The organism is Pseudomonas sp. FP453 (genome assembly GCF_030687495.1).
Taxonomy (GTDB): domain Bacteria; phylum Pseudomonadota; class Gammaproteobacteria; order Pseudomonadales; family Pseudomonadaceae; genus Aquipseudomonas.
The window spans coordinates 518,904-576,574 of the sequence record NZ_CP117435.1 but is presented as its reverse complement, the minus strand read 5'-3'; the positions used below and the strand labels follow the sequence as shown (position 1 = coordinate 576,574).

Genomic DNA, 57,671 nt, shown 5'->3' with positions numbered 1-57,671 from the left:
ATACGCCCACTGCCTGGGTGGCGGCACCAAGCCGCGCATCACCGTCACCACGCACCCGGCTGCCGATGGCAACTGGGTGTGGTACATGGGCGGCGATATTGCCGAGGCCGATGGCGTGGCGCGTACGCCTGAAGAACAGATCGCCACGGCGCAAAAAGAGCTGGCGCAGTTACTGCCGTGGATCGACATGAGCCAGACCCAATGGGCCACGCTGCGAGTGGACCGTGCCGAACCCCTGCAAACCGGCCTGAGCCGCCCCGACAACGCCTTTGTCTTTGAGGACGGTCGCCTGCTGGTCGGCTGGCCAACCAAGCTGGCCTTGGCGCCGGATTTCGCCGATCGCGTGATCAACGCCCTCGAACGCGACGGCATTCGCCCAAGCGCAAGCGAACCCTTGCCCGAATTGCCCAAACCCGCCATCGGCGTACCCGCCTGGGAGCAACTGCTGCCATGAGCCTGCCAACCCTGCACGATTTGCATCGCCCATTGGGCAGCACCGGCCTGCTGGTCTCGCCGCTGGGCCTGGGCACCGTCAAGCTGGGCCGTGACCAAGGGGTGAAGTACCCCAATGGCTTCCAGATCCCCGATGACGATGCCGCGCGCATGCTGCTGCGCCAGGCCCGCGAGCTGGGGATCAACCTGATCGACACCGCGCCGGCCTATGGCATGAGCGAGGAGCGCCTCGGCCCGCTGCTGCGCGGCCAGCGCCAGGACTGGGTGATTGTCAGCAAGGTCGGCGAAGAATTCGACAATGGTGTGTCCCGCCACGACTTCAGCGCCGCCCACACGCGCCTGTCGATTGAACGCAGCTTGAAACGACTGGAAACGGATTTTATCGACCTGGTGCTGGTGCATTCCGACGGCAACGACCTGCACATCCTCAACGAGTGCGAGGTCTACCAGACCCTGGCCGAGTTGAAACAAGAGGGCAAGATTCGCGGTTTCGGCTTTTCCGGCAAAACCGTCGAAGGCGGCGTGAAGGCTCTGGAACGGGGTGATTGCGCGATGGTCACCTACAATTTGAACGAACAGGCCGAGAAAGCCGTCATTGATTATGCGGCGGCCCATGGCAAGGGTATCCTCGTGAAGAAAGCCCTGGCCAGTGGCCACGTTTGCCTCGAACCTGGAATGGATCCAATACACGCCAGTTTCATCTTGTTGTTTGCGCAAACCGGCGTTGCCAGTGCTATTGTCGGGACCATCAATCCGCTGCACCTGGCCCATAACGTGGCGACCGCTGCCCGGGTCATCCGTCAACTCTGATGCCGCCGACGCGGCCGACCCCGTCGCAAGAAGGAGCCGACATGCCGCGCACGCTCATTAGAAAAAACCCCAGCAACTTCAAGACACTGCCGCTGCACGTCGAAGCCACCCCCGAAGGCCTGAACTACCAGAGCGTCGGCATGCCGCTCAACTTCGCCCAGACCCTGCAACGGCGCAAGCCGGTGGAGGTGGCCGACCCCGAGCGTTTCGTGCTGGAACTGGCGAACCTCGGCGTGTCGGTGCGCCTGACCCTGCATTGGCAGAACAAGGATTACTGGGTGCTGGTGCGCCAGCGCCGCCAGGACCGTGGCGACGTGGTGCTCAAGCTGATCTCCGGCTACGTGCCGGCCCACGAGCTGAACCTGCCGCTGCACACCGCAATCCAGGAAATCGCCGAAGAGTGCCTGCTGGAGACGCCCGAAGGCTGGCTGGGCGGGCGCTTCAACGACACCTGGCTGCCGGCGCCCTACTCCGCCGCGCTGCATTATCGCGAAGCCCTGCCGTTTCGCCTCAGCCCGCTATCCGGCGCCGCGCGCCCGGTGCGCTGCGCCACCACCCAGTTGATCGAACGCCCACGGGCCTATGTGCACCTGCCCACCGCATCGCTGCAACTGATCTATGACTTGCGCCTGGAAGTGCCGAAGGAAGCCAAGTCCCTGAGCCTGTTCCATGTGGACGAACGCCTGGAAGGCGACCAGTTGGTGGCACGCCTCGACCGCCAGCGCCCGGACCTGTACCTGATGCCGTTGAAAGATGGGCAGCCATTGGCCGAGCTGTATACGGTGAAGAAAGATCAGCTGTACCCGGCCAGTACGCGCGGGTTGTACCTGGCGGAAAGCTTCGCCCAGCAGGAAGGCTGGCTGGTGCGTGAAGAGCGGATTCGCTGGAAGGACTGGCTGCGCCAGCAGGGCTTGGCGGAGCCGGAGAAAGAGTCGAAGTTGAAGCGCCTGGCACAGCGGGTGCTGCGCAAGATAACGCCGAAGAAGAAAGCCAAGGCCTGATGAAAGTCGACTGTGGAGCGGGCTTATGTGGGAGCTGGCTTGCCTGCGATGCAGACACCTCGGTGTGTCAGATAGACCGAAGCGATGCCATCGCAGGCAAGCCAGCTCCCACACAAGCCCGCTCCCACATTGGTGATTGCGTCAGCCTTTAAGCAAGCGTTCCAGGCCGACCTTCAGCGGGGTTGGCTCAGGCAACTTGAAGCTCGCCAACAACCGCTGATTATTCGCCCGCGAGTGGCGAATATCCCCAGAACGCGCCGGGCCGTAAGTCACTGCCGGCAACTTGCCGACAATCTCTTCCAGCGCCTGCAACACCTGCTTGAGCGTCGTGGTGCGATTCCAGCCCACATTGATCGCGCCCAACGGTGCGTCCGGCGCTTCAATGGCTTGCACCAGCACGTCGACCAGGTCTTCCACGTACATGAAGTCACGGGTCTGCTCGCCATCGCCAAACACGGCAATCGGCACGCCCTGCTGCACGCGCTCGCTGAAGATGCTGATTACCCCGGAGTACGGCGAGGACGGGTCCTGGCGCGGGCCGAAGATATTGAAGAAGCGGAAAATCACCGGCTCCAGGCCATGCTGGCGGCGGTAGAAATCAAAGTAGTGTTCGCCGGCCAGCTTGTCGGACGCATACGGTGTCAACGGCGCCTTGGTGGTCTCTTCGTCAATCGAAGCGCCCTCGCCGTTGTTGCCGTACACCGCCGCGCTGGAGGCGAAGACCACGCGTTTCACGCCCGCCTTGCGCATCGCTTCGCACACATTCAGGGTGCCGACAAAATTGCTCTGGTGCGTGCTGACCGGATCATCCACCGACGCCTGCACCGAAGCCACCGCAGCCAGATGAACCACCGCCACCGTGCCGACCGCGGCACGCGCCACCAGCTCGGCGTCGGCCACGTCGCCTTCCAGCAGTTCGACGCGCGGGTTGTCCAGCGCCAGGTTGCTGCGCTTGCCGGTGGACAGGTTGTCCAGCACGCGCACGCCGTAACCCTTGGCCAGCAATGCATCGACCAGGTGCGAGCCGATAAAGCCCGCACCGCCGGTAATCAGGACACACTTACTCATTGTTGCGGATCTTCTCGACAATGGCCGTGGTCGAGCTGTTTTCAACCAATCCCAACACTTTGACGGTGCCGCCGTAGGCGCTGACGATGTCGGCACCGACCACCTGGTCGACGGAGTAGTCGCCGCCCTTGACCAGCACGTCGGGCTTGACCTGGGCCAGCAGGTTTTCCGGGGTGCCTTCGGCAAAGCTGATCACCCAGTCCACTGCGCCCAGGCCAGCCAGCACGGCCATGCGCCGGTCAACGCTGTTGATCGGGCGGCCAGGGCCTTTCAGGCGGCTGACCGAGGCGTCGTCGTTGACCGCCACGATCAGGCGATCGCCTTGGGCGCGCGCCTGTTCCAGATAGGTCACGTGGCCGGCATGCAGGATGTCGAAGCAGCCGTTGGTGAACACAATGCTTTCGTTGTGGGCACGGGCATCGTCAATGGCCAGCAGCAATTGCTCGATCCCCAGCACGCCGCGCTCCGAACCTTCGGAACGCTGGATCGCGCGGCGCAGTTCCGGCGCGCTGATGGCCGCGGTACCCAACTTGCCCACCACGATGCCCGCGGCCAGGTTGGCCAGGGCCACGGCGTGGGGCAGTTCTTCGCCAGCCGCAATCGAGGCGGCCAGGGTGGAAATCACCGTGTCACCGGCGCCGGTGACGTCGAACACTTCACGGGCACGGGCCGGCAGGTGCATCGCCGGATGATCCGGGCGCAACAGGGTCATGCCATGCTCGCCACGGGTCACCAGCAAGGCGCCGAGGTCGAGGTCGGCCATCAGCGCCGCGCCTTTGCTCACCAATTCGTGCTCGTCGGCACAACCGCCGACGATGGCTTCGAACTCGCTGAGGTTCGGCGTGATCAGGCTGGCGCCGCGATAAATCGAGAAGTCCTTGCCCTTGGGGTCGGCCAGCACCGGAATGCCCTTGGCCTTGGCGGCCTGGATCAGCGCCTGGTGGTTCTTCAACGCGCCTTTGCCGTAGTCGGACAACACCAGCACCTTGATACCTTCGAGCAACTCATCGACCTGACCGCTGAGGGCCAGGGCATCGGTGGCGAAGGGTTCTTCAAAATCGATCCGCAGCAATTGCTGGTGACGACTCATGACCCGCAGCTTGACGATGGTCGGCTGATGGGCGATGCGCTGGAACAGCGCGCGCACGCCGGCACCGCGCAGGCTGTTGGCCAGGCTGTCGGCGGCTTCGTCGTCACCGGTCACGCCGACCAGGGAGGCCGGGGCGCCGAGGGCGGCAATATTGAGGGCAACGTTGGCAGCGCCGCCTGGGCGGTCTTCGATTTGCTCGACCTTGACTACCGGTACCGGCGCCTCAGGGGAAATCCGTGAGGTACCACCATGCCAGTAACGGTCGAGCATGACATCGCCGACCACCAAGACAGGGGCTTGATCGAATCGCGGCATGGACAACTTCATGGAGCAACCCACATACAAAATGAACAGGGGCGCGATATTAGCACAGGGTGAGCGCCGCCTTGTCCGAGAGCTTTATCTGTAAGACATCCGGCCGCGCAACTGCTCACTTTTTAAACAAAACCGCCAGGATGTGCGCCACGGCTTCCGCCAATTCGACCTCATCGGTGTTGATTTCGCAGTCGGCCTGCCGAGGGGCTTCATAGGGGCTGTCGAGCCCGGTGAAGTCCTTGATGCGCCCATCCAGCGCCGCCCGGTACAGGCCCTTGGGATCGCGGCGCACACAGATCGCCAGCGGCGTACTGACATACACCTCGAAAAACTGCCCCGGCCCGAACAGCGCCCGCGCCGTCTCGCGGTCGGCGCTGAACGGCGAGATCGCCGACACGATCACGATCAGCCCCGCGTCCACCATCAGCCGCGCCACTTCGCCGATGCGCCGGATGTTTTCCTTGCGCGCCACCACGCCCATGCCCAGGTCGCTGCACAACCCGGCGCGCACGTTGTCGCCATCCAGCACGAAGGTGTGCCGGCCCTGCTCGTTGAGCTGTACTTCCAGCGCATTGGCCAGGGTCGACTTGCCCGAACCGGACAACCCCGTCAGCCACAGGCAACAAGGTTGCTGGTGCTTGAGCGCGGCGCGGGCGGCCACGGTCAGCGACAGGGCAAAGGGGCGCACGTCGGCGATGGCGCTGGACAGCGACGAATTATTCATAACCCAGGACCTCGTAATCGCGCTGATAGGCGCGCCTCACCAAACGGCGCGTGCGCGAGGAACAAAAGTCCCTGACCGGCTCGCTGCGGCGCTCAAGGGAAACATTGAGATGGGGCAGCGCGGCATTCAGCCCGAGGTGTTCGCACACGCTGCGAAAATCCCGCTGCAAGTGCTCCTGGCGCCCCAGAAAATCCATGGACATGCGCCCCAGATGATCCACCAGAAAGTCGGTCTGCGGGGCAAAGTGCAGTTGCCGGCGCAGGTTGTCCGGGTGCAGCCAGCCGGCAACGAAGTGGTCAAAGTCGCGATAGCCACAGACCAGCGCCTGGGCTTCCCGATCCCGGCTACCCATACTGTTGCCGCGCAAATAGGTGTACGCCGAGTAGGCACGCTCCAGCGGGTCGCGCACGAAAGCGAACTTGAAGCTGTCGGCGCAATGCCCGGGGAATTGCTGCTCATACCAGTGGTACGGCAAATGCCCCGGCCAGCGCCCATCCAGCAGGACCGAACAGACACTGCTGCCCGCGCACTTGGGAACATGAATGAACACACAGGCATGTTTGACAAAAGCGGGCGGAAGGACGGTCAGTGCCGACATGGACTTGTTGACCGCCTGCCGATCCACCACCGACAAACGCCCCAGCAAAAAAGCCCGCTGCTGTTTGGGCAGCAGTTTCCAGAACAGACGTTGCAACATTCCATTACCCACGCAAGAAGGTTAGCCCTCTCGTTCGTCATTCGAATCGAGAAGGCCAACATAACAAACGACAGGCGGTGAATTATTTGGCTTTGGTCAAGCGTGTATGGGGCCTGATACAAAAAACGGGGCGCATTGCGCGCCCCGTCTTGTCAGGTGATGTTGGCCGTCGCCGGCTCATCCAATCCCATGGCGTGCAGGCGGGAGTAGTAGCCCCCCATCGCCAGCAGCTCAAGGTGTGTACCGCGCTCGACAATTTCGCCGTGGTCCATGACCAGAATCAGGTCGGCTTTCTCGATCGTGGACAGGCGGTGCGCGATCACCAGGGTGGTGCGGCCCTTCATGACCTTGTCCAGCGCGGCCTGGATATGCCGTTCGGACTCGGTGTCCAGCGCCGACGTGGCTTCATCGAGGATCAGCAGCGGGGCGTTCTTCAGCAGCGCACGGGCAATCGCCAGGCGCTGGCGCTGGCCGCCGGAGAGCAGCACGCCGTTTTCACCGACTTCGGTGTCGAGGCCCTTGGGCAGCTCGGCGATGAAGTCCATGGCGTAGGCATCCCGCGCCGCTTTCTCGACGTCTTCACGCGGCGCGCTGGCCAGGTCGCCGTAGGCAATGTTGTTGGCCACGGTGTCGTTGAACAGGGTCACGTGCTGGGTCACCTGGGCCACGTGGCGGCGCAGGTTGCGCAGGCGGTAGTCCTCGATTTCCACGTCGTCGAGGAGGATCTCGCCGGTCTCGTGGTGATAGAAGCGCGGGATCAGCGCGGCGAGCGTGGACTTGCCACTGCCCGAACGCCCGACCAACGCGACCATCTGGCCTGGCGCGGCGGTGAAGCTGATGTTCTTCAGTACTTCGCGTTCGGTGCCGGGGTAGGTAAAGCTCAGGTTGCGCACGTCCAGACGGCCGCTGACCCGCTCTTTCTCGACGGTGCCGGTGTCCACTTCAGGCTCGACATCCAATTGCTCGAAGATGCTTTCGGCACCGGCGACACCCTTCTGGATCGTCGAACTGACTTCCGACAGCTGGCGGATCGGCTTGGGCAGCAGGCCCGCCGCGGTGATGTAGGCCACCAGGTCGCCGGCTGTCGCATCGCCCCGCAGGAACAGCACCAGGAACATCAGCGCCGCCATCGCGGTGTAGATCACCAGTTGCAGCATGGGCGTGTAGACCGCGCCGGTCTTGGTCATGCGCATCTGTTTTTCGGTGTTGCTCATGCTCGCCTTGGCAAAGCGCTGCTCTTCGTAGGTTTCCCCGCCGAAGCTGCGTACCACGCGATAACCCTGGATCGTCTCCGAGGCCACGTGGGTCACATCGCCCATCGCCACCTGGATTTTCTTGCTCTGCTTGCGGAATTTCTTGCTGGTGCTACCGACCATCATGGCAATGATCGGCAGGATCGCCAGCATCACCAGGGTCAGTTTCCAGTTCATCCACAGGAGGTAGCCGAACAGGAACACCACGGTCAGGCCTTCGCGGATCACGACTTTGATCGCATCCGTGGCGGCGCCGGTGACCATGGTCACGTTGAAGGTGATGCGCGAGATCAGGTGCCCGGAACTGTGGGTATCGAAATAGCGGTTGGGCAATACCAGCAGTTTATTGAACAACTGCACCCGCAGGTCGTGGACCAGGCCCAGGGACACCTTGGCCAGGTAGTAGTTGCCCAGGAACGAGCCGAGGCCCTGCCACGCGGCGATCAGGACGATCAGCAGCGGCACGGCCATCAGCAGTTTCAGGTCCTTGAGGTACGGCACGCTGGGGAAAAACACCACGTCCGGGTTGCTCAGGCCGTCAACAAAGTATTTGAGGATCCCGGCCAGCATGGGCTGGGTGGACGCGAAAATCACGAAACCGACGATGCTCACCAGGAACATGCCGATGTAGGGTTTCACATAGCCCAGCAGCCTGAAATAGATTTTCAGGCTGGATTCCTGTTCCGCTTTGGGCGGTGCGTCACTCATTGTCGAGCTCACTGATTAGGTAGGGCGGCAACTTTATCACAAGCATCGGGTTTGGCCCGAGCCCAGACCAAAACACTGGCCAGCGCCACCGGCAGCCAGGTGATGAACCATTCGGCCCGAGGAGTACCCGTGAGGCTTGCCGCATCGAATTGCATCGCCAGGGTGGAAAACACCCACATGCCGATGATGCCTTTGCCGTAATGGGTGTCACGCACCTTCCAGGCTTGCCACAGCACGCCGAACCACACCGCGCACCACAGCAACAAGCCCGGCAGGCCCAGTTCGATGGTCACGTGGGTGAACAGGTTGTGGGAATGGTCAAAACGGTGGTTATCCCACATCAGGAAGTAATCACCGCCCAGGCCCAGGCCGGTCCATGGACGCTCGCTGATCATCTGCATCGCCGCCATGAAAATCTGTGGGCGGAACGACGCGCCACGGGACAGCATCAGCGACTGCATAGACACAAACACCACGATTGCCGCCACCGTCGCCGCGATCGCAATCAGGCTGCTGCGCCGGTCGCGGCACCACAGCGGCATCGCCACCACGCTCAGCAGCAAGGCCAGTGCGGCGCCACGGCTCTGGCTTGCCACCACGAACAGGCCGAGCAAGCCGACCGCCACCAGGCAGGCCACTTGCATCCCGCGGCCACGCGGTACCCAGTGCAACATCCACACGGCGGCCAGGCCAATGACATAGGCGCCGAGGATCGGGTGCGACAGCTGCCCCAACCCCTCGAGGCGGGCGTACCAGGCGTTGCCGTCAAGGCCATAGAACTTGATCATCGCCAGCAGCGACGACAGCGCCAGGCCAAAGCCACCCCACTGCATCAGGCGAATCACCTGCTCGGTCCGGCCTTGCACAAACACCGGGAAGAACAGCAGGAACACGCCGATATAGAGCAAGCGCTTGGCTTCACGGGAGCCATCCTCGGCATTTGTCCAGAACAGGCTGATCAAGCCCCAGACAGCCAGCAACCCCAGCGCCACGCAGACCCAGCGCTGGGCACGCCAGACCTGCTTGAGCTGCTCACGGGCAGACCAGGCAAATACCATGGCAGGCAGCCACAGGAACAGCGTCAGCCCTTGTTGATAAATCTTATTGGTCGGCGCGAAGGTGATCGCCAGTAAAAACCACAGCAACCCCAAACTCATCCATCCCCGCGCCCAACGACTTGCTTGCATCACCCGCTCCTAATACGGTCAACCTGCCAACCCGGCATGGTTAAAACCCAAAACTTTCGGCATCATTACCGATCACTGTGCCCGCGACTCCCACAAGGCTTTTCGACGATGCAATGCTCAAGGCTTCCCCAAGCCACTTTAAATACGATGATTGCCGGCGCCAAAATCCTGGAGAAGGACAGCTACGGCCCCAAAGTCTACCTTCTGGCGGACGGGAACATCCTTAAACTGTTTCGCCGCAAACGGTTTTTTTCTTCCGCATTGTTTCGCCCGTACTCCAAGCGTTTCATCGACAACGCGCTCGGGCTGCAAAAACGCGGCATCCCCACCCTTACCGTGCTCGACAGTTTCCAACTCGATGCGCCGGGCATGACGGCTGTGTTGTACCGGCCCCTGCCGGGCGAGACCTTGCGCCAGATCGCCAACAAGGAAGGCTTCGACTGGGAGCAGAACCTGGAACCACTGGTGGCGCTGATTCGTCGGCTGCACACGGCCGGGATCTACTTCCGCTCCCTGCACCTGGGCAACATCGTCGTGACGCCGGACAACCAGATGGGCCTGATCGACGTGGCCGACCTGCGCTTCCTGCGTGCGCCGCTGAGCCCGGCGCTGGTCAGGCGCAACCTGCAACACTTCGCCCGCTATATTGCACGCGAGAAGCTGAACGAGCGCTTTCCGATGCAAGCGCTTGAACACGCCTTGCTAGCGGGGTGACAGCAAGCGCCGGGCAGTGGCTGTAAAGTCCTGCCAGGCCTGCTCCGGCGCAAGGGCCTGTAGCTGAGCCTGCGCCGCCGCCTCAGGGCCCGCCGCAAACGCCTGCTCCAGCAGGTGCGTCCAGGCGTCTACATCGTCAGACGGCGCATACCAGCCCGCGTCCGCCAATTGCTCGCGAAACACCGCCAGCTCACTGGTCAATACCGGCACGCCAGCCATCACCGCTTCTTGCACAATCAGCCCCAAGCCCTCCGCCGACGAGGGTATTGCCACCCAGTCAAACGCGCGGTACAGGGTGGCCGCTTCGGCCAGGTGCCCGGGCATGAAGACCTTGTCACGCAAGCCAAGACGTTCGATCTGCGCTTCCAGATCCGCCCGCGCCGAGCCTTCGCCAACGATTACCAGGCGCGCATCGGCACGCTGCGTGAGCACCCCGGCAAACGCCTCCAGCAGACACGAGAACCCCTTGCTGCCCACCAACCGGCCAACGGCGCCCAACACCGGCGCGTTGTCCAGCGCCAGACCCAGCTGGGCACGCGCCTGCTCACGCGCAAGCATTGCCGCGCGAAAGGCGCCGGGGTCGAAGGCGCTGCGCAGCACCGCCACCGGCCGCTGCAAGTCACGCTGGAGCGAGTCGGCCAGGGTCTGCGACACCGCCGCTACCGTCAGCCGGGATTCGGCGAACTGTGCGAACAGCCTGCGATCCGAGCTGCGTGTACGCGTCATGCCATGGAACAGCACCACGGCACGCACCTCGGGCAGGTTCTTGAGCACGGGCAACAGCACCCGTGCCACGCCGATGCCATCGAGCAGCACAACCTTCACGTCCTCAGGCAGCGCCCGGCGGAAACGCGCCTGCATGCGCGGCACCAGCAGCTTCCAGAAGTGCCGCCCCTTGAGCTGGGCAGACGAGAGGTTCCACTCCAGCGCCCCGTCGCCGGCTTGTGCACCACCCTGGAGCAGCCAGGTATGGACGGTAGCGCCGCAATCGACACTGCCCAGCACTTGCTGATGAACCTTCTGCACGGAAGCGAATGCAGTACCACCAGCCCACATGATGTTGAGGATGCTCATTGAAAAATACGGACCTTGTGCGGACGTTCTGGAGGCGTGTTCGTGTTTCAACCGAGCAACCAGCCGGTAGCGATGCCCAGCAGCAGCACCGCGACCAACTTGATCCGCTCGCGTCGCTTGCGTCGGGCCTTGTTCAAGCGCTCGGCGGATGTCGAGACATGCAGCCCGAAGCCCGTGTGCAGCACCGCGTCGCCCTCAAGGGTCACGGCCATCAGGTTCAGTTCGGCATACCGTCGCGACAAGCCCTTCTCCCCTTCGAACCCTGCATACGGCGCGCACAAGCGGTATTCCTTGATACGTCGCAAACCGGGGTTCAGGGAAAACGCCTGCCATTCCGGCTTGTCGGAAATCAGCGGGTAACACGGCACCGCACCGATCAGCTCACGCGGCCCCAGACGGATGTAGGGGCTGTGCACCTGCAAGTCATAGACAAAGTTGCGCAGCCACACCTGGAGAATATCCGGGCGTAGCTCCAGCACCGTCTTGGAGTCCTCGACAAACCCCGGGCGGTAGAACTCCCAGTCATCTTCACAGTGGAAAATATAGGGCGTCTTCACCGAAGTGTAGGCCAGGTCGATGGATGCCAACTGCCCCAGCTTCGGGCGATTGACGAAGAAAGTGCAATGATCCTGCCAATGGGCGGGAACGGCCTGGCGCACCGCATCATCACCGGAATCCTCAGTGATGAAGACCTCGCGGATATCCGCCGTATTGAAGGCGTCGAAGCTCTCAAGCGTGCGCTTCAACAGGTCAAAGCGACCGCAGCTGGTCACAACAAGGGTGATGTCGCTCTGTTCGGAAAATCGCACGTGGGCACCAACAATAAATGGCCGCATTCAACGACCCGACGGATGTTACACGCCCAGTTTCAGGCGCAACTTTTCCAGCAGACTCAAGGGTGCGCGCGGCCGCAACGGCGGCTCCAGCGCTTCGACAATGCGTTGGCCGATCCGCGCAAAGCTGAACTGGCTGACAGCCAGGTCCTGGCCGTTACGCGCAATCTGCGCCGCCAACTGCGGGTTGGCGCGCAACTCGGCGAGCTTTTCCTGCAACTGCGGGATGTCTTTATAGAACACCACGTTGACCTTGTCTTCGAAACCCAGGGCCTGGTTTTCAGCCTCGCCCTGGTCAAACGCCAGCAGCACGCAGCCACAGGCCATGGCCTCGAAGTTCTTGATCATGTACTCGCCCATGCCCACATCGGCACTGACAAAAAAGCGAATCCGATTGAGGGTCGCGCAGTATTCCTCACCGGACTTGGTGCGCGTCACCACCAAGGGCTCGACCCGTGCCAGCTCATCGAGCAACGCCTTGCGCCCACTGTAGGCCACGCTGTTGGTGCTGCCGACAAAGGCCAGCTCGATGTCGCGCTCACGCTCCTGCGGCTGCAACAGCGCCTGGTCGTAGCCCTTGGGCACGAACACCGCGTCAAAACCTTCCTCACGCAAACGCTGGGACACCACAAAGCCCGAGCTGATCACCCGCGCCCACGGCAAGCGGCGGTAATGCGCGCTGAACTTGCCGGTGTATTTGCACGGAATGTAGTTCTGGTAGGCATCGTGTTCGAGGATCACCAGGTTGGGGATCGTGCGGATAAACCCGGCCTGGCGGATCTCCTGCTTGAAGCGCAGGAAGAACACGATGCGGTCGTACTGGGTCACATCCACTTCACGGCGGAAGTAACCGCGCAGGTTGCGCTGCTCGGCGCTGCTCAACCAGCGGGTGTCGCAGTCGCAGTGCTCGGCAATACCTTCGTAGAGACGATCAAGGATGGCGCGCTGTTCTTTCTGCACCAGAAATAAAACTTTCATGCTCTTCCTTTCACAGGTCACAAACGCCAGAACAACTCATGCCGCCGCACGGCCTTGCGGAAGAACTCGTTCTCCCCATAAGGCGAGCGCGCGCGCCCGGCCAATAAACGTTGCAACAGGCGCCGCACGCGTCGCTTGAAGGGCGCTGCCGGTTGCAGGTCATGCATCATGCCCAGCGCCATGGCCTTGTCACGCTGCCGGGCCAATGTCAGTGGCAGGCTGCACGGGTGCAGCGCCTGGGTTGCATCGAACAATGGCGGCAAGGCGATGCCGTTGCCGGCATCGCCCATGGGCCAGCGGTCGTTGTCATGCAGGTGGTTGGCGTAGCCGAGGATGGTGGTCGGCTGCCACTCCAAGCCTTGCAGGGCTTCCATGACGGCACTCTGCGCACAGATGTGGTCAGGGTGCGGGTCCAGCGCCGAGTACGGCAGCACGATGACTTCCGGGCGCGCCATCAGCAGCACCTGGCGCAGGTCGGCCAACAGGTTGTTCCAGGTTGGCAGGCCGTCGCTGTCCGCTGGCAGCGGGAAGGGGTTGAATTGGCGAAACGGGCGCACGTCCGTCAGCTCGGCTTCACGGGAGGCAAACGGCAAGTCCGGCGCGGCCTGCATCGCCTGCAATTGCAGGCAGAAATAGCCCAGCTGTACGCAATGCGCCTGGGGCACACCGGCCCACAGCGGCACGGCAATGCTGTCCCAGGCCCGCAGGCGGCCTTTGATACGCGCGGCTTCCACCGCGTCCAGGCCCATCTGCTGATAGTGTTCGGCTTCGATTTCGCCCGCCGTGAGGGTAACGATCCAGGGTTTCTCGGCCTGACTGTAGAGCCCAAAAGCGGCCAGCTCGGCATCGTCGGCGTGGGGCGCAATGACCATCACGCGCTGCTGGCGAAAGTCCGGGTGGGTCCAGGTCCACAGGCGCGGCGTGCCGAGCAGGCGGCAATGGCGACCGCGCAGGTGCAACTCGCTCAACGGCAAGCCGCTGAGGTTCAGGTAGCGCACACCGTTGACGCCACGTTCGAAGGTTTGCCGGTCGTCACCCAGCTCAATGCTTGGGTCAAGAAAGCGTCCCAGCCAGGTGCTTTTGACCTTGATCGCCAGCACCAGCGTGGTGTCTGCCTCCACGGGCTGATCCAGCACCAAGCGCCCGTCCTCCAGGCGCACACCCGCCAGCTCTGCATCCGCCGAGAAACGGTATTGATAATCTTCGTTGGGCGCATAAAACAGATGATCGGCAAACCAGGCTTCGTGGGCGACCCAGGCCAGCACCGCCAGCAGCAACGGCAACCACCAGGCCACCAGGATGCCCACCAGCACCAGCAGCAACACGCCGACCATCAGCGCCGTGCGCTTGTTACGCCGATGGCGCTTGAGCAACTGCTGCTTGCGAGTCATACGCACAATACCTGCACAGGGTTGCACCAACGGTCCTTGTACTCGCGGTCGGCACGACCGAAGGAAAACCGCAGCGGCTTGCCGACTTCACGGGCCTGTTCCCAGGCGCTTTGGGTATTGAGAAAACTCAGCACGCTGCCAGGGCTGAAGGCGCGGGTTTCAGGATCGACCCCGCCGTTGACGTACTCCACGCTGATCCACTCCGGCGACTCGACCCGGTACACCAACTGGATGGCGATGGGCGCATCGTTGAGAAAGATCACCGAGCCGATCAGCCACTCGCGCAGCAACTCGATCACCTCGGCCAGACGCTCGGCGCCCGTGGCTTTAAAGCCCCAGCGGCGCAGGAACAGGTCGCAGTAGATGGACGCCAGCTCGGCGCTGGAAAACTCGCTGACCGGCCGCACCACGCCGCCCGCCTCTTCCAGCAAACGCAGTTCGCGGCGCTGGTTGTAGCGAAACTTCTTCGACAGCTCTTCCGGGGTACGCGCCATGGCCAACTGTTCGGCCTGGGGCTTGAGGCCGCTGAAACGGCCTTCATTGAGCGTCGACAGGTAACGCGCACGCTGGCGCAGCGGCGCCTGCGCATCGGCGGCGGCCGGCAGGATGATCTCGGCATTGCCCAGGTCGAACAGGCCCTTCTTGCCGCTGCGCTTGAGCACGTCCTTGGACAAGGCCAGGTCGCGCCCCCAGGTGGCAATGCACGCCTTGAGTTCACCGGCCTGTTCCCACGCCAGGTAACGCACCGGAATCTGCGCCAGCCCGGCCAGGCGTTCGATCACGTGCGGGTGCGTCGCGACGCTGCCGCCAAAACGCTGCCAGGCCTCGCTGTAGGCAGGTGCATCGACGACGGACCAGCCACGCTCGCGCCAGCCTTGGAATCGATTGAGCATCAAGCCCTCGCGGTCAGTTCAATAACGTGTGGCAGTTGCCAGAAAGCGTCGCGCACCGCCTGGTCCGAGAACCGTGCGTGCAGGCGCTCCAACATCATCTCGGCGCACTGGCGTTGCTGCTGCTGATCCATCGCGGCCAGGTGCCCCAGGCCTTGGGCCAGGTGCTCGGCATCGCCGAACGGGAACAGGATGCCCACGCCTTCGACCACTTCCTTGGCCCCCCCGCAGGCGGTGGCCAGCAACGGCACGCCGGCGGCCATGGCTTCCAGCAGCACCATGCCGAAGGGTTCGTGGTCGGAGCTCAGGGCAAACACGTCAAACGCACGAAAATAGCGGCGCGCATCCGGCACCTGGCCGAGGAACAGCACCTTGTCAGCGATCCCCAGCTCGCGGGCCAGTTCCTTGAGGTCCTGCTCCAGGCGGCCAGTACCGAGAATCGCCAGGCGGCTTTCGCCGGGCAACTGTGGCAAGGCCAGGGCGAAGCCCTTGAGCAGCGTGGCCTGGTCCTTGTCCGGGTGCAGGCGGCCGACGTTGCCGACCACCCATTCATCCGGCGACAGCCCGAGGGCGTCCCTCGCGTCATCCTTCGAGACTTGCAGGGCCTGCATGGCCTCTACATCGATGCGGTTGTACAAGGTCTGGATACGCGCCGCCGGCCAGCTCGGCAGGCAGCGGCGGATGTCGTCACGCACGGCGTCGGACACACCCAGCAAGCTCAAGCGCTTGCGGAAAATCGACGCAAACAGGCGGCGGCCACGGCGCTGGTAATCACCAAAGGCGTGGTGCACGCCAATCACCTGCAAGCGCGTGGCGAGCAAGGCGACGTAGATCGGCTTGGCGCGGTGCGCGATGCAGAAGCTGAAATTGCGCGAGGCGGCAATCTTGCGCATCTCGGCGATGGCGCCCAGCTTGAGGCCACGAATGGCCTTGGAGCTGAACTCCATGAACAACACTTCATCGGAGGCGCAACCGGCCGCGACCTCAGGGTCGGCGACCCCGGTGAGAAACACCGTGGTCACCTTGTAGCCCTTGCCTGTGAACAGGCTGGCGTACTGACGGGCACAATCGAGGAACGGCCCGTCATAGCCGTGGCAGAACTGCAGGACGTGGCGATCAGCCGAGCGTGTCATAAGGGTCCACGCCGTCCTTGACCACCAGGATGTCTTCCATGATCAGGTATTGCAGGTCGGAGCCAAAGAACATGTCCAGCGCGTCTTTCGGCGAGCAGATCATCGCTTCGCCACGACGGTTGAGCGAGGTGTTCAGGGACACGCCGTTGCCGGTCAGCACTTCCAGCTCTTTCATCATGTCGTAGTAGCGCGGGTTGTATTCGCGCTTGAGCACCTGGGCGCGGGAGGTGCCATCTTCATGGACCACTTCCGGCACGCGGGTCTTCCACTCTTCCGACACTTCAAAGGTGAAGGTCATGAACGGCGCCGGGTGATCGACCTTGATCATCTGCGGGGCCACGGTGTCGAGCATCGACGGGCAGAAAGGCCTCCAGCGCTCGCGGAACTTGATCTGGTGGTTGATACGGTCAGCCACGCCGGTGGCACTAGGGCAACCGATGATCGAACGACCGCCCAAGGCACGCGGGCCAAACTCCATGCGGCCCTGGAACCAGGCCACCGGGTTGCCGTCGACCATGATCTTGGCGATGCGCTTAGGCATGTTCTCGATCTTGCGCCAGACCGGCTTGCTCTCGTGCTTGGCACACGCGGCAATCACTTCTTCGTTGCTGTAGGACGGGCCGAGGTAGACGTGTTCCATCTTCTCCACCGGTACACCACGGGCGTGGGACACGTAGGCCGCTGCACCCACCGCAGTACCGGCATCGCCGGACGCCGGCTGCACAAACAGCTCTTTCACGTCGTCGCGGGCAATGATCTTCTGGTTCAGCTTCACGTTCAGCGCGCAACCGCCGGCGAAGGCCAGCTTGCCGGTGTCCTTGAGGATGTCGCCCAGGTAGTGGTCGATCATCTGCAAGGCCAGCTTCTCGAACAGCGCTTGCATGCTGGCGGCGTAGTGGATGTACGGCTCGTCGGCGATGTCGCCTTCGCGCTTGGGACCCAGCCACTCGATCAGTTTTGGCGAGAAGTAGAAGCCTTTGCCCTTCTCTTTGTAGCGACGCAGGCCGATGACGTTGGCGTAGTCGGTGTTGATCACCAACTCGCCGTTCTCAAAAGAGGCCAGGCGCGAGAAATCGTATTTGCTGGCGTCGCCGTACGGCGCCATGCCCATGACCTTGAACTCACCGTCGAGCATCTCGAAACCGAGGAACTCGGTGATTGCGCCGTACAGGCCGCCGAGGGAGTCTGGATCGTAGAATTCCTTGATCTTGTGGATCTTGCCGTTCTCGCCGTAGCCGAAGAACGTGGTGGCGTACTCACCTTTACCGTCGATGCCGAGGATCGCGGTTTTCTCCTGGAAGCCGGAGCAGTGGTAGGCGCTGGAAGCGTGGGCCAGGTGGTGTTCGACCGGTTCGATCTTGATTTTCTTCGGATCGAAGCCCAGTTGCTCCAGGCACCAGACGATCTTGTTGCGATAGCGCTTGTAGCGCCGGTTGCCCATCAGGATCGCGTCAAGGGCGCGGTCCGGGGCGTACCAGTAACGCTTGGCGTAGTGCCAGCGCGCCTCGCCGAACAGGCTGATCGGGGCGAACGGGATCGCCACTACGTCAACGTCGGAAGGTTTGATGCCGGCTTGTTCCAGGCAGAACTTCGCCGATTCGTAGGGCATGCGGTTCTTTGCATGTTTGTCGCGTACGAAGCGCTCTTCTTCGGCGGCCGCGATCAGCTTGCCGTCGATATACAAGGCTGCGGAAGGATCATGGCTAAGGGCGCCGGACAGGCCAAGAATCGTCAATGCCACAGGGGTCTAGCCTCTTTTAGTCTGCATGCAGGCGGGTTACGCCGCGAAAAAGTGTGCTTCCCGCCTGGGCGAGAAACAGCTAAAGGGCGGGATTATAGCTTAAAAGCAGTGGGGAGCTGTTAGCGGCAAGCGGCAAGGTGATGGGTGCAAGCAGCGGGAATGGGTCTAAAGTCAGGTCGGGCGGTTCTAAAGTCGCAGCCGGAGGATTCGTTAAACAGTGACAGAATCGCTAGAATCCCGCGTTTGCCGCACCTTACCTGGTTATCTGATGAAAATTGTGGGTCCCGTTCACTTCACCTTTATGGCCGGCATGCTCGGTTTTTGCAGCGCGGCAATGGGCGACGATTCGCCGCTGGTGCTCGATCCCAGCGTCGTCACCGGCTCGCGTAGCGCCAGCCCGACGTTTGACCTGCCGTACTCGGTGGACGCCATCAGCCGCGAGCAGATCAGCGATGGCCAGCTCGGTATCAATGCTTCCGAAGTGCTGTCCCGCGTCCCCGGCCTGGTGGTGCAGAACCGCCAGAACTATGCCCAGGACCTGCAAATCTCGTCCCGTGGCTTCGGCGCCCGCTCGGCGTTTGGCGTGCGCGGCCTCAAGCTGATCGCCGACGGCATCCCCGCCAGCACCCCGGACGGCCAGGGCCAGGCGGCCACGTTCAACCTCGACACCGCCGAGCGCATCGAAGTGCTGCGCGGCCCGGCGGCCACCCTGTACGGCAGCAATGCCGGCGGCGTGATCCAGATGTTCTCCCGCGACGGCGAAGGCCCGCCGCGCATCGGCGCCGAGACCCTGGTGGGCAGCGACGGCATGAGCAAGAACCACCTGACCGCCGAAGGCGCCGCCGACGGCGCGGGTTTCGTGCTCGACGCCTCGCGCATGGACACCGACGGCTACCGCGACCACAGCAGCGCACGGCGCGACCAGACGTTTGCCAAGCTCAACTTCCAGCCGGATGACGACAGCAAGCTGGCGCTGATCTACAGCAGCCTGGAGCAGAACGGGACGCAGGATCCGTTGGGGCAGACGTGGGAGGCGTACAAGGCAGATCCGCGTTCGGTGGCGGCCGGGGCGCTGACGTACAACACGCGTAAAAGCATTGATCATCAGCAATTGGGGATGAATTACGAGCGGTACATCGGCGATGCGACCTTGCAGGTGAATGCGTATACGGGGCGGCGGAGTGTGATTCAGTACCTGTCGATCCCCAAAGGCACACCAGCCAACGAGCGCGGCGGTGGCGTCGTGCAATTCGACCGCAAGTTCTACGGCGGCAGCGTGCGCTGGATGCAGCCCATCGAGAGTGCACCGGGCGAGCTGATGATCATCACCGGCCTGGACTTCGATCAAAGCGAAGACAGCCGGCATGGCTATCAGAACTACAGCGGCACGACCCTCGGTGTAAAAGGCCAGCTACGTCGTGATGAAATCGACACCGCGCGTAGCCTTGATCCCTATATTCAAGCCAACTGGGCCTTGGGCAACTGGACCCTGCAAGCCGGCGTGCGCCATAGCACCATGGAGCTGGACGTTGACGATCAGTACCTGAGTAACGGTGACGCCAGCGGCAACAAGACCTATCAGAAAAACACCCCGTCGATGAGCGTGATGTACGCTTTCACGCCGCAGTTGCACGGCTACGTCAGCGCAGGCAAAGGCTTTGAAACGCCTACCCAGGCTGAATTGGCCTACGCGCCGGGGAATGTCGAAGGCTTCAACTTCGGCCTTAAACCGTCTGAAAGCACTCAATATGAAATGGGCCTGAAGGCGCAGCTGAACAACACACGGATCAACGCGGCGGTATTCCAGATCACCACAGAAGATGAGCTGGTGGTCAGCCAATCGCTCCAGGGTCGCACCAGCTACCAAAACGCCGGCCGCACCCTGCGCCGCGGCTTCGAACTCGGCATCGAAAGCCAACTCAGCGAACACTGGAGCACCAACCTCGCCTACACCCGCCTGCAAGCCACCTACGACAGTGACTTCAGCAACAGCGGAAAGGCTATCGAAAAGGGCAACTACCTCCCCGGCGTCCCACAAACCACCCTGTTCGCCGAACTCAACTGGAAGCCCCGCGACTGGGTCAGCACCGCGATCGAAGGCATGTACCGCAGCAAGGTCTACGTCGAAGACACCAACAGCCAGCGCGCCGCGCCGGCCTACAGCGTCTTCAACTGGCGCGCACGCTTTGAACAGAAGGTCGAACACTGGACCTTCCACCAGACCCTGCGCCTGGACAACCTGCTGGACCGCCAGTACGTCGGCTCGGTGATCGTCGGCGACAGCAACAACCGCTACTACGAAGCCGCCCCCGGCCGCTCGTGGTACGCCGGTGCCGGCGCCGAATACACGTTCTAAGGTCACCTTCCATCAGATCGGAAAAGGCTTGCGCCCTTTCATACCCTTGACCGACAACGCGGACTCCACGCGTTGACACCCCAAAATCGCAAGCTTAGAATCTGGCGCAAATGGACTGGGGGATCCCGGTCGGCGCTATAGCCTCGGTGAGTTTCACCGGGGCTTTTCGCTTTCTGACGCGGGGAAAATCTTCAGCCCCCAATTTTCAAAACCCTCTCCGACCTTGCTCCGCCCTCCACTGCAATAGAACTTGCGCGTGAGTACGTCAAACGCTCGATTTTCCTGACCCGGCCGCAGAACGCTCATGCCGACGGACCGCGCAACAAGATCCGCAAGCTGCAAGCCCGTCGAGTTGACCTGTTTGGTCGCGAATACAATGTCAAACGGCAAGCGAATACCTAGACGATTGGCTCCGTCACACATCCGACGAAACTCCAGTTCAAGTTCGTTATCCTCTTTACGACCTCGACGCTCGAAAATCACATGCGTCAGCGCGCCGTGATGGTTTTTCTCTTGGAGAAACTCATAAAGGGTTTCAAGACAGAAACCCAACGCCAGATGGTAAGGGTTATGAGTCGGGCCTTGCTGTTCGCGAAGAGTCGCTTTATCAATCACGCAACTGATCAACACAAAGTTGCTCGACTCAATAATGCTTGTCAGCTCTTCAAGGAAAGCATGCTTGTGCTGGCGAGAGACAAACATGTTCGAAAACGCGCCTTTTTCCTTTCGAATCTCCAGCTCATGCAGGCCAACCAAGTCATGCCCCATATGGTTGAATTTGAACTTCTGAAGAGCCGGGATGACCTTTTCACAGTAATGCCGCTTATGGAAAACACAGAACGCCAGAACAAACATCGGGTAGTTGGCGTCCAGTGACTGCATCCCGTGATCGCCACTTTCATCCACATAAACAATGAAATCGCTGAACTCCCCCCTTGGAGGTTTCGCCGCCGCGACCTCTGCGGCGCACTCTGCCTCACTCTCGCTTTCAAAGAGCAGGAACTGCGGGGAGCTTGTTATTTCATCTGCCATGGGATGCTCAATCCTGTTTGGTGGAGTTCAGACCTGCTTGGGCAACCGCTGATCAATCAGCTTGTACAACGCCGAGTCCTGCGCCCAATTACGCATAAACCGCGCACGATCCTTGGCGTACGCCTGAGCGAAGCTGGCGTCGCTGCTGTGTTGGCGCATGGCATCCAGGTCGATCAGCGACCAGCGGTCCGTGTCCCAGAACAGGTTGTGGCCCTTGAAGTCGCCATGGCTGATGCGCTCGCGGATCAGTTCGGCGAACAGGTGGTCGAGGGCCAGCAGTTCGTTTTCCGGCGCATCGCCCTGTTCAACGTAAGGCGCAAAACGCTCGATGATGTCCGGTCCTGCCAGGTGCTCGGTGATCAGGTAGGCCCGGCTGCGCAGCCAGAAAAAACGCTTTTCCAGCACCGCCAGCGGCTTGGGGGTGGCGATGCCGAGGAATGCCAGGCGATTGCCTTCGCGCCAGGAATGCCAGGCCCGGCTCGGGCGCCAGAAGCGCTTGAGCCAATGGGCGAAGCCCTTGATGTTGTAGCGCTTGATCACCAGCGGGCGGCCTGCCACGTCGACCTTGGCCACCGTGGCCGCGCCGCCCGTCTTGAACAGATGCCCCTGGTCGAGCAAGGCATCGGCCTGCGCCAGTACCGGCAGCATCGCCGCTTCTTCGTCGCGGCGGATCGCACGCAAGGCAAACGGCCCGCGCAACACGCTGAACAGCGTGCACTCGCGGCCAACCTTGCTCAAGAAGTCCTTCAATCGCCACGCACTGACCTTGCGCACCTGTTTTTCCAGGGCCTCCAGCGGCAAGGCGTGTTCGCCGTTGCTCAGCAGGTAGTACACCAGCAACTCCTCGGTGAACGGTGCGAGGTTTTTCGGCAACTGGGCGAAAAACACCCCGAGGTTCTCCAGCACGCGGCTGCGTGACAGCGGCTTGCCCGCCTCCTCGACGCGAATCCCCGCGCCGTCGATCAAATACAGCTTGCCGTCCCGGCGCAGCAGGTTGTCCAGGTGCAGGTCTTCCTGCCACAAGCCCTTGGCGTGCATCTGCGCGATCGCGCCCAGCGCTTCGGCGAGCACGGCGGTTTGTTCGTCGGCCAGCGGCGGCAAACCTTCGACGGCGTGCCAGGCATCCGCCAGGCTTTGCGCACCGTCAATAAAGTCGAACAGCAGCCAGCCGCCCTCACCATCCTGCAAGCCATCGGCCAGCAGTTGCGGCGTGGTCAGGCCCTGTTCGGCCAGCAGGCGCACGCCGCTCAGTTCACGCTGAAAATGCCGCGCCGCCTTGCTGCCCACCAACAACTTGGCCAGCACCGGGCGCCCGCGCCATACCGCTGCGCCGACATAACGCTCACCCGGCAACACGCGCAACAGGCTGAGCAGTTGCAATTGGCCAGGACCCGCCGCATCGGCCAACTCGATCGTCAGTGGCAACGTGGGAGTACGGCCGGCAGTTTTCAGCTCGGACAAACGCATCAACGGTTTTCCTTGTGGCTACGACGGGCGCTCAGGCGTTGGTACCACGTGGCGACCAGCGCACTGTCCTCGGGTTGATCGAGGTACGCCGCCAACAGTTGGCGCACCTGCGCATCAGACCATTGTGGTGCGCGACGCAACAACGGTTCCAAATCCTTGACCCGATCACGCCAGCCGAACAGCAGCGGGCGGGTTTTCTCGAGGTCGATCAACTGCGCGGCGTAACCGTCACCGGTGGCCTGCAGGAAAATATGCTTGGGATAAAAACAGCCGTGCACCTGGCCGACGCTGTGCAACCGACGCGCCAGTTGCCCGCACGCCAGCAGGATCGCGCCGTGCTGGGCATCGCTCAGTTGTGGCCACTCGTCGAGCAGTGAATCCAGGTCATTCCAGCCGTCGAGGGCGCGGGTCAGCAGCATCGCGCGGTGCTCACCGGCCACCTTGCGCTCGCCGTAGAACGCCGCCTGCAACGCCGGGATGCCGAGCGTGCGGTAACGGCTGATATTGCGGAACTCGCGGGAGAAACTCGGTTCGCCAAACGGCCGGTGCAGGCTGCGCGTCAGGTAGTTGCTCTGGCGCTTGAGGTAGTAGCCGTGGCCGTCGAGCTCCAGGCGAAACACGCTGCTCCAGCCGCCACGGCTGGTGTTCGGCTCGTCCACCGCGTCCAGCTGCTTGGCCCACAGCGCGTCAAACGTGGCCAGGCCGTGGCGCTCCAGCAGCGCACGGTCCTCGGCCGCCAGGAAGTCAGTCATTCGCGCCCCTCAAAAAACTTCACCACGTGGCGAATCCGCTGTTTGTCCGACGCACTCAGGTGCCGGCGCTGACGGTATTGCATGTAGAAACGCAGGCGCTGGGTGGCCGACAAGTGATACTTGGCCACCTTGTCGAGACAGGCCAGGTCCTTGGTGATGCGGTACTTGAGCCAGAACCCGCGCCAGAAAGCGCCGTTGGGGCAGTCGATCAGGTACAGGGTCTGCTGATCGTCGATCAGCAGGTTGCGCCACTTCAAGTCGTTATGGGTGAAGTTGTGGTCATGCATGGTGCGCGTGTATTCGGCGAGCTGACGGCTGACCGCATCGACCCATTTGGGATCGTGCAGGCGCGCGTCGTCGCGGTCGGCGAGCACCGACAGGTCTTCGGTGCGTGGCAACTCACGGGTGATCATCGCGCCACGGTCATACGCCAGGCCTTTGCGCTCCAGCCCCCAGGCAACCACGTCGGCGGTGGGAATGCCCCACTTGGCGAAGCGCTTGAGGTTCTGCCATTCGGACTTGACCCGTGGCTTGCCCAGGTAACGGCGCAAGCCCTTGCCGGCGCCGGTGTAGCGCTTGACGTAGTAATTGACCCCGCCGCGCTCGACGCGGATCACTTCCGACAGCGGGTCGTGGGTCAACTGCTCGCCTTGCAGCGCGAACACCGCCTCAAGGCTGCCAAAATCATCCGCCAGGTTGGCGTAGGCCGGTTCCAGGTTCCAACCCGCCATCAGATCGCATCCCCGTATCGTTGCTTGCGTGCGTAGAGCTTGTCGGCCTTGCGCTGCATCAGGCTCAGGGACGCCGATTGCTCGGCGAGGATCTGGCGCAGCGGCTGGCGGAAGTAGCCCTTGAGGAACCGCAGCTTGTCGCGCCGGGTCAGGCCGATGTCCAGCGCCGAGTAGTACAGCGCGGACAGGTCCTTGTCGCGCCAGCGCAGCGGCAGATGGTTACGCAATTGGGCGCGGTGCAGGTCGATTACCGACAGCTTGATGCTTTTCGCATCGATGGGCTGCGCAGTGTCCAGCAGGAAGTGGCACAGGTAGCAGTCGCGATGGTTCACGCCGCCACGGTGCATATCGCCGACCATGCGCGCCAGCTCGGCGGTGAGTGCATGGCGCAATGCCGGCGCCGGCGGTTCGGCGACCCAGTTGACGGTCAGGTCTTCGAGGCTGACGGTGGGCGCCAGCTCTTCGGTGATGATGAACGAGTGCTGGTCCGCCGGGTTGCTGCCCTTTTCGCCAAACGCCACACCGGTCATGGTCGGCACGCCGAGGGCTTGCAGGCGATGGATCGCCGCCCACTCCAGGCCCGCGCCGAGTACCGGCAGCTTGGCGGTGATCAGGTTCTTGAAGATCTCGCCCCAGCCGATGCCACGGTGGATCTTCACGAAATACGGACGGCCTTCGACGACGGTGCGCAATGTGCGCCGCGCCGCCAGCTCACGGAATACTTCGCCTTGCAGTTTCTCGACTTCAGCGAAGGCATCACGCCCGGCCCATAACGTCTTGAACGGTTCGGCAAGAATCAACTTCATCGTTTCGGCTCCGCCAGAATCACATCCGCAGCGTGCTGCGGCATGCTGTAGAGGTCGGCCGTCTCGGCGAAGGCCAACCCATTGCGGCCCCAGGCCGCGCGCTGTGCAGTGTCGCTGAGCATTTGCGCCAGGTACCTGTTGAGCTGCGTTTGTTCGAACGGCTCATCCAGCACTTTGCCGCAGTCGGCCTCAGCGATGTAGTGGGCATAACCACACACTGCCGAGACCAGCACCGGCAACCCGGCCACCAGGGCTTCGAGCAACACGGTGCCGGTGTTTTCGTTGTACGCCGGGTGGATCAACAGGTCGGCGCCCAGCAGGAAGCGCGGGATATCACTGCGACCCTTGAGGAACTGTACGTTGTCCCCCAAGCCCAGCGTGGCGCTTTGCAGTTGGAATACCTTGGGGTCGTCCTGGCCGATTACAAACAGGCGCGTGCGTTTTTTCAGCTCCGCCGGCAGCGCGGCCACGGCCTTGAGGCTGCGGTCGACGCCCTTGGTCTTGAAGCCGGAGCCGATTTGCACCAGCAGCAGGTCGTCGTCAGCGAGGTTGAACTCCTTGCGGAAACCTTCGCGAATTTCAGCCGCATTCGGCGGTGCGCGACGGTCCTGGGCGATGCCCGGCGGCAGCAGGTGGAAGCGTTCCAGCGGCGTGTCGTAATGCTTGATGAACAGCGGCTGCTGCACTTCGGAAATCATCAGGACTTCAGTCTTCGCGTCCTTGGCAAACACCGCGCGCTCGTACTCGGCGAAGTGCTTGTAGCGGCCAAAGTAGCGGTACAGCGAATGGCGCAGGTTTTGTGCCTTGTCTTCAAAGCAGCCGTCGGCGGCGTAGTACACGTCCAGGCCGGGCATTTTGTTGAAGCCGATCAGGCGATCCACCGGGCGCTTGGCCAGGTCGGCGGCCATCCAGGCGCTGAGCTTTTCGTTGCGCCGATGGTTGAAGAACGCCTTGACCGGCGCCACCAGCACTTCGAAGCCGGGCGGGATGTCGCCCTCCCAGATCAGCGTGTACACGCGGATCTGGTGGCCGCGCTGCTGGCACTCCAGGGCGATGCGCATGAAGTCGCGCTGCAAGCCACCGAAGGGGAAGTATTTGTACAAAACGAAAGCCAGTTGCATCAGTGCAGCTCCTCAGCCAATAACAACGTGCTCAGTCGGCTGGCCACACGCTCAGGGTTCAGGCGCGTGAAGCACAGGGGCGACTCGCGCTTGAGGTCGAACCGACGCAGGTCGTCGGCCGTCGGTTGATAGGTACAGTGCTTTTGCAGGCACGGCGCGCAGGGGAAGTCGCTGCCCAGGTGAATCTGACCCTTGCCATAAGCGCCGGTCAGTCCCGGGTTGGTGGGGCCGAACAGGGAAATGGTCGGCACGTCCAGCGCGGCGGCCAGGTGACCGAGGCCGGTGTCCACCGCCACACAGGCGCGGGCGCCAGCCAGCACGCGGGCGACGCCGGCCAGGTTCAGCTTGGGCAGCACTTCGGCGTTCGCCAGGCCGTGGGCCAGGCGGTCGGCGCGGGCTTTTTCGGCGGCGTTGCCCCATGGCAGTTTCACGTCCACCCCCAAGCGCCCCATGCGTTCGGCCAGCTCGCGCCAGTAGGCTTCAGGCCAGTGCTTGGTGTCCCAGGTGGTGCCGTGCAGCAGCAGGACAAAGGGTTTTTTCGGCGGCAGGCCGAGCAGCTTTTCGACGCTCAGGCCGTAGTCACCCAAGCCCTTGGGCAGGTCATAACCGAGGGCCACGGCAAACAGTTGGCGCAGGCGCTCCACCGCGTGTTGGCCACGGGCCACGGCCAGGCGTCGGGAGTAGAAGCGTGCGGCCATCGGCTCGCGGGCCGAGTTCTTGTCGAAACCGGCGACGGGCGCACGCACGTAGCGGGTCAGCCAGGCGCTTTTCAGCAGGCCTTGGGCGTCGATCACCAGGTCGTACTTGGTCGCCTGGACACGCTGCTTGAAGCGCCGCCATTCGCCACTCTTGATGGTCTGCCAGATGTTTTTGCGCCAGCGGCGAATCGCCACCGGGATCACCTTGTCGACCGCCGGGTGCCAGGTGGGAATCTCGGCGAAGCCTTCTTCCACCACCCAGTCGAACTGAATGCCGGGAATCGCCCGCGCAGCGTCGGTGAGTGCCGGCAAGGCGTGGATCACGTCGCCCAGGGATGAGGTCTTGATTACCAGGACGCGCAAACTATCGGACCTCGACCGCAGCGCCTTGCAAGCGCTGCAAGGCTTCGTTGACCGGCTGCGGCAGCAACTGGCGCATGCAGTTGTAGTGGCCGAAACGGCAGGTGCGTTCAAAACACGGGCTGCAATCCAGACCCAGGCGCACCACTTCGACCTTGTCGGCCAGCGGCGGGGTGAAACCCGGCGACGTGGAGCCGTACACCGCCACCAACGGGCGGTTCAGCGCCGCCGCGACGTGCATCAGGCCGGAGTCGTTGGACACCACCGCATCGGCGCAGGACAGCAGGTCGATGGCCTCGGCCAGCGAGGTGTCGCCGCTGAGGTTCACCGCTTCTTCGCGCAGGCCGGGGATCAGGCGCTGGCGAATGTCTTCGCCCACCGGGTGATCCTTCTTCGAACCAAACAGCCACACCTGCCAGCCTTCGCGGATTTTTGCCTCGGCGACCTTGGCGTAGTGCTCCGACGGCCAGCGCTTGGACTCGCCAAACTCGGCGCCAGGGCACAGGGCCAGGACCGGGCGATCCAGGCTCAGGCCGAACTTGGCCAGGGCGGCATCGCGGCTCACCGGGTCGATCTGCAGGCTCGGGCGCGGGTACGGCTTGGGCAACTCGGCCCCCGGCTCGTAAGCCAGGGCCATGAAACGTTCGATCATCAACGGGTAGCGCGCCTTGTCCAGCGTGCGCACGTCATTGAGCAGCACGTAGCGGAATTCGCCGCGCCAGCCGGTGCGCTTGGGAATGCCGGCGAAATACGGCACCAGCGCCGATTTCAGCGAGTTGGGCAGCAGGATCGCCTGGTCGTACCGGCCGGCCAGGGATTTGCCGATGCGCCGACGGGTCGCCAGCTCCAGGGCGCCGTGGCCGAGCGGAAAGCTCAAGGCCGCGCGCACTTCGGGCATGCGTTCGAGGATCGGGCGGCTCCACTCAGGGGCGAGCACGTCGATCTGGCAGTCGGGATGACGTTGTTTCAGGCACTGGAACAGTGTCTGCGCCATCACCATGTCACCGACCCAACTGGGCCCAACGATCAGAATATTCATGTAGTTTCCACAAACGATGCGGGGAGGCTTATGCCTCCCCGCCTCGATAATTACTGTAGGTCGCGCCTTATTATGTGGGAGCTGGCTTGTGTGGGAGCCGGGCTTGCCCGCGATGCAGGCGCCTCGGAGTATCAGTCATACCGAGGTGATGCAATCGCAGGCAAGCCAGCTCCCACACAAGCCCGGCTCCCCATAAAGCCGATTTCCACACTAGATTGGCGTCACTCAAGTAATCAGCTTAACCCCAGTTCTTTCCAGATTCGCATCACCTGGCGCCGTTCGTCGGCGAACTGATCCCCGGCGACCGTGCCGGCCTCGTTCTGCAAGGCCTGGCGGTGCGCGGCGGAACGGTAGGCCTTATACACCTCGCGCAGCAGATGGGCATCGGCAGCGGGCATCAGCCCGACCTGCTCCAGGCCTTCCAGAATGCGGATATTGTCGGTGTAGCGCAGCAACGATGGATGTTGCGCAGACCACGCCAAAGCCGCGTATTGCACCATAAATTCAATATCGACGATACCTCCGGCGTCCTGCTTGAGGTCGAACAGCGCCGTGGCTTCGAAGGCATTCGCGCCCGTACCGGCCGCGGTGCCCTTGGTGCCGAGGTTGTCACGCATCTTCGCGCGCATCTCGCTGACCTCCTGGCGCAGCGTGGCCAGGTCGCGCTCGCGGCCCAGCACTTTGGCCCGCACCTGCTCGAATGCATGGCCCACATCCTGGCTGCCCACCAGCACCCGCGCGCGGATCAGGGCCTGATGCTCCCAGGTCCAGGCTTCATTTTCCTGATAGCGCTCGAAGGCCCCCAGGGAACTGACCAACAACCCGGATGCGCCGGAAGGACGCAGGCGCATGTCCACTTCATATAACTGCCCGGAGTTGGTCTGGGTGGTCAGCAGGTGAATGATGCGCTGGCCCAGGCGCGTGAAGAACTGCGCGCCATCGATCGGCTTGGCGCCGTCGGTCTCGGCCTGCGGGTCGCCGTCGTGGATAAATACCAGGTCCAGGTCCGAACCATGCCCCAGTTCGATGCCGCCGACTTTGCCATAACCGACAATGATGAACCCAGGATCGCACAAGGTGCCGTCCACGCGCTGCGGCGAACCATGGCGCGCCACGGTCTGGCGCCAGGCCAGGGCCAGCACTTGTTCGAGGATGGCTTCGGCGAGCCAGGTCAGGTAATCGCTGACTTTCATCAGCGGCAGGCTGCCGGCGATTTCCGAGGCGGCGACGCGCAGGCGGTGGGCCAGCTTGAAGTGGCGCAGTGCTTCCATCTGCTGCTCAAGATCGTCCTCGGGAATGCGCGTGAGGCGCTCGCGCAGCTCGGCAGCGAGTTCCGGCGCCAGCGGGGGCTTGAACAGGCGGCCTTCGTTGAGCAATTCGTCGAGCAGCAGCGGGAAGCGGGTGATTTGCTCGGCGATCCACGGGCTGGCGGCGCACAGGGTCAACAGGCGACGCAGGGCGTCGGGGTTTTCGGTGAGCAGCACCAGATACGCGGAACGCCGCGCGACGGCTTCCACCAGCGGCAATACCCGCTCCAGCACAAGATCGGGGTTGGCGTGTTCGACCGCCTGGGCCAGCAGGCGTGGGATAAACGCATCCAGACGCTCGCGACCGAGGCGCTGCATGGCACGCAATTGCGGGCTGTTGCGCAGGCCCGCGAGGGCTTTGAGCGCTTTGGCCGCATCGCTGAAACCACCTTCGGCCAACTGCCGACAGGCAGCCTCTTCATCTTGGGATTCTTCCCAAAGCGGCAACCACTCGCCGCCCACGACCAATTCGCCTTCTTCGCCCTCTTCTTCATCCGGGTCGGCGATGACCTGGCGGAAATGCCAATCCACCCGGCCGCGCCAGTACATCAAGCGCTCGTGGAACGCGGCCCAGTCATCAAAGCCCAGCATAAAGGCAATGCGCGCCTGATCTTCTGGGGTGTCCGGGAGCATTTGCGTCTGGCGGTCAGCAATCGCCTGGATCGCATGCTCGGTGTAACGCAGGAATTCGTAGCCATCGCGCAACTCGGCGATCACCGCTGGCGGCAGATAGCCTTGGCCTTCCAAGGTGCCGAGCACCTTGAGCAGCGGACGTTGTTGCAGGCTCAGATCACGGCCGCCGTGGATCAACTGGAACGCCTGGGCGATGAATTCCACCTCGCGGATGCCGCCCGAGCCCAGCTTGATATTGTCGGCCATGCCCTTGCGCCGCACTTCCTGCTGGATCAGCTGCTTCATGGTGCGCAGCGCTTCGATGGCGGAAAAGTCCAGGTAACGGCGGTAGACAAACGGGCGCAGCATGTCGAGCAGTTGCGCACCGGCGACCTGGTCACCCGCGACCACGCGCGCCTTGATCATGGCGTAACGTTCCCAGTCGCGGCCCTGGTCCTGGTAGTACTGCTCCAACGCATTGAAGCTGAGCACCAGCGAGCCGGATGAACCGTAAGGCCGCAGGCGCATGTCGACGCGGAACACAAAACCATCGACGGTCATCGGGTCGAGGGCCTTGATCAATTTTTGACCAAGACGGATAAAGAACTCCTGGTTATCCAGCGCCCGCTTCACGCCCAGGGTTTCGCCGCCTTCGGGGTAGGCGAAGATCAGGTCGATATCCGACGACAGGTTCAGCTCCACCGCGCCGAGCTTGCCCATGCCGAGGATGACCATTTGCTGCGGCTCGCCGCTGCGCCGGCCGGTGGGCGTGCCGAACTGGGCACAGTGGCGCTGGTACAACCACTGGTAAGCCTGGTCGATGCTGGCGTCGGCCATGTCGGACAGGTCGCGGCAGGTTTGCACCAGGTCGGCCTGGCGGGTCAGGTCGCGCCAGATGATGCGCACTTGCTGACGGGTGCGCTGGCGGCGCAGCACGCGCCCCAACTCATCTTCTGTTTCGACCTGTTGCACAGCGCCAGCAATCTGCCCGCACAGCTCGCCGGGGGCGAAACCCCGGTCCAGCTCGCCCCAGGCCGCCAGCTCCAGCAACATCAAAGGGTCACGAACACTCTGTTGAATGACAAAATCGCTGGCCGCACACACGCGGGCGAAGTCGGCCCACCGTTGCGGCGACCACGCAGAAAGGCCATGATCGTCGCCCAGCGTGGCTACAGCGTCACGAAATGACTGCTCGGCCCGGCTGGCGTAAGGCAGGAGGATGGCCGGTAGTTTGGCCAGCGTTGGAAGGCTCATGGTCTATCCTTGATCGGCGCGTATTTGGCTTGTTGTGATGACGGCAAGAACCCGGCGCGGCGATGGACTGTCGAACAAAGGTTATAAATAGCTGAAAATTCGTACTTATTGGCAGGCAACATTAAACTTCTACCTTTTCTTGTCTGCAAAAGATCAACATTAACGATTATGCTCACCAGCCAGACCGAGCCATACGCTCAGTCTTGTGTAGTTTTACTACTCGTATATACATTCGAAAGGCTGAAATGGCCGACGATTTGTAGTAAAACTACAGGACGCCGAAGCAACCTTCGGCCATCCAAGAATTTATGTCGTCTGCCCACAAGGCCAGTCGCAAACTTCAGGCAACCGATTCTGGTAGCCTTTCCGCCCTGGAGCAAGCCATGCAAGACCTCGATCCCGTCGAAACCCAGGAATGGCTGGACGCCCTGGAATCGGTTCTCGACAAAGAAGGCGAAGACCGTGCTCACTACCTGATGACCCGTATGGGCGAACTCGCAACCCGCAGCGGTTCGCAGTTGCCTTACGCCATCACCACGCCATACCGCAACACCATCCCCGTTACCCACGAAGCACGCATGCCTGGCGACCTGTTCATGGAACGCCGCATTCGCTCGCTGGTACGTTGGAACGCCATGGCGATGGTAATGCGCACGAATCTGAAAGATTCGGACCTGGGCGGTCACATCTCCAGCTTCGCTTCCAGCGCAACCCTGTATGACATCGGCTTCAACTACTTCTTCCAGGCCCCGACCGACGAACACGGCGGCGACCTGATCTACTTCCAGGGCCACACCTCGCCAGGCGTCTACGCCCGTGCGTTCATGGAAGGTCGCATCACCGAAGACCAGATGAACAACTTCCGCCAGGAAGTGGACGGTGGCGGCCTGTCGTCGTACCCGCACCCTTGGCTGATGCCTGATTTCTGGCAGTTCCCGACCGTTTCCATGGGTCTGGGTCCGATCCAGGCGATCTACCAGGCACGTTTCATGAAGTACCTGGAAGCCCGTGGCTTCATCCCTGAAGGCAAGCAGAAAGTCTGGTGCTTCCTGGGCGACGGCGAGTGCGACGAGCCGGAATCCCTGGGTGCCATCTCCCTGGCTGGCCGCGAGAAGCTGGACAACCTGATCTTTGTCATCAACTGCAACCTGCAGCGCCTCGACGGCCCGGTTCGCGGCAACGGCAAGATCATCCAGGAACTCGAAGGCGTGTTCCGTGGTGCTCAGTGGAACGTGACCAAAGTCATCTGGGGCCGTTTCTGGGACCCACTGCTGGCCAAGGACGTCGACGGCATCCTGCAACGTCGCATGGACGAAGTCATCGACGGCGAGTACCAGAACTACAAAGCCAAAGACGGCGCGTTCGTGCGTGAACACTTCTTCAACACGCCAGAACTCAAGGCGATGGTTGCAGACCTGTCCGACGACGAGATCTGGAAACTCAACCGTGGCGGCCACGACCCGTACAAGGTCTACGCGGCTTACCACGAAGCTGTGAACCACAAAGAACAACCGACCGTCATCCTGGCCAAGACCATCAAGGGTTATGGCACCGGTGCTGGCGAAGCGAAGAACACTGCGCACAACACCAAGAAAGTGGATGTCGACAGCCTGAAGTTGTTCCGCGACCGCTTCGACATCCCGGTCAAGGACGAAGAGCTGGAGAACCTGCCGTTCTTCAAGCCAGAGCCAAACAGCGCCGAGGCCCGTTACCTGGCCGAGCGTCGCACTGCACTGGGCGGTTTCGTGCCACAGCGCCGTGCCAACAGTTTCAGCGTTCCGACTCCAGACTTGAGCACCCTCAAGGCGATCCTGGACGGTTCGGGCGACCGTGAAATCTCCACCACCATGGCCTTCGTGCGTATCTTGGCGCAGCTGGTCAAGGACAAGGACATCGGCCCGCGCATCGTCCCGATCATCCCGGACGAAGCCCGTACCTTCGGTATGGAAGGCATGTTCCGTCAGTTGGGCATCTACTCCTCCGTCGGCCAGCTCTACGAGCCAGTCGATAAAGACCAGGTGATGTTCTACAAGGAAGACAAGAAGGGCCAGATCCTCGAAGAAGGCATCAACGAAGCGGGCGCCATGAGCTCCTTCATCGCTGCCGGTACTTCGTACTCCAGCCACAACCAGCCGATGCTGCCGTTCTACATCTTCTACTCGATGTTCGGCTTCCAGCGTATTGGCGACCTGGCCTGGGCAGCAGGCGACAGCCGTACCCGTGGCTTCCTGATCGGCGGTACCGCTGGCCGGACCACGCTGAACGGCGAAGGCCTGCAACACGAAGACGGTCACAGCCACATCCTGGCTGCCACCATCCCGAACTGCCGCACCTTTGATCCAACCTACGGCTATGAGCTGGCGGTGATCATCCAGGACGGCATGAAGAAGATGACCGAAGAGCAGCAGGACGTTTTCTACTACATCACCGTGATGAACGAGTCCTACCAGCAGCCTGCAATGCCGGCTGGCGTGGAAGAAGGCATCATCAAGGGCATGTACCTGCTCGAAGAAGACACCAAGGAAGCAGCGCACCACGTACAGCTGATGGGCTCCGGCACCATCCTGCGCGAAGTGCGTGAAGCGGCGAAGATCCTGCGTGAAGAGTTCAACGTCGGCGCCGACGTGTGGAGCGTCACCAGCTTCAACGAACTGCGTCGCGACGGCCTGGCCGTAGAGCGCAGCAACCGCCTCAAGCCTGGTCAAAAACCAGCGAAGAGCTACGTCGAAGAGTGCCTGGCCGGCCGTAAGGGTCCAGTCATTGCCTCTACCGACTACATGAAGCTGTTCGCCGAACAAATTCGCCAGTGGGTCCCGTCCAAGGAATTCAAAGTCCTGGGCACCGACGGTTTCGGCCGCAGTGACAGCCGCAAGAAGCTGCGTCACTTCTTCGAAGTCGACCGTCACTTCGTGGTGTTGGCAGCCCTGGAAGCCTTGGCTGACCGTGGTGAGATCGAACCCAAGGTGGTAGCAGACGCTATCGTCAAGTTCGGGATCAACCCGGAAAAACGCAACCCACTGGACTGCTGAGGAGACTTTTTGTGAGCGAACTCATTCGCGTACCTGACATCGGCAGCGGTGAAGGTGAAGTAATCGAGCTGTTTGTGAAGGTCGGCGACACCGTCGAAGCCGACCAGAGCATCCTGACCCTGGAATCGGACAAGGCGAGCATGGAAATCCCTGCTCCCAAGGCCGGTGTGGTCAAGAGCCTGAAAGTGAAGCTGGGCGATCGCCTGAAAGAAGGCGACGAACTGCTGGAACTGGAAATCGAAGGTGCCGCTGATGCGGCCCCTGCACCTGCGGCCGCTCCGGCTGCCGCTGCTGCACCGGCGCCTGCCGAGAAGCCAGCCGAGGCCCCTGCGGCCCCGGCTGCTGCTCCGGCCGCCGCTTCGGTCCAGGACATCCACGTGCCGGACATCGGTTCGTCGGGCAAGGCCAAGATCATCGAGCTGCTGGTCAAGGTCGGCGATACCGTCGAAGCCGACCAGTCGCTGATCACCCTGGAGTCCGACAAGGCCTCCATGGAAATCCCTTCGCCGGCTGCCGGCGTGGTGGAAAGCATCGCGGTCAAGCTGGAAGACGAAGTCGGCACTGGCGATTTCATCCTCAAGCTGAAAGTACAAGGCGCTGCGCCTGCGGCTGCTCCAGCTCCGGCCGCCGCTCCGGCTGCCAAGGCTGAGGCTGCACCTGCCGCTGCTCCGGCGCCTGCTGCAAAAGCCGAGGCCGCTCCGGCGCCGGTTGCTGCTGCTCCTGCGCCAAGCGGTGCCAAGGTTCACGCCGGCCCTGCGGTGCGTCAGCTGGCTCGCGAGTTCGGCGTTGAGCTGAGCGCAGTGGCGGCCACCGGCCCTCACGGTCGCGTGCTGAAAGAAGACGTGCAGGTTTACGTCAAGGCGATGATGCACAAAGCCAAGGAAGCTCCGGCTGCCGGCGGCGCGACGGGTGGTTCGGGCATTCCGCCGATCCGCACCGTGGACTTCAGCCGCTTCGGCGAGACCGAAGAAGTGCCGATGACCCGCCTGATGCAAATCGGCGCGGCCGGCCTGCACGCCAGCTACCTGAACATCCCGCACGTGACCCAGTTCGACCAGGCCGACATCACCGACCTGGAAGCTTTCCGCATCGCGCAGAAAGCCGTGGCCGAGAAGGCCGGCGTGAAACTGACCGTGCTGCCGCTGCTGCTCAAGGCCTGCGCGCACCTGCTCAAGGAACTGCCGGACTTCAACGCTTCGCTCGCGCCAAGCGGCAAGGCGATCATCCGCAAGAAGTACGTGAACATCGGTTTCGCGGTCGATACGCCGGATGGCCTGCTGGTACCGGTCATCAAGAACGTCGACCAGAAGAGCCTGCTGCAACTGGCTGCTGAAGCGGCTGCACTGGCGGCCAAGGCCCGCGACAAGAAGCTCACCCCGGACGACATGCAGGGCGCGTGCTTCACCATCTCCAGCCTCGGGCACATTGGCGGTACGGGCTTCACGCCAATCGTCAACGCGCCGGAAGTGGCGATCCTCGGTGTGTCCAAGGCCACTATCCAGCCTGTGTGGGACGGTAAAGCGTTCCAGCCGAAGCTGATGCTGCCGCTGTCGCTGTCCTACGATCACCGCGTGATCAACGGCGCCGCGGCTGCACGCTTCACGCAGCGCCTGAGCCAGTTGCTGAACGACATCCGCACCATCCTGCTGTAAGCCTCAACGGGCCTCCCTTTCATCGGGGAGGCCCGGTTGCACCGATTTCCGAGCGCCACACGCTCGTACCTCAACCCCGCCACTTGGCGGGGCTTTTTTTGCCTGTTTTTCCGATGATAATTGGACAGGCAAAACAGGTTTGTACACCTTCCATCACCGCCATTTCAGAAATCCCCCGCGCGGCCGATAACCCCCTTATAGCACTTAGCCTTCATCCTCTCTTGTCAGTGCGTGCTGCATGATGCAACCTTGCCGCAGGCGACAGAAAAGAGGGCGTGAGCCCAGCGCCGTGCGCATTTTCCCAAGCGAGTTTCCCCCATGAAAAGCCAACCCGATGTCGCCCGTATGGCGGCCGAGGTAGTGACGCAATTACCGGTGCCTTCGCGCCTCGGTATGCTGCGTTTCGAGCGGCTGAATGAGGCAAGCTGGGCCCTGCTCTACCTCGACCCCAATTGCGAACGCCAATTCGGCCTGCCGGCGGTAGAACTGTGTGCCCTGCTCGGCACCCCCTACGCCAGCCTGATGGAGCCCCAGGCGCGCTATCAGCTGCATGATGCGATCCAGCAACAACTCAGCCACAGCCCCCACTACCTGGTGCGCTACACCCTGCACACCAGCGACGGCCCGCTGAGCCTGCTGGAAATGGGCGAAGCCTACAAACAACACAATCGCCACCTGCTGCGCGGCTACCTGATGGTGGTCGACGGCCTGTTCAGCGAAGTCGCGACGACCGCCCCGACGGCCGACCTGGAAAGCCAGAACAGCCGCCTGCAGATCGCCCTGGAGCTCAACCAGCGCGCGCAGCAAGAACAACTGCAACACCTGGAACGGGTGCGCGCCCAACAGGAGCTGATCCTGCTGCTGGCCCGCCAACGCTACACCGCGAACAATTCGCTGCAGGAAGCGGCCGAGCTGATCACCCGCAGCGCCTGTGAAATCTACCAGGTCGACAGCGCGCGCATCTGGCACCTCGAAGACCAGCGCCTGGTACCGATTGCCGCCTACCTGCGCGCCGACCAGCAGCACTACATGCCCGAGCCCATCGACGCCAGCGGCTTCCCGGACTACCTGGAAGCGCTGCACAGCAGCCGCGCAATCGACGCCACCAACGCCCTGCGCGACCCGCGCACCCGTGAGCTGGCCGAAGAGCTGCGCGCCAAGGACATCCAGGCCCTGCTCGACGCCAGCATCCGTGTGGATGGCCAAGTGGTCGGCGTGCTCTGCCTGGAGCAAGGCCGCAGCCCGCGCATCTGGCAGGCCGACGAGATTGCCTTTGCCGGCGAGCTGGCGGACCAGTTCGCGCAAGTCATCAACAACCATAACCGGCGCACGGCCACCAGCGCGCTGCACCTGTTCCAGCGCGCGGTGGAGCAAAGCGCCAACGCCTTTCTGCTGGTCAATTGCGACGGCGTGGTGGAGTACGTCAACCCGAGCTTTACCGCGATCACCCAGTACAGCGCCGAAGAAGTCCACGGCCACCGCCTGGCGCAACTGCCGGCGCTGGAAAACCTCAGCGAGCTGCTGTTCGACGCCCCTTCCAGCCTGGCCAAGAGCAACAGCTGGCAGGGCGAATTCAAGAGCCGGCGCAAAAACCTCGAACCCTACTGGGGTCAGCTGTCGATCTCCAAGGTGTACGGCGACAACCGTGAGCTGACGCACTACATCGGCATCTACGAAGACATCACCCAGACCAAGCTGGCCCAGCAGCGCATCGAGCGCCTGGCCTACACCGACAACCTGACCAACCTGGGCAACCGCCCGGCGTTTATCCGCAATCTCGACGAACGGTTTGCCCGCGACAGCGACAGCCCGATCAGCCTGCTGCTGGTGGACATCGACAACTTCAAGCGCATCAACGACAGCCTCGGCCACCAGACCGGCGACAAACTGCTGATCAGCCTGGCCCGGCGCCTGCGCAACAGCCTCAGCGCCGGCGGCAGCCTGGCGCGGTTTGCCAGCAACGAATTCGCCGTGCTGCTCGACGACACCGACCTGGAAACCGGCCAGCAAGTCGCCAGCCAGCTGTTGGCAACCCTCGACAAGCCGATGTTCGTCGACAACCAGTTGATCAGCGTCACCGGCTCCGTGGGCCTGGCCTGCGCGCCCTTGCACGGCCGCGACCCGCAAACCCTGATGCGCAACGCCGGCCTGGCCCTGCACAAGGCCAAGGCCAACGGCAAACACCAGGTGCAAGTGTTCACCGAAGCGCTCAACGCCGAAGCCAGCTACAAGCTGTTCGTCGAAAACAACCTGCGCCGCGCCCTGACCCAGAACGAACTGGACGTGTTCTACCAGCCCAAGCTGTGCCTGCGCAGCGGCCGCTTGCTGGGCATGGAAGCGCTGCTGCGCTGGAACCACCCGGAAAAAGGCATGATCCGCCCCGACCAGTTCATCAGCGTGGCGGAAGAGACGGGCTTGATCATCCCCATCGGCAAATGGATCGCGCGCCAGGCCTGCCGCATGAGCAAGCAACTGAGCGCCGCCGGCATGGGCAACTTGCAGGTGGCGATCAACCTGTCGCCCAAGCAGTTCTCCGACCCCGACCTGGTGGCCTCGATTGCCACCATCCTCAAGGAAGAAAACCTGCCGGCCAACCTGCTGGAGCTGGAGCTGACCGAAGGCTTGCTGCTGGAAGCCACCGAAGACACGCGCCTGCAACTGGACCAGTTGAAGAGCTTTGGCCTGACCCTGGCCATGGACGATTTCGGCACCGGTTACTCGTCGCTGAGCTACCTGAAAAAATTCCCGATCGACATCATCAAGATCGATCGCAGCTTTATCCATGAAATCCCGGACAACCAGGACGACATGGAAATCACCTCGGCGGTGATCGCCATGGCCCACAACCTCAAGCTCAAGGTCGTGGCCGAAGGCATCGAGACCGCTGAACAGCTGGCGTTCCTGCGCCGGCACCGTTGCGACGTCGGCCAGGGCTACCTGTTCGACCGGCCAATCCCCGGCGCCGAGCTGTTTGCTATGCTCAAGCGCTATCCACGCGGACCTGTCGCCTGACAGCGTGGTAACACTCGGGCACACTGGCTGTCTGACTCTTTACCGCTAACTCAACCTGACGAGAGGACTGATCATGGTCTTGCGCTCGGAAATTCTGGTGAATAAAAACGTGCTTCCTACTGCAGAACAAGCTTTGCCTGGCCGCGAAACCCCGATGGCGCTGCCGGAAACCCACTTCGTCAACGGCAACCCATTACTGGGGCCCTTCCTGGATGACGTCGGTTTCGCGATCTTCGGCCTGGGGTGCTTCTGGGGCGCCGAGCGCAAGTTCTGGCAGCGCGACGGCGTGGTCAGCAGCGTGGTCGGCTACGCCGGCGGCTTCACGCCGAACCCGACCTACGAAGAAGTCTGCTCGGGCCTGACCGGCCACAGCGAAGTGGTGCTGGTGGTGTATGACCAGGCCAAAGTGAAATACGAAGACCTGCTGAAGATGTTCTGGGAACTGCACAACCCGACCCAGGGCATGCGCCAGGGCAACGACATCGGCAGCCAGTACCGCTCGGTGATCTATGCGACCACGCCGGAGCAATTGGACGCGGCGAAAGCCAGCGCCCAGGCGTATCAGCAAGAACTGACCAAGGCCGGGCTGGGTGAGATCACCACGGAAATCGACGAAGCGCCGACGGTGTACTTCGCCGAGGCGTATCACCAGCAGTACCTGGCGAAGAATCCGCAGGGCTATTGCGGGATTGGCGGCACGGGCGTGACCTGCCCGATCTGACGCCAAAAGCATCGCGGGCAAGCCCGCTCCCACAGGGGATAGCGTTCAAACTGTGGGAGCGGGCTTGCCCGCGATAGCGATTTGGCAGGCGCCAAATTACTCAGCAATCAACCAATCCATCTGCCACCCACCCTGGGTCTGCCCCAGCTGCTTGGACAACCACGGCAGCAGCTCCCGCAACTCCTCTTCCAGCCCCCACGGCGGGTTGGCGATCGCCAGGCCCGAGCCGGTCAGGGTGTTCGGCGTATCCAATGGATGCACCAACAACTCCACCCGCAACAGCTTCGGCGCACCCGTGCCGGCCAGGTCCTGGTAGAAACGGCGCAACATGCGCTGGTCCTTCACCGGGTACCAGATGGCGGCGACGGTCTGGCGCATGCGGCTCACGGCTTCCTTCAGGGACGCGGCGCAGCGTTGCATCTCGTCGAGTTTCTCGAATGGTGGGTCGATCAGCATCAGCGCGCGTTTTTCCGGCACCGGCAGCAGGGCACGCGGCACATGCCAGCCTTCACCCAGGTGCACTTTGACGCGGCGATCACCTTTCATATTGTCTTTGAGCAACACGCCGTCTTCCGGGTGCTTTTCATTGAGCAGCACACGGTCCTGTGGCCGCGTGAGGCGGCGCGCCAGCTCCGGCGAGCCCGGGTAGTAGCGCAGCTGGCCATCCGGGTTCATCTCGTGCAGCACGCGCATGTAATCAGCGGTCAGCGGCGGCAGGTCGCTTTGGCCCCACAGGCGCGCAATGCCTTCCAGGTATTCACCGGTCCGGTTGGCCTGGTCGCCCTGCAAGTCGTACAGGCCGATCCCGGCGTGGGTATCGAGGTAGGTGAACGGCTGCTCCTTGCGCGACATCAGGGCGATGAGGCGGGTCAAGGTCAGGTGTTTGAAGACATCGGCGTGGTTGCCGGCGTGAAAGGCGTGACGATAATTCATGGTTGCTCCTGCGCAGGGGGCGAAGTTTACCTGTTACGCAGGCTTTGGTGCAGCGCGGCATGCCGGGCGGTGCTTATGCCGCAAAAGCAGGTGGATGGCTGAAAAAAATCTAAATACTTGGGTGGGTGCAGATTTATTGTGGCAATCCACTATCCAGGGAGGTCAATAACAATCATGAAAGACGCCACCATCGCACTGCACCACGGCTTCAAGTCGGACCCCACCACCAAGGCCGTCGCCGTGCCGATCTACCAGAACGTCGCCTTCGAATTCGATAACGCCCAGCACGGCGCCGACCTGTTCAACCTGGACGTGCCCGGCAATATCTATACGCGCATCATGAACCCCACCAACGACGTGCTGGAACAGCGCATTGCGGCGCTGGAAGGCGGCATCGCGGCCCTGGCCGTGTCGGCCGGCAGCGCGGCGATCCACTATGCGATCCAGACGCTGACGCGTGCCGGCGACAATATCGTCACCACGCCACAGCTCTACGGCGGCACCTACACCCTGTTCGCGCACCTGCTACCGAGCTTTGGCGTGGACGTGCGCTTCGCCCGTGACGACTCCGCGCAAGCCATCGCCGAACTGATCGACGACAACACCAAGCTGGTGTACTGCGAAAGCATCGGCAACCCGGCAGGCAATATCATCGACCTGCAAGCCCTGGCCGACGTCGCCCATGCCCGTGGCGTGCCGCTGATGGTGGACAACACCGTGGCCACGCCGATCCTGTGCAAGCCGATCAGGTTCGGCGCCGACATCGTCGTGCATTCGCTGACCAAGTACATCGGCGGCCATGGCAACTCCCTGGGCGGCGTGATTGTCGACAGCGGCACCTTCCCCTGGACCGACTACCCGGAAAAATTCCCCGGCCTCAACAACCCCGAGCCGGCCTATCACGGCGTGGTCTACACAGAAAAATTCGGCCCCGCCGCCTTCATCGCCCGCGCCCGCACCGTGCCGCTGCGCAATACCGGCGCGGCGCTGGCGCCGATGAACGCGTTCCTGCTGCTGCAAGGCCTGGAAACCCTCGCGCTGCGCATGGAGCGCCACACCGAAAACGCGTTGAAGGTCGCGCAGTTCCTGCAAGGCCATCGCGACGTGGAATGGGTCAGCTACGCCGGCCTGCCGGACCATCCGCACCACGCCCTGGCGCAGAAATACCTGCAAGGCAAACCCTCGGCGATCCTGTCGTTTGGCTTGAAGGGCGGCTACGAGGCCGGCGTGCGCTTCTACGACGCGCTGCAAATCTTCAAGCGCCTGGTGAATATCGGCGATGCCAAGTCCCTGGCCTGCCACCCGGCCTCCACCACCCATCGGCAGATGAACGAACAGGAACAAGCCAAGGCCGGGGTGAAACCGGAAATGATCCGCCTGTCGGTGGGCATCGAGGCGATTGAAGACCTGATCGAAGACTTGCAACAGGCCCTGGGTTCAACCCAGCTCTGAGGCGATGCAGTTGGCCAGCGCTGCATGGCTGATGGGCGAAATCCGCACGAAGCGGGCGACCTTGTGGCGCAAGGTCGCCGGCGTGAAGGCGGCGCAGAGGTCGGGGCGCTGTTCTTCCAGCCATTGCAGCAGGTTGTCGATCAGCGTCTGCGGTGATTGGCCGGCCAACTGCGCCATTAACGGCGCCGGCACATGCCACCATGGGCTGGCTTTGGCCGCCGTCACCGCGTCTGTCGCCACGCTCAGCGTCTGACCATTGATGAGGTAGCGCTGGAACACTGGCAATATCTCCCCACCCGATTGCTGAATGATCGGCAACATCTGGGCGCCGTCCCAGAAGCGCAGGAACACCGCCTGCCCCTCCGGCAGGTACACCTTGGTCAGGCTTTGCAGGTGCGCGACCACCGTTTCCAACGGGCTGGACGAGACGGCCAGCCAACCCCAGTCGGTGGATGCAGTGGAGGCCACCCAATCCAGGAACGCGCTGCCACGCTCGACAATGGCGACGTAGGGCATGACCTCCTCCCATGACGCATAGGCCGTGCCGGCCCAAACCGGGTGCAGCGCCGTTGCGCCTGCATGGGTTCGCCACGCCGTCAGCGGCTTGGCGTCGCTGGCCGCTCCCAGGATGGCGAAGAGGTGTTCACCGGGAAGCAAGGTTTGGTGCATCGTCGTTAATTCCATTCCGGGTTGGAACACAGGCCGTTCTTGCAGCGCTCACACTCTTCGCAAAACGGCGCGCTGCGCTTGAAGCTGGCCACTTGCGCGGGGCTCAACGGCGCGGGTATGACCGCCAGTAAAGTCTCTTTCATGCCAGGTATCAGCGGCGCAGCGACCGCAGCGGGCGCACCGCCAAGCTGAATCGGCACGCTGCTGAAAATCCCGCCCGCCGACAACGTGATCGACTGCCCACCCGCTTGGATCGTCACGGACGCGCCCGCATCGATGACCACGCTTTGCCCGGCACCGATCTGAATGGTGCGCCCGGCACGCATCTGCCGGGAGCCGCCGACCAGCAGGTGATCGTCCTGCTTGATTTCAGTCAAGCGGTTGCCGTGGGTGATGCGCTGTTCTTCGCCTTGCAGCTCATGGTGGGATTCGCCGCCCACCCGCACCTGACGCCGGTTATCCACCTGCACCTGCTGGTCATGCAGCACGTGCTGGGTCCAATCGCGCTGGGCGCGCAGGTAGATTTCCTCGGCGCCCTTGCGGTCGTCGATGCGCAGTTCGTTGTAGCCGCCGCCACCGGGGCTGCTGTGGCTGCGGAAGGTGCTGCGGGTCTTGTCTGCCGGCAGGTCGAGGGGCACAGGCGTCGCCGCGTTGGGCAGGCAGCCCATCACCAGGGGCATGTCCATATCGCCATTGACGAAACCCACCAGCACTTCCATGCCCACTCGCGGGATCAGCACGACACCGTAGCGGTCATGGGCCCAGCCGCTGGCGACCCGCAACCAGCAGCTGGAATGGTCGTTGTGTTCGCCATTGCGGTCCCAGGCCAATTGCACTTTGACCCGGCCGTATTCGTCGCAATGGATTTCACTGTCGGCAGGGCCGGTGACCACCGCGTTCTGATAGCCGGAAATGCTCGGGCGCTCAGGCAATGGCGGGCGAAAGATCACATCCCACGGCGCTGCGACAAAGGTGTTGCGATAGCCCTGGCGAAAATCCCCGCCTGCCGGTTCGGTGACCGCTTCCTCCAGCACCTGGGGCTGCTTGCCCTCGTGGACAACCTGGGTCACCAGCCACAGGTCATTCCAGGCCTCACGGGGGTGGCCGGTGATCCGCATGAAGCGGCCGCTGGCCAGCGCCGGATCGTCGCCACTGCCACGGGCGATCCGATAGTCGCAGCGGCTGCGCTCCAGGCCACGTTGCGCAAGGTACTTGCCATGGGCGCGGTCACTGAAGTGGCCGGGATAATCCTGCACTTCCAGGCGCGGTAGTTGCTCGCCTACCGCCGCGCTGTCCAACGCCAGGCGCGGCTTGCGCCAATCGTAGTCACGCAGGTCCAGCGCCGTGGTGCGGGTCTCCAGCTGCACGGCAAAACGCTTGATCGCCGGGGTGTCGGCGACCATCCCGGAGCCAGGGGTGTAAGGGGTGGGCTGCTCAGCCTGGGCAAAGACCGTCTGGTCATCGCCAAACACCAGCAGGTGCCGCTCGGCCGCATGCTGGAAGTGATAGTGGATCCCCGCCTCGCCACACAGGCGCTGGACGAACGCCAGATCGCTCTCGCCAAACTGCACGCAGTACTCGCGCTCCGGGTAGGTGCCGCTCACGTGAAATGCAAAGCGATCGCTCTGGATGCCCTGCCCCACCAGCACCTGCGCCACGATCTGCGGCACCGTCTGGTGCTGGAAAATACGTTGCTGGCTGCTGTGCGCCAGGTAGGCCAGTTGCGGCACGAGGCTGATCTGATAACGCGTCAGGCGCCGCCCGGAATCACCTTGCGCCACGCGGTAGACCAGGCCATGGACGCCGTGGCCTTGGTCGTCGAAGCCCAGGTACACCGGGCGATGCAGCAGGCCCTGGAGGTCGATGTCGGGCTGTTCGCTGACCAGTTCAAGATCAAAACAATAGGGTTGGCTGAGTGCTTCGGTACCGTTGAAGCGGTAGACCTTGAGGCCACTGGCGACCCCGTCCAGGATCAGGTTGAAGGCACTGTGATTGGCAGGAGCGAACATCCGGTGTTTCTCTGCGAAGGAGTGGGCGGCCGATTCTGCATCAGCCAATGACCGAGTTCAGCGGGGCACTGACAAATCAGCAAATACCTACATCATGCGTTCCCGAATCTTCACGCCCGCTCCATGCCGTCGGTCCATTCTCAGGCTTGCCTCCTGAAAAACGATGGAAAGACCATGACCACACGTTACGCAAAAATGCTTATGACCCTCGCACTGGCAGCCTTCGCCGGCCTCGCAAGCTTCAACAATCTCACCGACTACGGCTCCAACTTTGCCTTCGTCAGGCACGTACTGAGCATGGACACCACCTTCCCCGACAACGCCGCCATGTACCGTGCGATCACCAGCCCCTGGGCTTGGCACGGCGCCTATTGGCTGATCATCAGCGGCGAAGCCCTGACCGCTGCACTTCTGGCCCTTGGCACGTGGGCCCTGTGGCGCGCGCGACATGACGACAGCAACGTTTTCCAGCGAGCCAAGAAGCACGCAATCCTGGGCCTCACCTTCGGCTTCGGCGTGTGGTTCTTCGGTTTCATGGTGATTGGCGCGGAATGGTTTCTAATGTGGCAATCCCAGCAATGGAATGGCCAGGGTGCGGCGTTCAAGTTCTACATGGCGATTCTTGGCGTGCTGATTTTTCTCAATCAGCCGGAAAGGGACTGAACAGGCCAGAAAAAAAAGGCCCGCGATCCAAAGGATCGCGAGCCGTTTTTTTTAACTGCACGGGTACCAAACACCCAACGTTTTATTTGTTGAGGTTGTAGTCCTTCTCCGCCGCATCAAAACGCTCGACCATACCGGCAGTCGGCGCGCCCAGCTTGCTCACGAAGTAGATCGCCAGGCTGGCAAAGATGAAGCCCGGGATGATTTCGTACAGGCCCAGCAGTTCGAAGTGTTTCCACACGATCACGGTGATCGCGCCGACCAGGATGCCAGCCAGTGCGCCGTTGCGGGTCATGCCTTTCCAGATCACCGAGATCAGCACCACAGGGCCGAACGCGGCGCCGAAACCGGCCCAGGCGTAGCTCACCAGGCCCAGTACGCGGTTGTTCGGGTTGGCGGCCATGGCGATGGCGATCAGGGCAACCACCAGCACCATCAGGCGGCCGACCCACACCAGCTCAAGCTGGGAGGCGTTTTTGCGCAGGAAGGTCTTGTAGAAGTCTTCGGTCAGGGCGCTGGAGCACACCAGCAGTTGGCAGCTCAGGGTGCTCATCACGGCCGCCAGGATGGCCGACAGCAGCACGCCGGCAATCCATGGGTTGAACAGCAGCTTGGCCAGTTCGATGAACACACGCTCGTGGTTCTCGTTGACCGGGCCGGCGACTTCCGGGTGCGCCGAGAAGTAGGCGATACCGAAGAAACCCACCGCCACGGTACCGGCCAGGCACAGGATCATCCAGGTCATGGAGATGCGGCGCGCGTTGGCGATCGACTTCACCGAATCCGCCGCCATGAAGCGCGCGAGGATGTGCGGCTGGCCGAAGTAACCCAGGCCCCAGCCCATCAGCGAAATGATGCCGATGAAGGTGGTGTTTTTCAGCATGTTGAAGTTGTCAGGGTTCTTCGCTTCGATGGCGAGGAAGGTGGTATCAACGCCACCGGTGGCCAGCAGCACGATGATCGGCGTAAGGATCAGTGCGAAGATCATCAGCGTGGCTTGTACGGTATCTGTCCAGCTCACTGCCAGGAAACCACCGACGAAGGTGTAGGCAATAGTCGCGGCAGCACCGGCCCACAGCGCGGTCTCGTAGGACATGCCGAAGGTGCTTTCGAACAGGCGGGCACCGGCGACGATGCCGGAGGCGCAGTAGATGGTGAAGAACACCAGGATCACCACGGCGGAGATGATCCGCAGCAGGCCGCTTTTATCTTCGAAACGGCTGGAGAAGTAATCCGGCAGGGTCAGGGCGTCGCCGTTGTGTTCGGTCTGTACCCGCAGGCGACCGGCCACGAACAGCCAGTTGAGGTAAGCACCGACGATCAGGCCGATGGCGATCCAGCTTTCCGACAGGCCGGACATGTAGATCGCGCCGGGCAAGCCCATCAACAACCAGCCGCTCATGTCCGAAGCACCGGCCGACAAGGCCGTGACCACGCTACCGAGGCTGCGACCGCCGAGGATGTAATCGGAAAGGTTGTTGGTGGAGCGATAGGCCATGAAGCCAATCAGCACCATTGCTGCGATGTAGATCACAAACGTGATCAGGGTTGGATTACTTACGCTCATATGAGTGACGCCCTGGCTTTGTTTTTATGTAGCGGCGGTCTGTCAGACGGCCACCCACTGCAAGTAGGTAGACGTAACTGCGTGCCGCGCATTTATGACTGACGTTTCCCCAGGAAAGCCGTCAGCCGATGAACCGACTCGTGGAGGTGGTTGCACCTTGGGCGCGAATGCTATTCAACAAAGCAAATAAGGTGCAACCAGTTTCGTGAGAATAAGTTGCACCCAAGTGTGAATTACGCAAAACACCCCGTTCTTGCTCCTTTTCGGAGCAAGAACAGCCGATCTCAGAAGCAAATGCACCAGCGTGAAGCAGATTCCGCTGAGGGTCGGTTTTTTTCATGCCTCCCCCCGAAAATTTCATGCATAAAAAGGGTTGCACCCGGTTGCACCTCTTCATGGGCAAAGCTAATCTTGCCGCCAGCTGATGCCACTCGGTAGTGGCACCCATGAGGATAAGAAAATGGCTACGACCACCCTTGGGGTCAAACTCGACGACCCGACCCGCGAACGCCTGAAGGCTGCCGCGACCTCCATTGATCGCACGCCGCACTGGCTGATCAAGCAGGCGATTTTCAATTACCTGGAGAAACTGGAGGGTGGTGCAACCCTGACCGAACTCAATGGCTTGAGCAGCAAGGATGCCGACGACGCAGGCGAGGTGCAGACCGACCACGCCCACCAGTGCTTCCTGGAGTTCGCCGAAAGCATCCTGCCGCAATCCGTCCTGCGCGCTTCGATCACCGCCGCTTACCGTCGCCCTGAGCCGGAAGTGGTGCCAATGCTGATCGAACAGGCTCGCCTGCCAGCGCCAATGGCCGAAGCCACCAACAAGCTGGCCGCCTCGATTGCCGAAAAACTGCGTAACCAGAAAAGTGCCGGCGGCCGTGCCGGTATTGTTCAGGGCCTGCTGCAAGAATTTTCCCTGTCGTCCCAGGAAGGCGTGGCACTGATGTGCCTGGCCGAAGCGCTGCTGCGTATCCCGGACAAGGGCACCCGCGACGCGCTGATCCGCGACAAGATCAGCACCGGCAACTGGCAGCCGCACCTGGGCAACAGCCCATCGCTGTTCGTCAATGCCGCGACCTGGGGCCTGCTGCTGACCGGCAAGCTGGTCGCCACCCATAACGAAGCAGGCCTGACCTCGTCCCTGAGCCGCATCATCGGCAAGAGCGGCGAGCCGATGATCCGCAAGGGCGTCGACATGGCCATGCGCCTGATGGGCGAGCAGTTCGTCACCGGCGAAACCATCGCCGAAGCCCTGGCCAATGCGAGCAAGTTCGAAGCCAAGGGTTTCCGTTATTCCTACGACATGCTCGGTGAAGCCGCACTCACCGAACACGATGCGCAGAAATACCTGGCCTCGTACGAACAAGCCATTCACTCCATCGGCAAAGCTTCTCACGGCCGTGGGATTTATGAAGGCCCGGGCATTTCCATCAAGCTCTCGGCCCTGCACCCGCGTTACAGCCGTGCGCAGTACGAGCGCGTGATGGACGAGCTGTACCCACGCCTGCTGTCGCTGACCCTGCTGGCCAAGCAATACGACATCGGCTTGAACATCGACGCCGAAGAAGCCGACCGCCTGGAACTGTCCCTGGACCTGCTGGAACGCCTGTGCTTCGAGCCGCAACTGACCGGCTGGAACGGCATCGGTTTCGTCATCCAGGCGTACCAGAAGCGTTGCCCGTATGTGATCGACTACGTCATCGACCTGGCGCGCCGCAGCCGCCACCGCCTGATGATCCGCCTGGTCAAAGGCGCGTACTGGGACAGCGAGATCAAGCGCGCCCAGGTCGAAGGCCTGGAAGGCTACCCGGTATACACCCGCAAGGTTTACACCGACGTTTCCTACATCGCCTGCGCACGCAAACTGCTGTCGGTGCCGGAAGTCATCTACCCGCAATTCGCCACGCATAACGCCCACACCCTGTCGGCTATCTACCATATCGCCGGTCAGAACTATTACCCAGGCCAGTACGAGTTCCAATGCCTGCACGGCATGGGTGAACCGCTGTACGAGCAGGTTGTAGGCAAGGTCTCCGAAGGCAAGCTGAACCGTCCGTGCCGCGTGTACGCTCCGGTCGGCACCCACGAAACACTGCTGGCTTACCTGGTGCGTCGCCTGCTGGAAAACGGCGCCAACACCTCGTTCGTCAACCGTATAGCCGACCAGTCCATCTCCATTCAGGAGCTGGTGGCCGATCCAGTGGCCAGCATCGAGCAAATGGCCACGCTGGAAGGCGGCTTCGGCCTGCCGCACCCGCGTATTCCATTGCCACGCGACCTGTACGGCAGCGAGCGCGCCAACTCGGCTGGTATCGACCTGGCCAACGAACACCGCCTGGCGTCGTTGTCCTGCGCCCTGCTGGCCACGGCCCACAACAATTGGAAAGCCGCGCCGATGCTCGGTTGCGCGGCCAGCAATCAACCCGCCGCACCGGTGCTGAACCCGTCCGACCTGCGTGATGTAGTCGGCCACGTGCAAGAAGCCACCGTCGAAGACGTGGATAACGCGATCCAGTGCGCCATCAACGCCGGCCCGATCTGGCAGGCCACCCCGCCCGCCGAACGTGCGGCGATCCTGGAGCGCGCCGCCGACCTGATGGAAGGCGAGATCCAACCGCTGATGGGCCTGCTGGCCCGTGAAGCCGGCAAGACCTTCGCCAACGCCATTGCCGAAGTGCGCGAAGCCGTGGATTTCCTGCGCTACTACGCCGTGCAGGCACGCAACGATTTCACCAACGACGCCCACCGCCCACTGGGCCCGGTGGTCTGCATCAGCCCGTGGAACTTCCCGCTGGCCATCTTCAGCGGCCAAGTCGCTGCCGCATTGGCCGCCGGCAACCCGGTACTGGCCAAGCCGGCCGAGCAAACCCCGCTGGTCGCCGCACAAGCCGTGCGCATCCTGCTGGAAGCCGGCATCCCGGAAGGCGTGCTGCAATTGCTGCCGGGCCAGGGCGAAACCGTGGGTGCCCGCCTGGTGGGTGATGATCGCGTCAAAGGCGTGATGTTCACCGGCTCCACCGAAGTGGCGCGCCTGCTGCAACGCAATGTCGCCGGGCGCCTGGATGCCCAGGGCCGGCCGATTCCGCTGATCGCCGAAACCGGTGGCCAGAACGCCATGATCGTCGACTCCTCGGCGCTGACCGAACAAGTGGTCATCGACGTAGTGTCCTCGGCCTTCGACAGTGCCGGCCAACGTTGCTCGGCCCTGCGCGTCCTGTGCTTGCAGGAAGATTCGGCAGACCGCGTCATCGAAATGCTCAAGGGCGCCATGGCGGAATGCCGTCTGGGTAACCCGGAGCGCCTGTCGGTGGACATCGGCCCGGTGATCGACGCCGAAGCCAAGGCCGGCATCGAGAAACACATCCAGGCCATGCGCGACAAAGGCCGCAATGTGTACCAGGTGGCGATTGCCGACGGCGAAGAGATCAAGCGCGGCACCTTCGTGATGCCGACCCTGATCGAACTGGAAAGCTTCGACGAACTGCAACGGGAGATCTTCGGCCCGGTGCTGCACGTGGTGCGCTACAAGCGCAAAGAGATCGACCAGCTCATCGGCCAGATCAACGCGTCGGGCTACGGCTTGACCCTGGGCGTGCACACCCGCATCGACGAGACCATCGCCAAGGTGATCGACAACGTCCATGCCGGTAACGTCTACGTGAACCGCAACATCGTCGGCGCCGTGGTCGGCGTGCAACCGTTCGGCGGCGAAGGCCTGTCGGGCACCGGCCCGAAAGCCGGTGGTCCGCTGTACCTGTACCGCCTGCTCTCGACTCGTCCTACGGATGCTATCGAGCAATCCTTCGTACGCGGTGACAAGCTGAGTGCGCCGGATGTCCGCCTGCGTGACGCCATGAGCCAACCGCTGACCGCCCTGAAAACCTGGGCCGACAGCCACAAGCTCAGCGACCTGAGCGCCCTGTGCGACCAGTTCGCCGCACAATCGCAAAGCGGTATCACCCGCCAACTGGCCGGCCCGACCGGCGAGCGCAACAGCTACGCCATCCTGCCCCGCGAGCACGTACTGTGCCTGGCGGACGTCGAAAGCGACCTGCTGACCCAACTGGCCGCTGTGCTGGCGGTAGGCGGCTCGGCGGTATGGCCAGAGACTGACTTGACCAAGGCCGTGTTCCCACGCCTGCCTAAAGAGATTCAGGCGAAGATCAAGCGTGTGGCCGACTGGACCAAGGACGACGTGGTGTTTGACGCCGTCCTGCACCACGGTGATTCCGACCAACTGCGTGCGGTGTGCCAGCAAGTGGCACAGCGCAGTGGCGCGATTGTCGGGGTGCATGGTTTGTCCCAAGGCGAGACGGCGATTGCGCTGGAGCGTCTGGTGATCGAGCGGGCGTTGAGCGTCAACACCGCGGCGGCAGGTGGTAACGCCAGCCTGATGACCATCGGCTAACTGAAACCCTGTAAGGGCTGGCTTGTGTGGGAGCTGGCTTGCCTGCGATAGCATCACCCCGGTGTAACTGATACACCGAGGTGCCTGCATCGCAGGCAAGCCAGCTCCCACATTTATTGCACAAGCCTCGCGCGTTTGTTTTGCAGTTCCATCACCCAAATCAATCTTGCTATCCACCCTCCATTTGCGCACTTAGACTCGGCCCTATTCCCACATAGGTAAGCCGCCATGTCCGAGACGCTGCTCAGTTCCCGCAATCTGGCTTTCGAGCTGTACGAAGTCCTCGATGCCGAGGGCCTGACCCAGCGCGAGCGGTTTGCCGAGCACAATCGGGAAACCTTCGATGCGGCGATCAGCACCGCTCGAAACATCGCCGAAAAGTACTTCGCCCCCCATAACCGCAAGAACGACGAAAACGAACCGCGCTACGAAAACGGCGAAGCGATCCTGATTCCCGAGGTCAAACCGGCCGTCGATGCCTTCCTGGAAGCCGGCTTCCTCAATGCCGCGCGCAGCTTCGAAGCCGGTGGCATGCAGTTGCCCACCCTGCTCTCCCAGGCCTGTTTCGCGCATTTCCAATCCGCCAACGCCGCCTCCACGTCCTACCCGTTCCTGACCATGGGCGCCGCCAACCTCATTGAGAGCTTCGGCACCGACGAACAGAAACAACGCTTCCTGCAACCGATGATCGACGGGCGCTTCTTCGGCACCATGGCCCTGACCGAACCCCATGCCGGTTCGTCCCTGTCGGATATTCGTACGCGCGCAGAACCGGCGGCTGACGGCACCTATCGACTCAAGGGCAATAAGATCTTCATCTCCGGCGGCGACCACCCGCTGTCGGAAAACATCGTGCACATGGTGCTGGCCAAGCTGCCGGACGCGCCGGCAGGGGTGAAGGGCATTTCGCTGTTTATCGTGCCCAAGTTCCTGGTCAACGACGACGGCAGCCTGGGCGAGCGCAACGATGTGGTGCTGGCCGGGCTGTTCCACAAGATGGGCTGGCGCGGCACCACGTCTACGGCACTGAACTTCGGCGATAACGGCAACTGTGTCGGCTATCTGGTGGGCAAGCCGCACCAGGGCTTGAGCTGCATGTTTCAGATGATGAACGAAGCGCGTATCGGCGTGGGCATGGGCGCAGTGATGCTGGGCTATGCCGGTTACCTGTACTCCTTGGAATACGCTCGCGAGCGTCCGCAGGGCCGCCTGCCGGATAGCAAAGATCCGACGACTGCACCGGTGTCGATCATTCAGCACGCCGATATAAAACGCATGCTGCTCACGCAAAAAGCCTACGTCGAAGGCGCCTTTGACCTCGGCCTGTACGCCGCTCGCCTGTTCGACGACACCACCACCCTGGCCACCGAAGCCGAGCGCAAACAGGCCCACGAACTGCTGGACCTGCTCACGCCCATCGTCAAATCCTGGCCGTCGGAGTTCTGCCTCAAGGCCAACGAACTGGCGATCCAGATCCTCGGCGGCCACGGCTACACCCGCGAATACCCGGTGGAGCAGTACTACCGCGACAACCGCCTGAACCCGATCCATGAAGGCACCCACGGCATCCAGTCCCTCGACTTGCTGGGGCGCAAGCTGGCGCAGAACGGCGGCGCGGGCTTGAAGCAGTTAATCAGACTGATTGCCGAAACCGGTGCCCGTGCGCAGGAATACCCAAGCCTCACAGCACTAAGGGAGCCACTGGAACACCTGGTGAACCGCCTGCAAAGCGTGACCATCGGTCTGCTCACGGATCTCGCCCAGGGCAAGGTCAACAGCAGCCTGGCAAACTCGGCGCTGTACTTGAAGGTGTTTGGGCATACGGTGATTGGCTGGCGCTGGCTGGAACAAGCGATTCGCGCCGAAGAAGGGCTGGCCAAGGGCAATGCGGCCGACGCGGCCTTCTATAAAGGCAAGCTCCAGGCCGCCCGCTACTTCCTGACCTGGGAAGTACCGGGCTGCCATCATGAACTGGCGATTCTGGAGGCACGCGATGATACGTGCCTCGCGATGCAGGACGAGTGGTTCTAAGGCTGCCCGATCGCCTTGGCAATCACATCGACCGTGGCGCTGACTTGCTCTTGGTAACGGTCGAGTTCCTCCTGGTGCGCCTGCTGCATTTCGATCTGCTCGGCGCACAGGTTCAGCGCCGCCAGCACCAGTAATTTGTCGCCGATCAGCGTCGGATACTTCTTCTTGGTGGTGGCCAGGGAGGCTTTGAGCATGGTCACGGCGTGCATCAGGGTCTTGTCTTCCCCGGCCGGCGCCTTGATCGAGTAATCCTCTCCGAGAATCGAAACGACCTTTATCCCTTCATTCATGCGCCGACAGGACCTGCGCTCACGCGCTCAACCAGTGCTTGAATGCGCGCAGCGGTAGCGCCGTTCTTTTCTTCCTGTTCCATCAGGTTCAATTGCAGGCTGTCGTTCTCATCCTTGGCGCGGGCCAGTTCGGCCTTGAGGGATTCGTTGCTGCCCAGCAGATCCTGGTTCTGCTGTACCAGGTCGCTGACCAATTGTTCCAGTTGGCTGAGGGATGCTTCTAACATTTTGATTTCTCGGGCTTTTTCAAAGGGCGGTGACGATAAAGAAAATTCACCTCGGATGCCAGGGTTATCCCCGGCGCGCAGCCCGATTTTTCAGGGCCGGGCCGCACTTTCGAGCCTTAGTGACTGCAATTCGCCGATCTGGTTCCTGAAGCTCATCGGATGCGACAAAAACGCACAGGCCCCTTTAGACTTTAGTCGTACGACCGATAGAGAAGCATCCCCCCTCTCATGGCCGCACGGATTGCGCTTCTCCCCAGGATTCCAGCATGTCCCTTCGTAATATGAATATCGCGCCGCGTGCCTTTTTGGGCTTCGCGTTTATCGGCGCGCTCATGCTGTTTCTCGGTGTGTTCGCCCTGAACCAGATGAGCAAGATCCGCGGCGCCGCCGAAGACATCACCCTGTCCAGCGTGCCGAGCATTCGCGCCCTCGACGAGTTCACCCAACTGACCCTGCGCCTGCGCGTGCTGTCGTACCGCCTGCTGACCAACCGCGAGCCGGATGTGCAGCAAAAGACCCTGGACACCTTCGAACTGCGCGACCAGCAGATCCGCGCCGCCCAGGCCATCTACGAAAAACTCATCGACAGCCGCGAAGAGCGCGCCGCCTACGACGAATACGTCAGCCTGCTCGGCCAGTACCGCCAGATCGAAACACGTATGAAAAGCCTGTCCCAGGCCAATCAGGTCGACGCCCTGCGCTCGCTGATCAACACCGAGTTGCTGAGCAACTCCGAGCAGGTCAACGCCGTGCTCGCGCGCTTGCTGGATATCAACAACAACATGGCCCTGGTCACCAACCAGGAAGCCAAGGATCAATACGACCTGGCCTTCAAGCTGGTCGTCGGCCTGCTGATCCTCGCAACCGCATTGACCGTGCTGTTCGCCTGGCTGTTGACCCGCAGCATCACCCTGCCAATTTCCCAAGCCCTGGAAGCCGCCGAAGAAGTCGCCGAAGGCAACCTCACGCGCCCGATCAAGGTCGACGGCAACGACGAAGCCGGGCGCCTGCTGGCCGCCATGGCCAAGATGCAGGACAAACTGCGCGACACCCTGCAACGCATCGCCGGTTCCGCCACCCAGCTGGCCTCGGCCGCCGAAGAGCTGAACGCCGTCACCGACGAAAGCGCCCGTGGCCTGACCCAGCAAAACAACGAGATCGAACAAGCCGCCACCGCCGTCAACGAGATGACCAGCGCTGTGGAAGAAGTCGCACGCAATGCGGTGAGCACGTCCGAAGCCTCGCGCAACGCCACCACTTCCGCCGGCGACGGCCGTGATCTGGTGCAAGAGACCGTCAGCGCCATCGAACGCATGAGCGGCGATGTGCAAGCCACCGCCACGCTGATTGGCGACCTGGCCAATGAGTCGCGGGATATCGGCAAGGTGCTGGACGTGATTCGCGGCCTGGCCGACCAGACCAACCTGCTGGCCCTCAACGCCGCCATCGAAGCCGCCCGCGCCGGTGAGGCCGGGCGTGGTTTTGCCGTGGTCGCCGACGAAGTGCGCGCACTGGCCCATCGCACCCAACAGTCCACCAGCGAGATCGAGCGGATGATCGGCAGCATCCAGGCCGGCACCGAACACGCCGTGGATTCGATGCGCAACAGCACCGAACGTGCGGAATCGACGCTGAACATCGCCAAAGGCGCGGGACTGTCGCTGGATACGATCAACACGGCGATTGTCGAGATCAACGAGCGCAACCTGGTGATCGCCAGCGCGGCGGAAGAACAGGCGCAAGTGGCGCGGGAAGTGGACCGTAACCTGGTGAACATCCGCGATCTGTCGGTGCAATCGGCGACGGGTGCCAGCCAGACGAGTGCGGCGAGTAATGAGTTGTCGCGATTGGCGGTGGATTTGAACGGGATGGTCAGCCGTTTCCGCCTCTGAAACCGACGCCGATCCCCTGTGGGAGCTGGCTTGCCTGCGATAGCTGTGGGCCAGCTTGCATCTCCTTAACTGGCAGACCGCTATCGCAGGCAAGCCAGCTCCCACAGGGATCACTGCCACATTAGATCGACGCATGCCTTCAAAGCTTTTGACAGCGCAGCAATTCAACAGGTTAGAATCGCTGGCACGCAGACTGCATGGTCAGTTTGCGCCCCGTCTTGTTTGCCCATGGAGTACTGCCTTTGAATGCGACGACCATCAACAGCCTGTTCTTGATCGGCGCGTTGCTGGTGAGTGCGAGCATTCTGGTGAGTTCTCTTTCGTCCCGCCTCGGTATCCCGATCCTGGTGATCATCCTGGCCGTGGGCATGGTCGCCGGCGTCGATGGCGGCGGCATCATCTTTGACAACTACCCGACCGCCTACCTGGTGGGCAACCTTGCCCTTGCAGTGATCCTGCTCGACGGCGGCCTGCGCACGCGGGTGGCGAGTTTCCGCGTGGCACTCTGGCCGGCGTTGTCGCTGGCCACGGTGGGGGTGTTGATTACCACCGGCCTCACCGGCATGGCGGCGGCGTGGCTGTTTGACCTGAATATCATCCAGGGTTTGCTGATTGGCGCCATCGTCGGCTCCACGGACGCCGCGGCGGTGTTCTCGCTGCTGGGCGGCAAGGGCCTCAACGAGCGGGTGACCGCCACCCTGGAAATCGAATCCGGCAGCAACGACCCGATGGCGGTGTTCCTCACCGTGACGCTAATCGACATGCTCGCCAGCGGCCAGACCGGCTTGCACTGGAGCCTGTTGACCCACTTGGTGCGCGAGTTCGGCATCGGCGGCGTGGTCGGCCTGGGCGGCGGCTGGCTGATGCTGCAAATGGTCAACCGCATCAACCTGGCCACCGGCCTGTACCCGATCCTGGTGATCGCCGGCGGCCTGTTCGTCTTCGCCGTGACCAACGCCCTGCACGGCAGCGGCTTCCTCGCCGTGTACCTGTGTGGCCTGGTGATCGGCAACCGCCCGGTGCGCAGCCGTCATGGCATTTTGCATATGCTCGACGGTATGGCCTGGCTGGCGCAGATCGGCATGTTCCTCGTGCTGGGCTTGTTGGTCATGCCCCATGACTTGCTGCCGATTGCCCTGCCGGCCCTGGGCCTGGCGCTGTGGATGATCCTGTTTGCGCGGCCGCTGTCTGTGATCGTCGGCCTGCTGCCCTTCAAGGCGTTCCATGGCCGCGAAAAAGGCTTTATCGCCTGGGTGGGCTTGCGCGGCGCCGTCCCGATCATTCTCGCGGTGTTCCCGCTGATGGCCGGGCTGCCCCATGCGCAGCTGTACTTCAACCTGGCGTTCTTTATCGTGCTGGTCTCGCTGCTGGTGCAAGGCACCAGCCTGCCGTGGGTGGCCAAGCTGCTCAAGGTCACCGTCCCGCCAGACCCGGCGCCGATCTCCCGCGCCGCCCTGGAAGTGCACGTCACCAGTGAATGGGAGCTGTTCGTCTACCGCCTCGGCGCCGAAAAAT

Annotated in this window: 43 protein-coding genes and 1 pseudogene (2 of these 44 cut by a window edge); 16 read left to right on the top strand and 28 right to left on the bottom strand. The window is 62.4% G+C overall.

Features of this window, described 5'->3' with window-relative positions; all coding sequences use genetic code 11:
- The 3 genes in view from PSH87_RS02495 to PSH87_RS02485 are tightly spaced (at most 41 nt apart) and all read left to right on the top strand, a layout consistent with a single transcriptional unit that may run on beyond the window.
- Nucleotides 1–454 carry the end of an FAD-binding oxidoreductase gene (locus PSH87_RS02495; RefSeq protein ID WP_305432370.1) on the top strand. It extends 722 nt beyond the left edge of the window, so only the last 454 of its 1,176 coding nucleotides appear in the window; its start codon lies beyond the left edge, outside the window; it ends in the stop codon at nt 452–454.
- On the top strand, nt 451–1,263 hold the full coding sequence (locus PSH87_RS02490) for an aldo/keto reductase (RefSeq protein WP_305432368.1): 813 nt from the start codon (nt 451–453) through the stop codon (nt 1,261–1,263). The genes PSH87_RS02495 and PSH87_RS02490 overlap by 4 nt, the downstream gene beginning before the upstream one ends.
- A 41-nt stretch (nt 1,264–1,304) precedes the next feature.
- A complete protein-coding gene (locus PSH87_RS02485; protein WP_017734926.1) occupies nt 1,305–2,264 on the top strand; it encodes a hypothetical protein in 960 nt (319 codons plus the stop codon).
- Between the two features lie 141 nt (nt 2,265–2,405).
- On the opposite strand, the gene PSH87_RS02480 is transcribed toward PSH87_RS02485, so the two are convergent.
- From PSH87_RS02480 to PSH87_RS02455, 6 genes are all read right to left on the bottom strand, one after another.
- A complete protein-coding gene (locus PSH87_RS02480; protein ID WP_305432366.1) occupies nt 2,406–3,332 on the bottom strand; it encodes an NAD-dependent epimerase/dehydratase family protein in 927 nt (308 codons plus the stop codon).
- Nucleotides 3,325–4,749 carry a bifunctional D-glycero-beta-D-manno-heptose-7-phosphate kinase/D-glycero-beta-D-manno-heptose 1-phosphate adenylyltransferase HldE gene (gene hldE, locus PSH87_RS02475; protein ID WP_026136549.1) on the bottom strand — a complete coding sequence of 475 codons (1,425 nt, stop codon included), beginning with the start codon at nt 4,747–4,749 and terminating at the stop codon, nt 3,325–3,327. Before hldE ends, PSH87_RS02480 begins: the two co-directional genes overlap by 8 nt.
- A gap of 103 nt (nt 4,750–4,852) precedes the next feature.
- Nucleotides 4,853–5,461, bottom strand: a complete 609-nt coding sequence (cysC, locus tag PSH87_RS02470; RefSeq protein WP_305432365.1) for an adenylyl-sulfate kinase — start codon at nt 5,459–5,461, stop codon at nt 4,853–4,855.
- Nucleotides 5,454–6,158, bottom strand: a complete 705-nt coding sequence (locus PSH87_RS02465; RefSeq protein ID WP_017734921.1) for a sulfotransferase family 2 domain-containing protein — start codon at nt 6,156–6,158, stop codon at nt 5,454–5,456. The genes cysC and PSH87_RS02465 overlap by 8 nt, the downstream gene beginning before the upstream one ends.
- Nucleotides 6,159–6,310: 152 nt before the next feature.
- Entirely contained in the window at nt 6,311–8,119 is a 1,809-nt protein-coding gene (gene msbA / locus PSH87_RS02460) for a lipid A export permease/ATP-binding protein MsbA (protein WP_017734920.1), read from the bottom strand.
- An 8-nt stretch (nt 8,120–8,127) separates the two neighbouring features.
- On the bottom strand, nt 8,128–9,306 hold the full coding sequence (locus PSH87_RS02455; RefSeq protein ID WP_305432362.1) for an O-antigen ligase: 1,179 nt from the start codon (nt 9,304–9,306) through the stop codon (nt 8,128–8,130).
- A 147-nt stretch (nt 9,307–9,453) separates the two neighbouring features.
- On the opposite strand from PSH87_RS02455, the gene PSH87_RS02450 reads away from it, so the two are divergent.
- Nucleotides 9,454–10,020 (top strand): hypothetical protein, encoded by a 567-nt coding sequence (locus tag PSH87_RS02450; protein WP_017734918.1) that lies wholly within the window; start codon nt 9,454–9,456, stop codon nt 10,018–10,020.
- Here the strand turns inward: PSH87_RS02450 and PSH87_RS02445 are convergent.
- The 7 genes from PSH87_RS02445 to PSH87_RS02415 are packed head-to-tail and all read right to left on the bottom strand — an operon-like array spanning nt 10,009 to nt 18,060.
- Nucleotides 10,009–11,094: a glycosyltransferase gene (locus tag PSH87_RS02445; protein WP_305432360.1), complete on the bottom strand. Its 1,086-nt coding sequence runs from the start codon at nt 11,092–11,094 to the stop codon at nt 10,009–10,011. The genes PSH87_RS02450 and PSH87_RS02445 overlap by 12 nt on opposite strands.
- Before the next feature lie 47 nt (nt 11,095–11,141).
- Complete coding sequence (locus PSH87_RS02440; RefSeq protein ID WP_026136547.1) at nt 11,142–11,903, bottom strand: glycosyltransferase family 2 protein; 762 nt, start codon at nt 11,901–11,903, stop codon at nt 11,142–11,144.
- A gap of 45 nt (nt 11,904–11,948) precedes the next feature.
- Nucleotides 11,949–12,905, bottom strand: coding sequence for a glycosyltransferase (locus tag PSH87_RS02435; RefSeq protein ID WP_017734915.1), 957 nt, complete (start codon nt 12,903–12,905; stop codon nt 11,949–11,951).
- 17 nt (nt 12,906–12,922) lie between these two features.
- Entirely contained in the window at nt 12,923–14,296 is a 1,374-nt protein-coding gene (locus tag PSH87_RS02430; RefSeq protein WP_305432357.1) for a PIG-L deacetylase family protein, read from the bottom strand.
- Nucleotides 14,293–15,189, bottom strand: coding sequence for an antimicrobial resistance protein Mig-14 (locus tag PSH87_RS02425; RefSeq protein WP_207041182.1), 897 nt, complete (start codon nt 15,187–15,189; stop codon nt 14,293–14,295). The genes PSH87_RS02430 and PSH87_RS02425 overlap by 4 nt, the downstream gene beginning before the upstream one ends.
- Nucleotides 15,189–16,319, bottom strand: a complete 1,131-nt coding sequence (locus PSH87_RS02420; RefSeq protein ID WP_305432355.1) for a glycosyltransferase — start codon at nt 16,317–16,319, stop codon at nt 15,189–15,191. Before PSH87_RS02420 ends, PSH87_RS02425 begins: the two co-directional genes overlap by 1 nt.
- Nucleotides 16,303–18,060, bottom strand: a complete 1,758-nt coding sequence (locus PSH87_RS02415; RefSeq protein ID WP_257781554.1) for a carbamoyltransferase — start codon at nt 18,058–18,060, stop codon at nt 16,303–16,305. Before PSH87_RS02415 ends, PSH87_RS02420 begins: the two co-directional genes overlap by 17 nt.
- Before the next feature lie 301 nt (nt 18,061–18,361).
- Between PSH87_RS02415 and PSH87_RS02410 the strand changes: the two genes are divergently transcribed.
- Nucleotides 18,362–20,416, top strand: coding sequence for a TonB-dependent receptor (locus PSH87_RS02410; protein WP_305434242.1), 2,055 nt, complete (start codon nt 18,362–18,364; stop codon nt 20,414–20,416).
- Nucleotides 20,417–20,569: 153 nt separating this feature from the next.
- Here PSH87_RS02410 and PSH87_RS02405 read toward each other — a convergent pair whose 3' ends face one another.
- From PSH87_RS02405 to glnE, 9 genes are all read right to left on the bottom strand, one after another.
- The gene (locus PSH87_RS02405) at nt 20,570–21,448 is read right to left on the bottom strand and encodes a DUF3800 domain-containing protein (RefSeq protein ID WP_305432354.1); all 879 of its coding nucleotides are present in this window, start codon (nt 21,446–21,448) and stop codon (nt 20,570–20,572) included.
- 27 nt (nt 21,449–21,475) lie between these two features.
- Entirely contained in the window at nt 21,476–22,915 is a 1,440-nt protein-coding gene (locus PSH87_RS02400) for a lipopolysaccharide kinase InaA family protein (protein WP_305432353.1), read from the bottom strand.
- Complete coding sequence (locus PSH87_RS02395; RefSeq protein WP_305432351.1) at nt 22,915–23,667, bottom strand: lipopolysaccharide kinase InaA family protein; 753 nt, start codon at nt 23,665–23,667, stop codon at nt 22,915–22,917. Before PSH87_RS02395 ends, PSH87_RS02400 begins: the two co-directional genes overlap by 1 nt.
- Nucleotides 23,664–24,398: a lipopolysaccharide kinase InaA family protein gene (locus tag PSH87_RS02390; protein WP_305432350.1), complete on the bottom strand. Its 735-nt coding sequence runs from the start codon at nt 24,396–24,398 to the stop codon at nt 23,664–23,666. Before PSH87_RS02390 ends, PSH87_RS02395 begins: the two co-directional genes overlap by 4 nt.
- A complete protein-coding gene (gene rfaP / locus PSH87_RS02385; protein WP_305432349.1) occupies nt 24,398–25,204 on the bottom strand; it encodes a lipopolysaccharide core heptose(I) kinase RfaP in 807 nt (268 codons plus the stop codon). Before rfaP ends, PSH87_RS02390 begins: the two co-directional genes overlap by 1 nt.
- A complete protein-coding gene (locus PSH87_RS02380) occupies nt 25,201–26,325 on the bottom strand; it encodes a glycosyltransferase family 4 protein (protein WP_305432348.1) in 1,125 nt (374 codons plus the stop codon). Before PSH87_RS02380 ends, rfaP begins: the two co-directional genes overlap by 4 nt.
- The gene (gene waaC / locus PSH87_RS02375) at nt 26,325–27,386 is read right to left on the bottom strand and encodes a lipopolysaccharide heptosyltransferase I (RefSeq protein ID WP_017734904.1); all 1,062 of its coding nucleotides are present in this window, start codon (nt 27,384–27,386) and stop codon (nt 26,325–26,327) included. The genes PSH87_RS02380 and waaC overlap by 1 nt, the downstream gene beginning before the upstream one ends.
- Before the next feature lies 1 nt (nt 27,387).
- Complete coding sequence (gene waaF, locus PSH87_RS02370) at nt 27,388–28,422, bottom strand: lipopolysaccharide heptosyltransferase II (RefSeq protein ID WP_305432345.1); 1,035 nt, start codon at nt 28,420–28,422, stop codon at nt 27,388–27,390.
- Between the two features lie 233 nt (nt 28,423–28,655).
- Nucleotides 28,656–31,595: a bifunctional [glutamate--ammonia ligase]-adenylyl-L-tyrosine phosphorylase/[glutamate--ammonia-ligase] adenylyltransferase gene (gene glnE / locus PSH87_RS02365; protein WP_305432344.1), complete on the bottom strand. Its 2,940-nt coding sequence runs from the start codon at nt 31,593–31,595 to the stop codon at nt 28,656–28,658.
- Nucleotides 31,596–31,978: 383 nt separating this feature from the next.
- Between glnE and aceE the strand changes: the two genes are divergently transcribed.
- The 4 genes from aceE to msrA all read left to right on the top strand — a co-directional run bounded on the left by aceE (nt 31,979) and on the right by msrA (nt 40,009).
- Nucleotides 31,979–34,624 carry a pyruvate dehydrogenase (acetyl-transferring), homodimeric type gene (aceE, locus tag PSH87_RS02360; protein WP_017734901.1) on the top strand — a complete coding sequence of 882 codons (2,646 nt, stop codon included), beginning with the start codon at nt 31,979–31,981 and terminating at the stop codon, nt 34,622–34,624.
- 11 nt (nt 34,625–34,635) lie between these two features.
- Nucleotides 34,636–36,276: a dihydrolipoyllysine-residue acetyltransferase gene (gene aceF, locus PSH87_RS02355; protein WP_305432343.1), complete on the top strand. Its 1,641-nt coding sequence runs from the start codon at nt 34,636–34,638 to the stop codon at nt 36,274–36,276.
- 318 nt (nt 36,277–36,594) lie between these two features.
- Nucleotides 36,595–39,288 (top strand): bifunctional diguanylate cyclase/phosphodiesterase, encoded by a 2,694-nt coding sequence (locus PSH87_RS02350; protein ID WP_305432342.1) that lies wholly within the window; start codon nt 36,595–36,597, stop codon nt 39,286–39,288.
- Between the two features lie 73 nt (nt 39,289–39,361).
- On the top strand, nt 39,362–40,009 hold the full coding sequence (gene msrA, locus PSH87_RS02345) for a peptide-methionine (S)-S-oxide reductase MsrA (RefSeq protein WP_017734898.1): 648 nt from the start codon (nt 39,362–39,364) through the stop codon (nt 40,007–40,009).
- A 96-nt stretch (nt 40,010–40,105) separates the two neighbouring features.
- Here msrA and PSH87_RS02340 read toward each other — a convergent pair whose 3' ends face one another.
- Nucleotides 40,106–40,942 (bottom strand): 23S rRNA (adenine(2030)-N(6))-methyltransferase RlmJ, encoded by an 837-nt coding sequence (locus PSH87_RS02340; RefSeq protein WP_017734897.1) that lies wholly within the window; start codon nt 40,940–40,942, stop codon nt 40,106–40,108.
- A 174-nt stretch (nt 40,943–41,116) separates the two neighbouring features.
- On the opposite strand from PSH87_RS02340, the gene PSH87_RS02335 reads away from it, so the two are divergent.
- Nucleotides 41,117–42,394 carry an O-acetylhomoserine aminocarboxypropyltransferase/cysteine synthase family protein gene (locus PSH87_RS02335; protein WP_017734896.1) on the top strand — a complete coding sequence of 426 codons (1,278 nt, stop codon included), beginning with the start codon at nt 41,117–41,119 and terminating at the stop codon, nt 42,392–42,394.
- Here the strand turns inward: PSH87_RS02335 and PSH87_RS02330 are convergent.
- Nucleotides 42,380–43,063 carry a DUF4123 domain-containing protein gene (locus PSH87_RS02330; protein ID WP_305432340.1) on the bottom strand — a complete coding sequence of 228 codons (684 nt, stop codon included), beginning with the start codon at nt 43,061–43,063 and terminating at the stop codon, nt 42,380–42,382. The genes PSH87_RS02335 and PSH87_RS02330 overlap by 15 nt on opposite strands.
- Before the next feature lie 5 nt (nt 43,064–43,068).
- Complete coding sequence (locus tag PSH87_RS02325) at nt 43,069–45,072, bottom strand: type VI secretion system tip protein VgrG (protein WP_305432339.1); 2,004 nt, start codon at nt 45,070–45,072, stop codon at nt 43,069–43,071.
- A 174-nt stretch (nt 45,073–45,246) separates the two neighbouring features.
- Between PSH87_RS02325 and PSH87_RS02320 the strand changes: the two genes are divergently transcribed.
- Complete coding sequence (locus tag PSH87_RS02320; RefSeq protein ID WP_026136543.1) at nt 45,247–45,735, top strand: DUF2165 family protein; 489 nt, start codon at nt 45,247–45,249, stop codon at nt 45,733–45,735.
- Nucleotides 45,736–45,817: 82 nt separating this feature from the next.
- Here the strand turns inward: PSH87_RS02320 and putP are convergent, their stop codons facing one another.
- Nucleotides 45,818–47,302, bottom strand: a complete 1,485-nt coding sequence (gene putP / locus PSH87_RS02315; protein ID WP_017734892.1) for a sodium/proline symporter PutP — start codon at nt 47,300–47,302, stop codon at nt 45,818–45,820.
- A 460-nt stretch (nt 47,303–47,762) separates the two neighbouring features.
- Here putP and putA point away from each other — a divergent pair, with 460 nt between their 5' ends.
- Together putA and PSH87_RS02305 are read left to right on the top strand one after the other, a co-directional pair.
- Nucleotides 47,763–51,716, top strand: coding sequence for a trifunctional transcriptional regulator/proline dehydrogenase/L-glutamate gamma-semialdehyde dehydrogenase (gene putA, locus PSH87_RS02310; RefSeq protein WP_305432336.1), 3,954 nt, complete (start codon nt 47,763–47,765; stop codon nt 51,714–51,716).
- Nucleotides 51,717–51,944: 228 nt separating this feature from the next.
- On the top strand, nt 51,945–53,747 hold the full coding sequence (locus PSH87_RS02305; protein ID WP_305432335.1) for an acyl-CoA dehydrogenase: 1,803 nt from the start codon (nt 51,945–51,947) through the stop codon (nt 53,745–53,747).
- Here the strand turns inward: PSH87_RS02305 and PSH87_RS02300 are convergent.
- Entirely contained in the window at nt 53,744–54,037 is a 294-nt protein-coding gene (locus PSH87_RS02300) for a cell division protein ZapA (RefSeq protein ID WP_017734889.1), read from the bottom strand. The genes PSH87_RS02305 and PSH87_RS02300 overlap by 4 nt on opposite strands.
- Nucleotides 54,034–54,264, bottom strand: coding sequence for a hypothetical protein (locus tag PSH87_RS02295; protein WP_017734888.1), 231 nt, complete (start codon nt 54,262–54,264; stop codon nt 54,034–54,036). The genes PSH87_RS02300 and PSH87_RS02295 overlap by 4 nt, the downstream gene beginning before the upstream one ends.
- Nucleotides 54,265–54,530: 266 nt before the next feature.
- On the opposite strand from PSH87_RS02295, the pseudogene PSH87_RS28735 reads away from it, so the two are divergent.
- The 3 genes and pseudogenes from PSH87_RS28735 to PSH87_RS02285 all read left to right on the top strand — a co-directional run.
- Nucleotides 54,531–55,253, top strand: a pseudogene (locus PSH87_RS28735) (MCP four helix bundle domain-containing protein); the annotation flags it as partial.
- 30 nt (nt 55,254–55,283) lie between these two features.
- Nucleotides 55,284–56,156, top strand: coding sequence for a methyl-accepting chemotaxis protein (locus tag PSH87_RS28730; RefSeq protein ID WP_370695310.1), 873 nt, complete (start codon nt 55,284–55,286; stop codon nt 56,154–56,156).
- 242 nt (nt 56,157–56,398) lie between these two features.
- Nucleotides 56,399–57,671 carry the 5' portion of a potassium/proton antiporter gene (locus tag PSH87_RS02285; protein ID WP_305432333.1) on the top strand. The gene runs 470 nt beyond the window's last position, so only the first 1,273 of its 1,743 coding nucleotides appear in the window; it begins with the start codon at nt 56,399–56,401; its stop codon lies beyond the right edge, outside the window.

Coding starts and splice junctions, on each gene's coding strand:
- PSH87_RS02490 (WP_305432368.1), top strand. CDS start 451: ATGAGCCTGCCAACCCTGCACGATTTGCATCGCCCATTGGGCAGCACC.
- PSH87_RS02485 (WP_017734926.1), top strand. CDS start 1,305: ATGCCGCGCACGCTCATTAGAAAAAACCCCAGCAACTTCAAGACACTG.
- PSH87_RS02480 (WP_305432366.1), bottom strand. CDS start 3,332: ATGAGTAAGTGTGTCCTGATTACCGGCGGTGCGGGCTTTATCGGCTCG.
- hldE (WP_026136549.1), bottom strand. CDS start 4,749: ATGAAGTTGTCCATGCCGCGATTCGATCAAGCCCCTGTCTTGGTGGTC.
- cysC (WP_305432365.1), bottom strand. CDS start 5,461: ATGAATAATTCGTCGCTGTCCAGCGCCATCGCCGACGTGCGCCCCTTT.
- PSH87_RS02465 (WP_017734921.1), bottom strand. CDS start 6,158: ATGTTGCAACGTCTGTTCTGGAAACTGCTGCCCAAACAGCAGCGGGCT.
- msbA (WP_017734920.1), bottom strand. CDS start 8,119: ATGAGTGACGCACCGCCCAAAGCGGAACAGGAATCCAGCCTGAAAATC.
- PSH87_RS02455 (WP_305432362.1), bottom strand. CDS start 9,306: ATGCAAGCAAGTCGTTGGGCGCGGGGATGGATGAGTTTGGGGTTGCTG.
- PSH87_RS02450 (WP_017734918.1), top strand. CDS start 9,454: ATGATTGCCGGCGCCAAAATCCTGGAGAAGGACAGCTACGGCCCCAAA.
- PSH87_RS02445 (WP_305432360.1), bottom strand. CDS start 11,094: ATGAGCATCCTCAACATCATGTGGGCTGGTGGTACTGCATTCGCTTCC.
- PSH87_RS02435 (WP_017734915.1), bottom strand. CDS start 12,905: ATGAAAGTTTTATTTCTGGTGCAGAAAGAACAGCGCGCCATCCTTGAT.
- PSH87_RS02430 (WP_305432357.1), bottom strand. CDS start 14,296: ATGACTCGCAAGCAGCAGTTGCTCAAGCGCCATCGGCGTAACAAGCGC.
- PSH87_RS02425 (WP_207041182.1), bottom strand. CDS start 15,189: ATGCTCAATCGATTCCAAGGCTGGCGCGAGCGTGGCTGGTCCGTCGTC.
- PSH87_RS02420 (WP_305432355.1), bottom strand. CDS start 16,319: ATGACACGCTCGGCTGATCGCCACGTCCTGCAGTTCTGCCACGGCTAT.
- PSH87_RS02410 (WP_305434242.1), top strand. CDS start 18,362: ATGGCCGGCATGCTCGGTTTTTGCAGCGCGGCAATGGGCGACGATTCG.
- PSH87_RS02405 (WP_305432354.1), bottom strand. CDS start 21,448: ATGGCAGATGAAATAACAAGCTCCCCGCAGTTCCTGCTCTTTGAAAGC.
- PSH87_RS02400 (WP_305432353.1), bottom strand. CDS start 22,915: ATGCGTTTGTCCGAGCTGAAAACTGCCGGCCGTACTCCCACGTTGCCA.
- PSH87_RS02395 (WP_305432351.1), bottom strand. CDS start 23,667: ATGACTGACTTCCTGGCGGCCGAGGACCGTGCGCTGCTGGAGCGCCAC.
- PSH87_RS02390 (WP_305432350.1), bottom strand. CDS start 24,398: ATGGCGGGTTGGAACCTGGAACCGGCCTACGCCAACCTGGCGGATGAT.
- rfaP (WP_305432349.1), bottom strand. CDS start 25,204: ATGAAGTTGATTCTTGCCGAACCGTTCAAGACGTTATGGGCCGGGCGT.
- PSH87_RS02380 (WP_305432348.1), bottom strand. CDS start 26,325: ATGCAACTGGCTTTCGTTTTGTACAAATACTTCCCCTTCGGTGGCTTG.
- waaF (WP_305432345.1), bottom strand. CDS start 28,422: ATGAATATTCTGATCGTTGGGCCCAGTTGGGTCGGTGACATGGTGATG.
- glnE (WP_305432344.1), bottom strand. CDS start 31,595: ATGAGCCTTCCAACGCTGGCCAAACTACCGGCCATCCTCCTGCCTTAC.
- aceE (WP_017734901.1), top strand. CDS start 31,979: ATGCAAGACCTCGATCCCGTCGAAACCCAGGAATGGCTGGACGCCCTG.
- PSH87_RS02350 (WP_305432342.1), top strand. CDS start 36,595: ATGAAAAGCCAACCCGATGTCGCCCGTATGGCGGCCGAGGTAGTGACG.
- msrA (WP_017734898.1), top strand. CDS start 39,362: ATGGTCTTGCGCTCGGAAATTCTGGTGAATAAAAACGTGCTTCCTACT.
- PSH87_RS02340 (WP_017734897.1), bottom strand. CDS start 40,942: ATGAATTATCGTCACGCCTTTCACGCCGGCAACCACGCCGATGTCTTC.
- PSH87_RS02335 (WP_017734896.1), top strand. CDS start 41,117: ATGAAAGACGCCACCATCGCACTGCACCACGGCTTCAAGTCGGACCCC.
- PSH87_RS02330 (WP_305432340.1), bottom strand. CDS start 43,063: ATGCACCAAACCTTGCTTCCCGGTGAACACCTCTTCGCCATCCTGGGA.
- PSH87_RS02325 (WP_305432339.1), bottom strand. CDS start 45,072: ATGTTCGCTCCTGCCAATCACAGTGCCTTCAACCTGATCCTGGACGGG.
- PSH87_RS02320 (WP_026136543.1), top strand. CDS start 45,247: ATGACCACACGTTACGCAAAAATGCTTATGACCCTCGCACTGGCAGCC.
- putP (WP_017734892.1), bottom strand. CDS start 47,302: ATGAGCGTAAGTAATCCAACCCTGATCACGTTTGTGATCTACATCGCA.
- putA (WP_305432336.1), top strand. CDS start 47,763: ATGGCTACGACCACCCTTGGGGTCAAACTCGACGACCCGACCCGCGAA.
- PSH87_RS02305 (WP_305432335.1), top strand. CDS start 51,945: ATGTCCGAGACGCTGCTCAGTTCCCGCAATCTGGCTTTCGAGCTGTAC.
- PSH87_RS02300 (WP_017734889.1), bottom strand. CDS start 54,037: ATGAATGAAGGGATAAAGGTCGTTTCGATTCTCGGAGAGGATTACTCG.
- PSH87_RS02295 (WP_017734888.1), bottom strand. CDS start 54,264: ATGTTAGAAGCATCCCTCAGCCAACTGGAACAATTGGTCAGCGACCTG.
- PSH87_RS28730 (WP_370695310.1), top strand. CDS start 55,284: ATGGCCAAGATGCAGGACAAACTGCGCGACACCCTGCAACGCATCGCC.